The 57,671-nt window shown below is 73.3% G+C and carries 43 protein-coding genes and 2 pseudogenes (1 of these 45 only partly in view); 22 read left to right on the forward strand and 23 right to left on the reverse strand.

Translation table 11 applies throughout. The features are described from left to right. Positions 1-87: 87 nt before the first annotated feature. Positions 88-900 carry an eCIS core domain-containing protein gene (locus ACZ6D7_RS33605; RefSeq protein WP_469499204.1) on the reverse strand — a complete coding sequence of 271 codons (813 nt, stop codon included), beginning with the start codon at positions 898-900 and terminating at the stop codon, positions 88-90. A 1,479-nt stretch (positions 901-2,379) separates the two neighbouring features. On the opposite strand from ACZ6D7_RS33605, the gene ACZ6D7_RS33610 reads away from it, so the two are divergent. Genes ACZ6D7_RS33610 through ACZ6D7_RS33655 form a run of 10 tightly spaced genes read left to right on the forward strand, consistent with a single transcriptional unit; the run spans position 2,380 to position 13,773 of the window. Further along, positions 2,380-3,636, forward strand: a complete 1,257-nt coding sequence (locus ACZ6D7_RS33610; RefSeq protein WP_469499206.1) for an ATP-grasp domain-containing protein — start codon at positions 2,380-2,382, stop codon at positions 3,634-3,636. Next, a complete protein-coding gene (locus ACZ6D7_RS33615) occupies positions 3,633-4,541 on the forward strand; it encodes a hypothetical protein (protein ID WP_469499209.1) in 909 nt (302 codons plus the stop codon). The genes ACZ6D7_RS33610 and ACZ6D7_RS33615 overlap by 4 nt, the downstream gene beginning before the upstream one ends. Then, positions 4,538-5,647 carry a PLP-dependent cysteine synthase family protein gene (locus tag ACZ6D7_RS33620; RefSeq protein WP_469499212.1) on the forward strand — a complete coding sequence of 370 codons (1,110 nt, stop codon included), beginning with the start codon at positions 4,538-4,540 and terminating at the stop codon, positions 5,645-5,647. Before ACZ6D7_RS33615 ends, ACZ6D7_RS33620 begins: the two co-directional genes overlap by 4 nt. Then, positions 5,644-6,702, forward strand: a complete 1,059-nt coding sequence (locus ACZ6D7_RS33625) for a dipeptide epimerase (protein ID WP_469499215.1) — start codon at positions 5,644-5,646, stop codon at positions 6,700-6,702. The genes ACZ6D7_RS33620 and ACZ6D7_RS33625 overlap by 4 nt, the downstream gene beginning before the upstream one ends. Further along, positions 6,686-7,948, forward strand: a complete 1,263-nt coding sequence (locus tag ACZ6D7_RS33630; RefSeq protein ID WP_469499218.1) for an MFS transporter — start codon at positions 6,686-6,688, stop codon at positions 7,946-7,948. The genes ACZ6D7_RS33625 and ACZ6D7_RS33630 overlap by 17 nt, the downstream gene beginning before the upstream one ends. A 13-nt stretch (positions 7,949-7,961) precedes the next feature. Beyond that, on the forward strand, positions 7,962-8,765 hold the full coding sequence (locus ACZ6D7_RS33635; protein WP_469499221.1) for a class I SAM-dependent DNA methyltransferase: 804 nt from the start codon (positions 7,962-7,964) through the stop codon (positions 8,763-8,765). A 52-nt stretch (positions 8,766-8,817) separates the two neighbouring features. Continuing rightward, positions 8,818-10,401 (forward strand): ABC transporter substrate-binding protein, encoded by a 1,584-nt coding sequence (locus ACZ6D7_RS33640; RefSeq protein ID WP_469499224.1) that lies wholly within the window; start codon positions 8,818-8,820, stop codon positions 10,399-10,401. Next, complete coding sequence (locus ACZ6D7_RS33645; protein ID WP_469499227.1) at positions 10,398-11,351, forward strand: ABC transporter permease; 954 nt, start codon at positions 10,398-10,400, stop codon at positions 11,349-11,351. The genes ACZ6D7_RS33640 and ACZ6D7_RS33645 overlap by 4 nt, the downstream gene beginning before the upstream one ends. Continuing rightward, positions 11,348-12,202, forward strand: a complete 855-nt coding sequence (locus tag ACZ6D7_RS33650; RefSeq protein ID WP_469499230.1) for an ABC transporter permease — start codon at positions 11,348-11,350, stop codon at positions 12,200-12,202. Before ACZ6D7_RS33645 ends, ACZ6D7_RS33650 begins: the two co-directional genes overlap by 4 nt. Further along, positions 12,199-13,773 (forward strand): ABC transporter ATP-binding protein, encoded by a 1,575-nt coding sequence (locus ACZ6D7_RS33655; protein WP_469499233.1) that lies wholly within the window; start codon positions 12,199-12,201, stop codon positions 13,771-13,773. Before ACZ6D7_RS33650 ends, ACZ6D7_RS33655 begins: the two co-directional genes overlap by 4 nt. A 126-nt stretch (positions 13,774-13,899) precedes the next feature. On the opposite strand, the gene ACZ6D7_RS33660 is transcribed toward ACZ6D7_RS33655, so the two are convergent. From ACZ6D7_RS33660 to ACZ6D7_RS33680, 5 genes and pseudogenes are all read right to left on the reverse strand, one after another. Then, positions 13,900-16,083 (reverse strand): heavy metal translocating P-type ATPase, encoded by a 2,184-nt coding sequence (locus ACZ6D7_RS33660; RefSeq protein WP_469499236.1) that lies wholly within the window; start codon positions 16,081-16,083, stop codon positions 13,900-13,902. 2 nt (positions 16,084-16,085) lie between these two features. Continuing rightward, positions 16,086-16,385, reverse strand: a complete 300-nt coding sequence (locus tag ACZ6D7_RS33665; protein WP_469499241.1) for a DUF1490 family protein — start codon at positions 16,383-16,385, stop codon at positions 16,086-16,088. Between the two features lie 113 nt (positions 16,386-16,498). Continuing rightward, positions 16,499-17,374: pseudogene (locus ACZ6D7_RS33670) on the reverse strand (metal ABC transporter permease); the annotation flags it as partial. A 31-nt stretch (positions 17,375-17,405) separates the two neighbouring features. Further along, positions 17,406-18,380: an alpha/beta hydrolase gene (locus ACZ6D7_RS33675; protein ID WP_469499243.1), complete on the reverse strand. Its 975-nt coding sequence runs from the start codon at positions 18,378-18,380 to the stop codon at positions 17,406-17,408. Between the two features lie 688 nt (positions 18,381-19,068). After that, positions 19,069-19,860, reverse strand: coding sequence for a hypothetical protein (locus tag ACZ6D7_RS33680; protein WP_469499246.1), 792 nt, complete (start codon positions 19,858-19,860; stop codon positions 19,069-19,071). A gap of 411 nt (positions 19,861-20,271) precedes the next feature. On the opposite strand from ACZ6D7_RS33680, the gene ACZ6D7_RS33685 reads away from it, so the two are divergent. After that, positions 20,272-20,706, forward strand: coding sequence for a ribosomal maturation YjgA family protein (locus ACZ6D7_RS33685; RefSeq protein ID WP_469499408.1), 435 nt, complete (start codon positions 20,272-20,274; stop codon positions 20,704-20,706). A 166-nt stretch (positions 20,707-20,872) separates the two neighbouring features. After that, positions 20,873-21,946 (forward strand): hypothetical protein, encoded by a 1,074-nt coding sequence (locus ACZ6D7_RS33690; protein ID WP_469499250.1) that lies wholly within the window; start codon positions 20,873-20,875, stop codon positions 21,944-21,946. Positions 21,947-22,004: 58 nt separating this feature from the next. Here the strand turns inward: ACZ6D7_RS33690 and ACZ6D7_RS33695 are convergent, their stop codons facing one another. The 10 genes from ACZ6D7_RS33695 to ACZ6D7_RS33740 all read right to left on the reverse strand — a co-directional run bounded on the left by ACZ6D7_RS33695 (position 22,005) and on the right by ACZ6D7_RS33740 (position 36,393). Next, on the reverse strand, positions 22,005-24,611 hold the full coding sequence (locus tag ACZ6D7_RS33695; RefSeq protein WP_469499253.1) for an AAA family ATPase: 2,607 nt from the start codon (positions 24,609-24,611) through the stop codon (positions 22,005-22,007). Further along, positions 24,608-26,029 carry a hypothetical protein gene (locus ACZ6D7_RS33700; protein ID WP_469499256.1) on the reverse strand — a complete coding sequence of 474 codons (1,422 nt, stop codon included), beginning with the start codon at positions 26,027-26,029 and terminating at the stop codon, positions 24,608-24,610. Before ACZ6D7_RS33700 ends, ACZ6D7_RS33695 begins: the two co-directional genes overlap by 4 nt. Continuing rightward, positions 26,026-26,730, reverse strand: coding sequence for a 4Fe-4S single cluster domain-containing protein (locus ACZ6D7_RS33705; protein WP_469499260.1), 705 nt, complete (start codon positions 26,728-26,730; stop codon positions 26,026-26,028). The genes ACZ6D7_RS33700 and ACZ6D7_RS33705 overlap by 4 nt, the downstream gene beginning before the upstream one ends. After that, complete coding sequence (locus ACZ6D7_RS33710; RefSeq protein WP_469499263.1) at positions 26,730-28,322, reverse strand: vWA domain-containing protein; 1,593 nt, start codon at positions 28,320-28,322, stop codon at positions 26,730-26,732. The genes ACZ6D7_RS33705 and ACZ6D7_RS33710 overlap by 1 nt, the downstream gene beginning before the upstream one ends. Beyond that, complete coding sequence (locus ACZ6D7_RS33715) at positions 28,319-29,773, reverse strand: sugar kinase (protein WP_469499266.1); 1,455 nt, start codon at positions 29,771-29,773, stop codon at positions 28,319-28,321. Before ACZ6D7_RS33715 ends, ACZ6D7_RS33710 begins: the two co-directional genes overlap by 4 nt. Next, positions 29,770-32,274 carry a hypothetical protein gene (locus ACZ6D7_RS33720; RefSeq protein ID WP_469499268.1) on the reverse strand — a complete coding sequence of 835 codons (2,505 nt, stop codon included), beginning with the start codon at positions 32,272-32,274 and terminating at the stop codon, positions 29,770-29,772. The genes ACZ6D7_RS33715 and ACZ6D7_RS33720 overlap by 4 nt, the downstream gene beginning before the upstream one ends. Continuing rightward, the gene (locus ACZ6D7_RS33725; RefSeq protein ID WP_469499270.1) at positions 32,271-33,500 is read right to left on the reverse strand and encodes a hypothetical protein; all 1,230 of its coding nucleotides are present in this window, start codon (positions 33,498-33,500) and stop codon (positions 32,271-32,273) included. The genes ACZ6D7_RS33720 and ACZ6D7_RS33725 overlap by 4 nt, the downstream gene beginning before the upstream one ends. A gap of 51 nt (positions 33,501-33,551) precedes the next feature. Beyond that, positions 33,552-35,339, reverse strand: coding sequence for a hypothetical protein (locus ACZ6D7_RS33730; RefSeq protein ID WP_469499273.1), 1,788 nt, complete (start codon positions 35,337-35,339; stop codon positions 33,552-33,554). A gap of 363 nt (positions 35,340-35,702) precedes the next feature. Further along, positions 35,703-35,882, reverse strand: a complete 180-nt coding sequence (locus ACZ6D7_RS33735; RefSeq protein WP_469499276.1) for a hypothetical protein — start codon at positions 35,880-35,882, stop codon at positions 35,703-35,705. A gap of 157 nt (positions 35,883-36,039) precedes the next feature. Beyond that, a complete protein-coding gene (locus ACZ6D7_RS33740; RefSeq protein WP_469499279.1) occupies positions 36,040-36,393 on the reverse strand; it encodes a DoxX family protein in 354 nt (117 codons plus the stop codon). Between the two features lie 179 nt (positions 36,394-36,572). Between ACZ6D7_RS33740 and ACZ6D7_RS33745 the strand changes: the two genes are divergently transcribed. Beyond that, complete coding sequence (locus ACZ6D7_RS33745; protein WP_469499282.1) at positions 36,573-37,223, forward strand: TetR/AcrR family transcriptional regulator; 651 nt, start codon at positions 36,573-36,575, stop codon at positions 37,221-37,223. A gap of 37 nt (positions 37,224-37,260) precedes the next feature. Here ACZ6D7_RS33745 and ACZ6D7_RS33750 read toward each other — a convergent pair whose 3' ends face one another. Continuing rightward, positions 37,261-38,847, reverse strand: a complete 1,587-nt coding sequence (locus ACZ6D7_RS33750) for a GMC oxidoreductase (protein ID WP_469499285.1) — start codon at positions 38,845-38,847, stop codon at positions 37,261-37,263. Positions 38,848-39,189: 342 nt separating this feature from the next. Further along, the gene (locus tag ACZ6D7_RS33755; RefSeq protein ID WP_469499288.1) at positions 39,190-40,122 is read right to left on the reverse strand and encodes a cyclase family protein; all 933 of its coding nucleotides are present in this window, start codon (positions 40,120-40,122) and stop codon (positions 39,190-39,192) included. A 127-nt stretch (positions 40,123-40,249) separates the two neighbouring features. On the opposite strand from ACZ6D7_RS33755, the pseudogene ACZ6D7_RS33760 reads away from it, so the two are divergent. Beyond that, positions 40,250-41,211 (forward strand): annotated as a pseudogene (locus ACZ6D7_RS33760) (DUF389 domain-containing protein). On the opposite strand, the gene ACZ6D7_RS33765 reads toward ACZ6D7_RS33760, so the two are convergent. The 5 genes from ACZ6D7_RS33765 to ACZ6D7_RS33785 all read right to left on the reverse strand — a co-directional run bounded on the left by ACZ6D7_RS33765 (position 41,195) and on the right by ACZ6D7_RS33785 (position 45,549). Next, positions 41,195-41,461, reverse strand: coding sequence for a hypothetical protein (locus ACZ6D7_RS33765; protein WP_469499291.1), 267 nt, complete (start codon positions 41,459-41,461; stop codon positions 41,195-41,197). The pseudogene ACZ6D7_RS33760 and the gene ACZ6D7_RS33765 overlap by 17 nt on opposite strands. Before the next feature lie 28 nt (positions 41,462-41,489). Next, on the reverse strand, positions 41,490-42,035 hold the full coding sequence (locus ACZ6D7_RS33770; protein ID WP_469499294.1) for a gluconokinase: 546 nt from the start codon (positions 42,033-42,035) through the stop codon (positions 41,490-41,492). 75 nt (positions 42,036-42,110) lie between these two features. Continuing rightward, positions 42,111-43,160 carry a cytochrome d ubiquinol oxidase subunit II gene (locus ACZ6D7_RS33775; protein ID WP_469499298.1) on the reverse strand — a complete coding sequence of 350 codons (1,050 nt, stop codon included), beginning with the start codon at positions 43,158-43,160 and terminating at the stop codon, positions 42,111-42,113. Continuing rightward, positions 43,157-44,596, reverse strand: a complete 1,440-nt coding sequence (locus tag ACZ6D7_RS33780; protein ID WP_469499411.1) for a cytochrome ubiquinol oxidase subunit I — start codon at positions 44,594-44,596, stop codon at positions 43,157-43,159. The genes ACZ6D7_RS33775 and ACZ6D7_RS33780 overlap by 4 nt, the downstream gene beginning before the upstream one ends. A gap of 113 nt (positions 44,597-44,709) precedes the next feature. Further along, positions 44,710-45,549, reverse strand: a complete 840-nt coding sequence (locus ACZ6D7_RS33785) for an SDR family oxidoreductase (protein WP_469499301.1) — start codon at positions 45,547-45,549, stop codon at positions 44,710-44,712. 346 nt (positions 45,550-45,895) lie between these two features. Between ACZ6D7_RS33785 and ACZ6D7_RS33790 the strand changes: the two genes are divergently transcribed. The 8 genes from ACZ6D7_RS33790 to ACZ6D7_RS33825 form a co-directional block, all read left to right on the forward strand. After that, positions 45,896-46,639, forward strand: coding sequence for an alanyl-tRNA editing protein (locus ACZ6D7_RS33790; protein ID WP_469499304.1), 744 nt, complete (start codon positions 45,896-45,898; stop codon positions 46,637-46,639). Further along, positions 46,639-47,214 carry a helix-turn-helix domain-containing protein gene (locus tag ACZ6D7_RS33795; protein ID WP_469499306.1) on the forward strand — a complete coding sequence of 192 codons (576 nt, stop codon included), beginning with the start codon at positions 46,639-46,641 and terminating at the stop codon, positions 47,212-47,214. Before ACZ6D7_RS33790 ends, ACZ6D7_RS33795 begins: the two co-directional genes overlap by 1 nt. 207 nt (positions 47,215-47,421) lie before the next feature. After that, a complete protein-coding gene (locus tag ACZ6D7_RS33800; protein WP_469499309.1) occupies positions 47,422-48,480 on the forward strand; it encodes a threonine aldolase family protein in 1,059 nt (352 codons plus the stop codon). A gap of 145 nt (positions 48,481-48,625) precedes the next feature. Beyond that, positions 48,626-50,014 (forward strand): phospholipase, encoded by a 1,389-nt coding sequence (locus ACZ6D7_RS33805; protein ID WP_469499312.1) that lies wholly within the window; start codon positions 48,626-48,628, stop codon positions 50,012-50,014. Positions 50,015-50,465: 451 nt separating this feature from the next. Continuing rightward, the gene (locus ACZ6D7_RS33810) at positions 50,466-51,380 is read left to right on the forward strand and encodes an alpha/beta hydrolase (protein WP_469499315.1); all 915 of its coding nucleotides are present in this window, start codon (positions 50,466-50,468) and stop codon (positions 51,378-51,380) included. A gap of 2 nt (positions 51,381-51,382) precedes the next feature. Beyond that, on the forward strand, positions 51,383-52,651 hold the full coding sequence (locus tag ACZ6D7_RS33815) for an MFS transporter (RefSeq protein ID WP_469499318.1): 1,269 nt from the start codon (positions 51,383-51,385) through the stop codon (positions 52,649-52,651). A 266-nt stretch (positions 52,652-52,917) separates the two neighbouring features. Further along, on the forward strand, positions 52,918-53,784 hold the full coding sequence (locus tag ACZ6D7_RS33820; RefSeq protein WP_469499321.1) for a DUF4132 domain-containing protein: 867 nt from the start codon (positions 52,918-52,920) through the stop codon (positions 53,782-53,784). After that, on the forward strand, positions 53,781-57,671 hold the 5' portion of the coding sequence (locus ACZ6D7_RS33825; RefSeq protein ID WP_469499324.1) for a DNA-binding protein. Its footprint extends 1,020 nt past the window's final position; 3,891 of the gene's 4,911 nt are visible here — the first part of the coding sequence; the start codon lies at positions 53,781-53,783; the stop codon falls past the right edge of the window. Before ACZ6D7_RS33820 ends, ACZ6D7_RS33825 begins: the two co-directional genes overlap by 4 nt.

Genomic DNA, 57,671 nt, shown 5'->3' on the forward strand with positions numbered 1-57,671 from the left:
GCTTCGAGCCGAGCTTACCCCCCCCCCCCCCCCCCCCCCCCCCCCCCCCCCCCCCCCCCCCCCCCCCCCCCCCCCCCCCCGCTTCGGTCATGCGCCACCCGGCTCGTCCTGCTGCTCCTCCTCCTCGGCCCGTTGCACGAACAGCCCCTGTACGTCGGCGGGTTCCTCGTCCTCCTGCTCGGCCTCCCGCTGAACGACCGCGGACGGCCCGGGAGCGGCCGCCTCCCGCTGAACGGCCGCGGACGCCCCGGGAGCGGCCACCGCCCCCTCCACCGCCTGTGCGGCCGGGGCCGGCGCGGACATGACGCGTTCGGCGTTCGCGCTCGCCTCCCGCTCGAACCGGTCCGAGGGGTCGCTGACCCGGACCCCACCGGGTGCCGGGGTCCCGTCGACCGGGCCGCTGCGCTGCTGGATCACATGGGTCAGCTCATGGGCGAGCGTCGTGCGCCCAGCATGGGACGACGGGTCGTAGGCGTCCCGCTGGAAGACGACGTTGTTGCCGACGGTGTAGGCGTGCGCGCCGACGGACTTCGCGGACTCGTGCGCCGCGTCGCCCGTGTGCACCCGTACGTCGGAGAAGTCGGCGCCGAGCCGTGCCTCCATGTCGGAGCGGACATCGGCGCCGAGGGTCTGCCCGGAGGCGGACCCTATGACGTCGTGCACCGGCGAGCGCTGCGGCGAGGGGGATTCCTCGTCCTGCTCCTGCCGCAGCATGGCGCCCACCGCGCTGTTGCCGACGGCTCGTTGCAGCGAGCCCATACCGGACGGGCCCAGCACATCGGGGCGACCCGCGGCTGCCGCCTTGAACAGCCGCGATTCGTCGGCCCGGGACTCCCTGTGGCCGGCTTGCTGGTGGTCGTGATCGTGGTCGTGTTCCTGTTCGTGTACGTGATCGGGCATTCTCGCTCCCTGGGACGTCCAGCGGCACACCTCTCTGCCCCTGACATTGCCTCAGCGCGCGTACCGGGTACAGGCGTTCGGCTGTCCACGCAAGTGCAGCCACCGCTGCCCGATGAGGCAGCCGCCGCCCCCGGGTGTCCGCGATCCGGTCTGCCACCTTCGGCCCCGGGGCACGCCTCTCGAACCTGGCTGTCACTGATGCGGCGGGCGACGAGGGAGGCGCACAGGCACAGGGCGGCCAGGGCGAGGAAGGTGACGCCTCCGGGCCGTCGCCGGACGGCAGTGCCTCGTCACCACCCGGGCCAGCTGGGGCATGATCGCCGAGGACTTCGATCGCGCCGGCTGCGGCCGGAGCGCCCCGGGTTGCCGTGGGACCTTAACTGGGCTTCCCGTTCTCCTCGGGCCGTACACCCGGGCAGCCGGACAACGACGAGTTCATCACCATCCGCTTGTCCGCACCGCTGCACGCGGACAAGCGGGCGCTGCGCTGACGCCGACGCGTCGGCCGAGCGGCTCACAGCCTTCGTGAAGCCCCGAGGCCGACGCGCCGCCCTTGGCGAGCCGCGTGCCGACCCATGGCGGCAGGGCCTGTTGGCAGTTCGGGGGTGCGTGCGAACCGAACCGATCACCAGGAGGCCCTGTTGACGCAGCCTTGCGCACGGTGGGAGGGGCGGGACGGGCGGCTGGAGGGCCACGGCCACCGCGTGATGTCGGACGCGGTGCGCTGAGCGGTCACCGACGCCGTCAAGTGGGCCGACCGGCCCGCACGTGGTCCCCACCGTGATGCTCCGCCCTGAGGGCGCCGTCCCGGTTACCGCCATGGTTCGCGGGCGTGGACAGTTGCGGGCTGCTCAAGCCGGTCGGCGCCCATCGCGACACCGTCCACAAACCGCACCGCGGTGACGCTCGATCGATCGGCCGGGTTCACCGTCGTGCGCGAGAGTCGCGATTGCGGTGTCGGTCGTGATGCCCGGCCGCCGGGCGACCTCCGCGATCGCATGCCCGTCCGCACTCTCCAGGACGATCCCCGACCGCAACGCCAACGACCGGGCCCTCGACCCCTTGACGGGCCGGGATGAGGCTTCGAGCGCGTCTGCCACCTCGCGCAGGACGCGGTCGGCCAGACGGCGTCCGAACCGTGCCGAGTGCGCCTTCCTTCGTCGCGGGGGGCGTGATGGCGCAGTGATCAGGCGGCGGTCGGCCGTTCGCCTTCGATGTCAGCCACCCCGGTTCACCCGTCTGCCTCGCTCAGGGGATCAGGACGATCTTGCCTCGGGTGTGCCGCCGCTCCATACGCGTCCGTGGTCCGTTCGCCAGCTGCGGCGCGCATCGCGTCCGTGTCCCGGACGGGCTGCAACAAGGACTGGTAAATGAAAATGATTATCGATAGCGTGTGCGGGGCGCACAGCCCGGTCCCTCCCACCCGAGGGCTCTCCGGGCTGCCCTGACGTCTGAACCGCCGGTATGAAAAGGGGAGTTGTGGCTCATCTGCTGATGGTCGAGAGCTGGGTCGGGTCGATGAGCAGACTGCTGCCGCGGGCGATCCGGGAGGGCGGGCACGAGTTCACGTTCCTCACCCGCGACCTGCACCACTACCTCCGCTCGGCGCCCGAGGGGGCGGCGCACCCGCTGCTCGGCGCCCGCAACCTGATCACCGCCGACACCAACGACACCGACGCCCTGCTGCCGGAGGTCGAGCGGCTGCACAAGGCGCTGCGCTTCGACGGCGTGATCACCTCCTGCGACTACTACCTGCCGACCGTGGCCCGGATCGCCGGGCACCTGGGTCTGCCGGGCTCGACCCCGCAGGCGGTTCAGGACGCCTGCCGCAAGGACTCCACCCGCCGTGTCCTCGCCGACGCGGGGGTCCCCGGGCCGCGCTTCGCCGTGCACGTGGAGTGGGCCGACATCGCTGGGGCGGCGCGGGAGATCGGCTACCCGCTGGTCGTCAAGCCGGTCGACCTGTGCGCGGGCATGTACGTGCGGCGCGTGGACGAAGAGGAGCAACTCGCCGCCGCCGTACGGGTACTGGCCGACCTCCCGGTCAACGCCCGCGGGCAGCGCCGGGAGCCCGCCGTCCTGCTGGAGGAACTGCTGGACGGCCCCGAGGTGAGCGTCGAGACGGTGTCGCACGCGGGCGCGGTCCACGTGGTGGGCGTGACCGACAAGAACATCGGCGGGGCGCCCGCGTTCATCGAGACCGGGCACATGTTCCCGGCCGCCCTGCCGGACGCCGATGCCGAAGCCGCCGAGCAGACCGCCCTCGCCGCGCTCGAGGCCCTCGGCCTGACCGACGGCGTGGTGGCGCACACCGAGATCAAGCTGACCTCCGCCGGTCCGCGCGTGGTCGAGGTCAACCCGCGGCCCGCCGGGAACCGCATCACCGAGCTGGTCCGCCACGTGACCGGCATCGACCTGGCCGCGGCCTTCGTGGAGGTGTCCCTCGGACGCGAGCCCGACCTGCGGCGCAGTGACACAGGGCTGTGCAGCGCGGCCATCGGCTTCCTCGTGCCGGAGACCTCGGGCACGCTCCGGTCACTGGATGGTGGGGAACTCCGGGACGCGCCGGATGTGCTGGAGGTGCAGCTCGCTGAGCCCGGCGAGCAGGTGAAGGCGGCGGGCAGCAACAACGAGTACCTCGGGCACGTCATGACAGGCGATGCCGACGGGCTGGGCGCCCGCGACCGTGTCGAGACCCTGCTCGGTGAGCTGCGGTCCGGGCTGGTGATCCGATGACCGCCGTCACCGGCACGGCCCGCACGACGACGTTCGAGACCTACGCGCCGTACGCGCCGTACGCGTCGTACGCGTCGTACACGTCGTACGCGTCGTACGACGAGCTCGTGGCGCGCGTCCGCGCCGGTGAACTGGGTGCCGATCCGGCCTCGCAGCGGATCGCCGTGGCCTTCACCACGCGGCAGGCGGTACGCCACGACGGGCGCGGCACCGGCTACCGCAACGAGGTCCTCAGCCTGCGTCTGGGCGGGGCCGTCGGCTCGTGCGCGGTCGAGCCCGGGTCGCTTCCCGACCGTGCGGTCGAGGAGTGTGTGGGCGCGAACGTGGCTCACCTGCTGGAACATCCGCTGCTGCCGGTGCGCGTGGCCGCGCTGGACGCCTATCTGATGCATGTCGCTCCGCACACTCCGCGGAACGGGGCGCGGCCGGTACCGCTGCCCGCCGGGACGTCGCTGGAGAAGTCCCGGGCGCGGGCGAAGGCCGTCGTCGCGCTGCTCGATCTGCCGACGGACGCGACCGTGCTGGTGGTGGGAGTCGTCAACTCCCTTCTGGAGGAGCTGCGTTCGCGTGGGCTGGGCTATGTGCCCTGTGATCTCAAGGGCGGGCTCACCGAGTGGGGTGAGGCGGTCGTCGCCGACGCGCTTGCCGAGGCCGGGCGCTGCGACGCCCTGCTGGTGTCCGGGATGACGCTGGGCAACGGCACCTTCGAGCCGCTGCGGCGGCACGCGCTGACACACGGCAAGCAGCTGGTGATGTTCGCCCAGAGCGGCAGCGCCGTACTGCCCCGCTTTCTCGGCCATGGGGTGAGCGCCGTGTGCGCCGAGCCGTACCCCTTCTTCTGGCTCGACGGCGGTCCCGGCACCGTGCACCGCTACGGCGGCCCCTGTCCGGAGGGCGGACGATGACCACGACGGCCGTACGCCCCCTCGCCGGCCCGGAACGCCCGGAGCTGCTCGCCCTGCTCGGCCGCACGCCCCTGGTCCGCATCACGGCCGACCTGCCCGGCGCGCACCCCGGCTTCTGGGCCAAGCTCGAAGGGCTCGCGGCGGGCGGCATGAAAGCGCGGGCCGCCGTGTCGATGCTGCTGGGCGCCCGTGAACGCGGCGAACTGCGGCCCGGTGCACCGGTGGTGGAGTCCACCTCGGGCACGCTCGGGATCGGGCTCGCCTTCGCGGGCCAGGCCCTCGGCCATCCCGTCGTGCTGGTCGGCGACAGTGAACTGGAGCCGTCCATGCGGCAGTTGCTGCGCTCCCATGGGGTGCGGCTGGAGATCGTGGACCGCCCGGCGGCCCGGGGCGGCTGGCAGGCGGCTCGGCTGGGCCGGCTGCGGGAGCTGCTCGCCGTACTGCCCGGCGCGTACTGGCCGGACCAGTACAACAACCCCGACAACAGCGCCGGTTACACCTCCCTGGCCGCCGAACTCGTCGACCGGCTCGACCATCTGGACATCCTGGTGTGCAGCGTCGGCACCGGCGGCCACAGTGCGGGCATCATCGGCCCGCTGCGGCGGCGCTGGCCCGCGCAGCGGCTGATCGGCGTCGACTCGACCGGCTCCACCATCTTCGGCCAGCCCGCCAGGCCGAGGCTGATGCGCGGCCTGGGCAGCAGCATCCACCCGCGCAACGTCGCCTACGAGGCCTTCGACGAGGTGCACTGGGTCGGCCCGGCCGAGGCCGTGGACAGCTGCCGCCGCCTGGCCCGCGGCAGTTTCGTCAGCGGCGGCTGGAGCACGGGCGCCGCCGCCCGCGTCGCCGCCTGGGCCGCCCGCGTCCATCCCGGCGCGGTCGTCGCCACCGTCTTCCCCGACGGACCTCACCGCTACCTCGGCACGGTCTACGACGACGACTTCGCCACGGCCCACGGCCTCGACCCGACCGCCGCGGTCACCCGGCCCGTCGAGATCCCGCACCCCGGCGCGGCCGAGGCCATCGGCTGGGTGCGCTGCACTCGCGTCACCGACCCGCTGAGGGCCGCCCCCCATGCTGTACCCCCTCCGGAAAGGACCCCGTGAAGGCCAGCCTGCGCACCGTACGCCTCGATCTCACCGAGCCGCTGCGCATCTCCCGCTCCACCATGGCCACCCGCGACGCCGTGTGGCTGACCGTCGAGCACGACGGCGCCAGTGGCCATGGTGAGGCCGTCACCAGCGTCTACTACGGGCTCGACGTCGAGACCCTGCAACGGCTCCTCTCCGCCGTCGGCGCGGAACTCGCCCGCTTCCCCGACCCCGAGAGCGCCCTCGAAACCCTGCGGGCGGGCGAGCCGGCCGACGAGGGCACGCCCCCGGCCGTGACCGCAGCCGCCGAGGCCGCGCTGCTCGACCTCGTCGGCAAGCGCGCGGGCAGCCCCGTCCACCGGCTGCTCGGTGCCGCCGCACCTCCGGTCGCGGCCACCGCCCGCACCATCGGCATCACCTCCCTCGCCCACGCGGCGGCACAGGCCCGCTGTCTCGCGGCGAGCGGCTTCGAGGTCATCAAGGTCAAGGCGGGAACCCCCGACCCGGAGGACGACGTGGAGCGCGTCCGCGTCATCCGCGACGCGGCGCCCCGGGCCCGGCTCCTGCTCGATCCCAACGGTGCCTGGACCACAGCCCAGGCCGAGGCGCTGTTGCACCGGTTCGCCGACCTCGGCGTCGAGGCCGTCGAGCAGCCCGTCGCGCCCGGCGACCCGGAGGCGCTGGGAGCGCTGGCCGAGCGCTCGCCGCTGCCGGTCATCGCCGACGAGGACGCCGTCGACCTGGAGGACGTGCGCCGGATGGCCGGCCGCGTCCAGGGCATCAACGTCAAGCTCGCCAAGTGCGGCGGGGTGCACGCGGCCCTGCGCATCGCCGAGGCGATCGACGACAGTGGCACGGCACTGATGCTCGGCTGCCTCACCGCCAGCAGCCTCGGCCTCGCGCCCGCCGTACACCTCGCCGACCGGGCCCGCTGGGCCGACCTCGACGGACACCTGCTGCTCGCCCACGACCCGTGGACCGGGATCGGCGGCGAGAACGGCGTCGTACGCGCAAGCGGCCGTCCCGGCCTGGGAGTTCAGGAGGTGGGTGCGGATGGGGACGTGGCGTGAGCTGCGCCGATTCCCGCTCGCGGTCCAGCTCCTGCTGGTCAACCAGCTCGGCGTCAACATCGGCTTCTACCTCCTCATCCCCTACCTCGCCACCCACCTCACCGACCACCTGGGCATGTCGGCGGCCGTCGTCGGCATCGTGCTCGGCGTGCGCAACCTCAGCCAGCAGGGGCTGTTCATCATCGGCGGCTCCGCCTCCGACCGGCTCGGCGCGCGCGGCGTCATCATCGCCGGCTGTGCCCTGCGCACCGTCGGGTTCGCCCTGTTCGCGCTCGGCGACAGCCTGGCCGTGCTGCTCGCCGCGTCCGTCCTCAGCGGGCTCGCCGGGGCGCTGTTCAACCCCGCCGTACGCACCTACATCGCGCGGGAGGCCACCGAGCGCAGGGCCGAGGCGTTCGCCCTGTTCAACGTGTTCGCCACCACCGGCGCCCTGATCGGCCCGCTGCTGGGCAGCGCGCTGCTGCTCGTGGACTTCCGCACGTCCGCGCTCACCGCCGCCGGAATCTTCGCCGCCCTCACCGTCGCGCAGGCCCTCGTGCTGCCGGCCCGGGAAGTCGAGCCGAGCAAGGGCACGGTCCTGGCCGACTGGCGCGAGGTCCTGGGCAACAGGGCCTTCCTCGCCTTCGCGCTCGCCATGGTCGGCATGTTCACCCTGGAGAACCAGCTGTACCTGCTGCTGCCTGACGGAGCCCGGCAGGCCACCGGCTGGGACGGCGCCGCCGGACTCGTCTTCCTCGTCGGCACCCTCACCAACCTGGCGCTCCAACTGCGCGTCACCCGTGCCCTCAAGGAGCGGGGAGACCGGGCGCGCTGGATCGCGACGGGCCTGGGTCTCATGGCACTGGCGTTCCTGCCGCCCGCCCTGGTGGCGGTCGGCTCCGACGGCCCGGACGGCGCGGCCGACGCGGTGCTGCGCGCCCTGCCCGTCCTGGCCGGCGCCCTGCTGCTCTACCTCGGAGTGATGATCGCCCAGCCGTTCGTGATGGAACTGATCCCCGGCTTCGGCCGGCCGGAGCTGACCGGCACCTACTTCGGCGTCTTCTACGTGGTCTCCGGCATCGCCGCCGCCGTCGGCAACACCATCGTCGGCTGGGCCATGGACACCGGGGAGCGGGGCGACGCCGAGTGGCTGCCATGGGCGTGCTGCGCCCTGTTCGGGCTCGCCTCCGCGCTGGGCGTGGCCTGGCTGCACCGGCTCGGGTCGCTGCCGACGCCCTCGAAGCCCGCCGTACCCGTCACGGCCTGAGGAGGGACACGGCATGACTTCCACGACCGCTGCGCACAACCTGCTCACCGACAACCCCGAGCTGTACGAGGCCCGCTTCCCCGACCCCGGCCGGCTGGCCGGGCGCTGGACGGAGGACTGCCTCCGACGGCACGGGGCGGGACCGCGCGTCCTCGACCTGGGCTGCGGCACCGGCCGCGACGCCGCCCACCTGCACGGCGCCGGCCGCACGGTCACTGGTGCCGACCTCTCCGAGGCGATGCTCGCCCACGCCCGCACCCACCACCCCGGACCCGAGTACGTCCGTGCCGACCTGCACGGCTTCTACCTCGGCCGGGGCGTGTTCGACGCCGTCGTGTGCCTGGACAGCGCCCTGCTGTACTGCCACACCAACGACCAGCTCGACGCCTTTCTCTCCTCCTGCCGCCGTGCCCTGGCTCCCGGCGGTCTCCTGGTGGCGGAGATGCGCAACGGCGCGTACTTCCTCGGCCGTACCCACCTGCTGGACACACCCACCGTCAATTCCTTCACCTGGCAGGGCACCGTCCACCGGTCCCACACCACGCTCACCGTGGACCGTACGGCCCAGCTCCTGCGCCGTACGCGCGTGTGGACCGCCGACGACGGGTCGGCGCCGGTCGAACAGCGTTCCGCGTGGCGGCTGCTGTTCCCGCAGGAGCTGCGTCACCTGCTGGCCGCACACGGCTTCGACGTCCTCGAACTCCACGACGGGCCCGGCCCACGCACGGAGCCGCCCTGGCAGGAAGGCCGGCTGCCCAGCGACACGACGGACGAGGACCGCCTGCACGTCGTCGCCCGCCTGAACTCCACCCACTGACACCCACGCCAACACCACACCCACACCCACACCCACACCCCAAGGAACGGTCATGTACGACGAACGCTTCCCCGGCCTGCACCGCCGCGGCTTCCTCGCCGCCACGGGCGCCGCCTCACTCGGCGCACTCGCCCTCGCAGGCTGCGGCGGCTCCGGCAGCGAGGGCTCCGACGCCAAGGGCGACGGCACTCCGAAGCGGGGCGGGCGGCTGCGCGCCGCGTTCGCGGGCGGCGGCGCCAGTGAGACCCTCGACCCGCACCTGGCCAACCTCTTCGCCGACGCCGCCCGCGCCAAGGCGCTGTACGACAAGCTCGCCGACTACGGCGCCGACCTCTCGGCCCAGCCCCGCCTCGCCGAGAAGTGGGAGTCGAACAAGACCCTGGACCGCTGGCAGGTGACCCTGCGCAAGGCGACCTTCCACGACGGCAAGCCGGTCACGGCCGCCGACGTCCTCTACAGCTACCGGCGGATCGCCGACCCGAAGCAGGCGTTCCGCGCCAGGGCGTCCCTGGACCCCATCGACCTCGACGTCAGCCGCGCCACCGGCGAGCGGAGCATCGAGTTCGTCCTCAAGCGGCCCACCGCCGAGTTCCCCAACATCCTGGCCGCGTTCGGCGCGTACATCGTCCCGGAGAACGCGGGGGAATCAGGCGACTTCGACACGAAGCCGATCGGCTCAGGCCCCTTCCGGTTCGTCTCCTTCTCCCCCGGCCGCTCCGCCGTCTTCCGCCGCTACGACGACTACTGGGAGGGCGCCCCGCACCTCGACCAGCTCGAGTTCGTCGTCGCCAACGAGGAGTCCGCCCGCGTCAACGCGCTCCTCGGCGGACAGGTCGAGTACGCCCACGAACTCAACCCCGCGACCGCCCGCGCCCACGAGGGCAAGGGGCAGATCGAGATCGTGCGGCTCCGGGGCAGCGCCATGCAGGGCTTCGCGATGAAGACCGACCGGGCCCCCTTCGACGACAAGCGCGTACGCGAGGCGTTCTTCCTCATCGCCGACCGCAAGGAACTCGTCGACGGCGCCCTGTCCGGTGCGGGCGTCATCGGCAACGACCTGTTCGGCAAGGGCTACGAGTACTACGCCGACGGCCTCCCCCAGCGCGCTCAGGACCTCGACAAGGCCCGCGCCCTGCTCAAGCAGGCCGGCGCCGAGAACCTGAAGGTCACCCTCGACACCTCGGCCGTCGCCGCCGGGTTCACCGAGGCCGCGAGCATCTTCCGTGACCAGGCGAAGAAGGCGGGCGTCACCGTCGACGTGAAGATGGGCAGCAAGGACTCCTACTGGGCCGACATCCTCGACAACGGCACCCTGTGCTGCTACCGCTCCGGCGCCCTGCCCATCGAGGCCCACATCTCCCAGCGCCTGCTCACCGACTCCACCACCAACGCCACCAAGTGGAAGCACAAGGACTTCGACGCCCTGTACCAGCAGGCCCAGTCCACCCGCGACAAGACCGAACGGGCAGCCGTCTATGAGCGGATGCAGCGCCGCCTGTACGCCGCGGGCGGCTTCCTCATCTGGGGGTTCGCCGACTGGATCCTCGGAACGGCCCGCAGAGTGAAGGGAGTTGCGGCCGAGGCCCCTGCCAACACGCTCGACTGGGCCCGCTTCGACAAGGTCTGGCTCGCGTGAGCGGACTGCGTTCCTTCGTCGCCCGGCGGCTGCTCCTCGGCGTCGTGCAGACCGTGGCCGTGGTGCTGCTGGTCTTCGCGCTCACCGAGGCGCTGCCGGGCGACGCCGCCGTCGCACTGGCCGGCGACCAGCCCGACCCCGCCCGGATCGCCGCCATCCGCGAGGCCATGCATCTCGACCGGCCCGCGTACGAGCGGCTGGCCGACTGGGCGGTGGGTCTTGTGCACGGCGACTTCGGCACCTCCCTGACCTCCGGCCGCCCGGTCGGCCAGTACATCTCCGACGGCTTCGGCCCGACCGTGCTGCTGGCCGCGCTCACCGTGGCGCTGCTCGTCCCGATCGGCTTCGGCCTCGGCGTGTTCGCCGCCCGCCACGAGGGGCGCGTCGCCGACCGGGTGATCAGCTCGGTCACGCTCGCCGTGTACGCGGTGCCCGAGTTCGCCCTCGGCGTGTTGCTGGTGACCGTTCTCGCACTCCGGCTGGGCTGGCTGCCACCGACCGCCGTCGGTTACGGCACCAACCTGCTCGGCCACCCCGCCGCGCTCGTCCTGCCCGTGCTGGTCCTGCTGTCCCGCCCGGTCTGCTCCCTGTCCCGCCTGGTGCGGGCCGGCATGATCGACGCGCTCGCCTCCCCCTACGTGGCCCAGGCCCGCCGCTACGGCATCTCCGGCACCCGCATCCGCTACACCCACGCCCTGCCGGGCGCCCTCGCCCCCGCCGCCCAGCACCTCGCCCGCACCGTCGACTGGCTGCTGAGCGGCGTCATCGTCGTGGAGGCGCTCTTCGTGATCCCGGGGCTCGGCACCGTCCTGCTCAACGCGGTCGCCGAGCGCGACGTGCCGGTGGTCCAGGGCCTCGCCGTGGTGTTCGGCGTGCTGACCGTCGTACTGAACCTGGCCGCGGATCTCGTCGCCCACCGTCTCGCACCCCGGGCGGGGGTGGCCGCATGAAGAAGCTGACGAAGCTGACGCAGCTGACGAAGCTGACGCAGCCACGGACGGCCCGCTTCGCCCTCGGCGTGACGGTCGTCGCCGTACCCCTCGTGCTCGCCCTCCTGGGCCCGGTGTTCGCCGGCGAACCAGGTCCGCGGACGGCGTCCTTCACCGTCGGCGACGGCCACTGGCTCGGCACCGACTTCGTGGGCCGGGACGTAGGGCAGCAGGTACTGCACGGCGGCAGGCCGGTCGTGCTGACCGCCCTCGCCGCCACCGCCCTGTCGTATCTCGTCGCGCTCCCCGTCGGCCTGGTCGGCGCGCTCACGCATCGCCGCTGGCTGGAGGAGTTGCTGATGCGTCCCCTGGACGTCCTGCTCGCCGTCCCGTCGCTGCTGCTGATCCTGCTGGCCGCCACCGTGTTCTCCCCCGGCCCCGTCGGTCTGGCCCTGCTGGTGGCACTGGTGAACGTGCCCGACGCCGCCCGGCTCGTACGCGCCGCCGCCGCGGAGGCCGCCGCCCGCCCCGCGGTCGAGGCGCTGCGCATGCAGGGCGAGCCCTGGTGGCGCATGGCCGTCGGCTACGTCGGCCGTTCCATGCTGCGCACCTTGGCCGCCGACGCCGGCACCCGGCTGACCGGCGTGCTGTACCTGGTCGCCACGGCCGCGTTCCTCGGTGTCGGGGTCGCCCCGGACGCCGCGGACTGGGCGGTCATGGTCGACCGCAACCGCACCGGCCTGTTCGTCCAGCCGTGGGCCGTGGTCGTCCCCGCCCTGCTGATCGTCGCCCTGACGATGGGCACGAACCTCCTCTTCGACGCGGCGCTGGCCAAAGGCGAGAGCCGGACAGAGAAGGAAGCACGTCCGTGAACCACGAGAGGGACGCCACCGTGGATCCCGTGGCCGAGATCCGGAACCTGCGCGTCGAGGTCGGCGGCAGGGCGATCGTCGACGGAGTGAGTCTCAAGGCCCTCCCCGGCAAGGTCACCGCCCTGGTCGGCGCCTCGGGCAGCGGCAAGACCACCACCGGCCTCGCCCTGCTGGGCGAGTACCCGCCCGGCGCCCACGTCACCGGCGACGTCCGCCTGGCGGCCGACGGCCTGGTCGGCTACATCCCCCAGCACCCGGCCGCCGTCCTCAACCCCGCCCGCCGTATCTCCGCCCTCCTGACGGACGTCGCCCGCGCCCAGGTACGCCACCTGCCCCGCGGTCAACGCCGGGCAGCGGCCCGAGAACGCGTCCTGCGCGCGCTCGCCGAGGCCCAACTCCCGGACGGCAAGACCCTGTTGCGCCGCTATCCGCACCAGCTCTCCGGCGGCCAGCAGCAACGCGTCGTCCTCGCCCAGGCCCTGCTGCTCGGCGCCCGCGTGATCGTCGCCGACGAGCCCACCACCGGTCAGGACGCCCTGACCAAGAGCCGCATCGTCGACCAGTTGGCGGCCGTCGCGGCCCGTGGCATCGCCGTCGTCCTGCTCAGCCACGACCTGGACGTCGTACGGGCGCTCGCCGACGAGGTGATCGTCATGCGGGCGGGCCGGATCGTGGAGTCGGGCCCGGCGCAAGGTCTGCTGCTCGCGCCCCGGCACGAATGGACCCGCGAACTGCTGTCCGGGCAGCCGGAGTTCACAGAGCCGGAAAGCGCGAGCGGCAGCGGCCGCAGCCCCGTCCTGCGGATACGCGACCTGACCGCCCACCACCGCAACACCACACGCGGCACGACCGAGGTACTGCGCCTGACCGAACTCGACCTGCGCGCGGGCGAGAGCCTGGCGGTCGTCGGCCGCTCCGGGAGCGGCAAGACCACCCTCGCCCGGTGCCTGGCCGGACTCCACCGCGACCACGGCGGAGAGATCCTCCTCGACGGCACACCGCTGCCCCGCAGCCTGCGCGACCGCGACCGCGCACAACTGGCGGCCGTGCAGTACGTCTTCCAGGACGCGCGCCCCGCTTTCGACGAACACCGTCCCGTCCTGCACCAGATCGCCCGTACCGCGATACGGCTGCGCGGCACCGGGTCCTCCGCCGCGACGCAGGAGGCCCTGGCCACGCTGACCGGCCTCGGCCTGTCCGAGGACCTGGTCCTGCGACGCCCCGGACAACTCTCCGGCGGCGAACTCCAGCGCGCGGCCCTCGCCCGCGCCCTGCTGGCCCGGCCTCGCGTCCTCATCTGCGACGAGATCACCTCCGGCCTCGACTCGATCACCCGCCGGGGCATCCTCGGCATCCTCACCACCCTGCTCCACGACCGCGACGACCTGTCCCTCGTCCTGATCACCCACGACCTGGACACCGCCGCCCTGGCCCACCGCATGGCCGTCCTGGACGCCGGCGAACTCGTCGAACAGGGACCGGCCCACCGAGTCCTCACCGCACCGAGCCACCCGTTCACCGTGTCGCTCATGGACACGACGACACGGCTGGGGGCGCGAACGGGCACCTGACCGTCACCCGACCGGTCCACACGAGCGGGCACCTGACCGTCACCCGACCGGTCCACACGAACGGGCGCCGCTCGGCGATCCACTTCTGGGCGTCGTCGCGGAAACGCGCTCACAGCAGCGAAGGCGTCAGCGCACCCGGCGTTCCTCCAGCGGAGCCCGTCTGAGTACCTCGTCACCGACCCGTGGCAGATGCGGGGTGTGGTTGACCAGGCGGGCCGAGTTGCCCACGACGGCGATGCTGCTGGTGTTGTGGAGCAGGGCGGCCAGGACGGGGTTCATGGATCCGCCGGCGCCCGCCACCAGGCCGAGCAGGTTCACTCCGATGGCGAGGCCGTAGTTCTGCCGTACGACGCGCAGGGTGTGGCGGCTGAGTTCGACGACGGCGGCGACCTGGCGCAGGTCGTTGCCCGCCAGCGCGATGTCGGCGGTCTCCAGGGCCACGTGCGAGGAGTGTTCGCCCATGGTGATGCCGACGTCGGCCAGGGCGAGGGCGGGAGCGTCGTTGGTGCCGTCGCCGACCATGGCCACCGTGTGGCCCTCGGCCTGAAGGTCCCGGATCAGTTGGAGCTTGGCCTCCGGCAGGGCGTGTGCGTGGACTTCGACGATGCCGAGTGCGTCGGCGACGACCTGCGCGGTCTCCGGGGCGTCGCCGGTGAGGAGCACCAGCCGGGAGACGCCGAGGTCGCGCAGCTGCTGAATCACGGTTTCGGCTCCGGCACGTACGGCGTCGGAGACTCCGAGGAGGCCGATGAGGTCCTGGTCGTGGGCCAGGCAGATGACGGTCTCGCCGCCGCCGCGGAGCCGTTCGGTCCAGCCCTGGGCCTCGTCGGTCAGGCCGACGCCGTGCTGCCGCAGCAGGGCGGGACTGCCGACCAGCAGGCGGGTGCCGTCGAGTTCGGCGCGCATGCCCATGCCCAGGACGACCTCGCAGGCTTGGTGGATGGGGACGTGCAGGTGCTGTTCCTCGGTGCGGGCGACGATGGCTTGGGCGAGGGGATGGCGGGCGTGGAGTTCCCCGGAGGCGGCCAGGCTGAGGACCTCGTCGGCGCTGAAGTCGTCGCGGAGGGTGACGACGCTGGTGACGAGGGGCTTGCCGAAGGTGAGGGTGCCCGTCTTGTCGAAGACGACGGCGGTGACCCGGCCGATGCCCTCCAGGTGGGTGCCGCCCTTGATGAGGGTGCCGCGGCGGGCGCCGTTGCCGATGGCGGCGCTGATGGCGGTCGGGGTGGCGAGGCCGGCCGCGCAGGGGCAGGCGATCAGCAGCATGGTCATCGCCCGGCGGGCGTCGCGGGTGACCGCGTAGGTCAGTGCGGACAGGGCGAAGGAGACGGGGACGAACCGCTGGGTGAAGCGGGTGGCGACGGTCTGGATCGGCGCCCGGTCGGTCTGGGCCTCCTCGACCCGGCTGATGATCCGGCCGACGGTGGTGTCCCGGCCGACGGCGTCCGCGCGGACGGTGAGCGAGCCGGAGGTGACGATGGTGCCCGCGTAGACATGGGTGCCGGTCCGGGCGTAGACGGGCAGGGCCTCGCCGGTGACGGCCGCCTGGTCGACCAGCGCCTCGCCGGAGACGACGTGTCCGTCGACGGGGATGCGGTGGTGTTCGTAGACCGCGACCACGTCCTCGGGCCGTACGTCCTCCAGCGCCACCTCGACCTCGACGCCCTCGCGTACGAGCCAGACGCGCTCGTCACCGATGGTGAGCAGTTCCTCGATGGCGCGCCGGGTGCGGCGCAGGGTCAGCGTCTGGAGGAACTCGCCGATGTTCAGCAGCCACAGCACGGTGAGGGCGACCACGTTCTCGCGGAGCACCAGGGAGATCACGGTGGCCGCGGTGACCAGGGTGTCCGTGCCGGGACTGCTGCGGCCGCGCAGGGAGCGCAGGGCACCACGGAAGAAGGGCAGGCCGGTGAAGACGGTGACCACGCCGAGGAAGCCCGAGGAGCCGAGCGTGAGCCGTGGCCTGCCCAGCAGGCGGCGCAGGGCCACGAGTGCGAGAACCGCGCCGCCGACGACGAGCCGGACGACCTCGCCGGTGGAGGAGTCGGGCGTGGACCGGGTCGGCTTGGCCGGCGCGGAGGCGGGCGGGGCCTCTTCCAGCGCGGCGACCAGGTCGTCGATGTCCAGCTGCTCCGGATCCATCCAGATCACGACGCTGCCGGTGCGCGGGAAGATGCGCAGCGCACGGAACCCGCCCAGGCCGGTCAGACGGTCGTCCACGAGCCCGGCGCAGCCCGGGCGGGCCCGCAGCCAGGGAACGTTCAGGCGGGCGCGCCCCGAGGCCACGGAGCACACGAGCACGGTGGGCATGATCAGTGCTCGTGTCCGTGATCGTGGTTGTCGACGCTGACGGCCGACGGCGGCGGTACCTCCTCGCCGAGCGTGGTCCGGGCCTCGGCAAGCATGTCCCCGGCCTTGAGCCGGGCCTCCTCGGCGGCCGAGGCGAGCCAGCGCCCGGCGACGATCCCGCCCGCGAGGCCGCCGACGAGGGCCTTGCGCGCCGCGGGTTTGGTCTGGGGAAGGTGTTTGACGAGGAGAGCGCCCACGACGCCGGAGACGGCGTAGTGGACGAGCTTGCCGGCGGTGGCGCCTGCGATGGCGAGGGGATGCATAGGGGCTCCTTCCGCCTTGCCGTTCTGCGAGTGCGCGGGATCAGGCGCGACGGACCTCTCCTCCAGTCTGTACCTGCACCTCTTCCACGGTCGAGTTGGCCGGGAAGGCGGTGTGGGAGACGGCGTGCGCGGTGGCCGCCCACCAGGCGGCAGACCAAATAGATCACGAACGAGATGGTCGTCACGTACGGGCTGATGGGGACGGTGCTTCCCAGGGCGAGCAGGATCCCGCCCTCCATCGCCAGCAGGGCGAAGACGACGCTCAGCAGCGGCAGCAGCACGGGAGACGCGGTGATCCGCGCGGCGGCGGCCGCCGGGTCGACGAGGAGCGCGAGGACGAGCAACGCTCCGACGATCTGTACGGACAGGGCGACCGCGAGGCCGAGGACCAGCATGAAGGCCAAGGACAGCGCGCGTACGGGCACGCCTCGTGCCTCCGCCACCTCGGGATCGGTGCTCGCGAAGGTCAACGGCCGCCAGATGACGGCGAGGGCGATCAGCGACGCCGCGGAGGTGCCGACGAGCCATGTCATCTGCGGGGTGTCGACGGCGATGATCTGGCTGGTGAGAATCCCGAACTTGTTGGCGGCCCGTCCCTTGTAGAGGGACAGGAAGAGCACACCCAGGCCGAGTCCGAACGGCATGAGGACGCCGATGATCGAATTCCGGTCCCGGGCCCGGACGCCCAGCACACCGATGGCGCCGGCCGCGATCAGGGAACCCGCGATGAACCCGGCCACGATGTTGACCCCGAGCAGGAGTGCCGCGGAGGCGCCCGCGAAGGACAGCTCGCTGATGCCGTGCACGGCGAACGGCAGATCCCGCATGATCACGAAGACGCCCGCCAGACCGCCCACGAGGCCCACAAGTGCCCCGGCCAGCAGGGAGTTGTGGACGAGGCCCAGCAGTTCGCCGTAGTCGTCGAAGTTGAATATCTGCTGCCAGACGCCAGGGTCCTGGGTGGCGGCGAGCGGAGTGCGCCCGGTCATGCGCTATTGCCGAGGCTGGGTGGTGCTGGTCTCAGTTGCCGTGCAGGGCGTCCTTGATGGCGTCGACGGCGATCCGGCGGGCCACGTTGGTGGCGTAGCAGTCACGGAGGCTGTCGAGCATCAGGAAGTCGTGCACCATGCCCAGAACGCGGACGGCGGTGACCGGGACGCCGGCCTCCAGCAGGCGGGCCGCGTAGGCCTCGCCCTCATCGCGCAGGACGTCCGCCTCGTCGGTGATCACCACGGCGGGCGGCAGGCCCTTGAGGTCGTCGAGGGAGGCGCGCAGCGGGGCCGCGTAGCGTTCCGTGCGCTGGGCGTGGTCGGTTGTGTACTGGTCCCAGAACCAGATCATGCCGTCCAGGGTGAGGTAGTAGCCTTCGGCGAACTGCAGATAGGAGGGGGTCCCGAAGTCGGCGTCGGTGACCGGGTAGAGCAGCACCTGCGCGGCGAGGCGGATGTCTCCGCGGTCCTTGGCCATCTGGGCGAGGACCGCCGACATGTTGCCGCCGACGGAGTCGCCGCAGACGACCATGCGCGAGGGGTCGAGGCCGTGTTCGGCGCCGTGGCCGACGACCCACTGGGCCACGGCGTAGTTCTGTTCGATCTGGGTGGGGTAGCGGGCCTCCGGGGCCCGGTCGTAGACGGGGAACACCGCGGCCGCGCCTGCGCCGACGGCCAGTTCCCGTACGAGGCGGTCGTGGGTGTTCTCGTCGCCGAAGACCCAGCCCGCGCCGTGGATGTAGAGGATGACGGGCAGGGGGTTCCCGGCTCCCTCGGGCTTGACGATGCGGGCGCGGACGGTGCCCCACTCGCCGGCATCGACACTGATCCAGCTCTCGTCGATGTTCGGCTTGTCCACGCCCTCGCCGGTCTGCAGGCCGGCGAGGATGTCACGCCCCTGCGCGGGTGGAACCTCGTAGATGCGGGGGTGAGGCGCGGTGGCGTCGGCGAGTTCCTTGGCCGCGGGCTCCAGGGTGGGAGTGGGCGGCGGGGGCAGGTCTTTCATGATGAACCTCCAGAAGGTGCCGACACGGCGCGGCTTCAGTTGGCTGCTGGTTCACCATGCGGCCGGCACCCGGGACGAGGATTCACGCGCATCGAGTGGTGCGGGCCCCCGGTCACTACGGGGTGTGAGGGAGCTTCCCGCTCTGTCCGCGCCATCGCTCCTCCTCCCGCCGCCTGTGTGGCGCCTGGACAAGGGCTTCGGCGCTGGTCGGCATGGGAACACGGATCGGGAACCGGACTGCGCGCGGACGAGTTCGTCGCAGTGATGCGCGCTCAGCGCCGCGCGGGCCGAACACCACAGGACCTCGCTGCGGCTGCCCACCCGCTCTGCGCCCGGAGGAACCCACATGGGCGCAGCGGCGACGCTGGGTCCGTTTCCAGCGTGCGCCGACCGGACCGCATCCGCCACCTGGCGGCCTCGCGTGGTCGGCGGACCGACGCCACCGCGTCCAGAATAACCTTGTTGACGGCATCGGGCCGGGTGAGGCTCACGTCGTGGGCGGCAGGGACCGTGGTGATTCTGATGCCTGGGCGCTCGGCCATGAATTCCTGGCCCGCGGGCGAGATGGCGTGGTCGTTGAGAGTGACCAGGTCCCAGCTCGGGACCTCTCGGTGGAGCCGGAGCCGACAGCGCCCGGGGCCGGTCAGGTCCCCGTCCGCACCAGCAGGGAGGACAGCCGCGCGAGAACTCAGTCGTCGTTTCCGGTGTTCTCGTTCGGCAGGAACGTCTGGCGTGCCCAGAGGCTCAGCAGCGCCATCCCACCGACCAGCAGCGGCACCGGGTCTCGGGCGGGAGGAGCCAACACATATCCCAGCACCGTGACCGTGCAGACCGTCAGGGGAATGAACGCCGCCGCACCCTCCATCCCCCATCTCAACGTCGGCTGGGCAGTGCCCAGGACGCTCGCCCCGCCGGACACCCAAGGGCTGACAGCGACCACCAGCAGGCCCGCGGTATTGCAGGTGTCGGCCAGCTGACAGGACATCGCCTCGGGGCTGTGCGGGCCGACCGTCCACAGGCGCAGGGTGTCGCCGATCAGCATGAGGGACAGCCCGACGATCCCCACCCACAAGGTGACTCTCTGGTCGCCCCGTACGAGACGGCGCAGGGCGAACAGAAAACTGAGGAACACGACCTCCGCGGTCCACAGGACACCGACCATCCCCGTCCCCAGCCGCCAGCCGTCACTGGCCCCCCGCAGCAGCACCCATCCCGTCATGAACACGGCCCCGGCTGTGACGATCCCGTCAAGCACGCGCCGCAGCAACACACGCCGGCCTTTGCCGGCATCGGCCGCGACCACCAGACCGGCCATCCCCAGGCCGACCGCCAGCGTCACACCGGTGACCACCACCGAACCGAGCAGCGATCGCCCGTCCCGTCCCGAACCCGGAGGCTGAGCCGACAGCACGTTGACCGCCCCCCGGTACACACCCCCGGCAACCGCCGAGCCCCCCAACAGCAGCAGACGCGTCCGCACCCGCCCGCTGGCCCCCCACGCACGGAGCACCAGGGAGACCGCCAACCCCCAACACCCGATGGACGGCCCGAAAGTCACCATCCGCGCCGCCACGCTCCCGGTGACCCACGGCCCGCTGAATGTCAGCGCTGTTCCCACGAAACAGGCCACGCCCACCGTGCCCCAGGCCCTCGCCCCGGTCCGATGGCAACGGCCCGCCCGGACCTCGATCACGTCCGGCGACTTCCCCAACCCCGACATCAGGTGCGCCTTTCCACCGGTCCCCCGCCCGCAGGGCCTTTTCCTGCAGCCCCGGATCCCTTCAGAGACCGTAAAAGACTCGCCACCGGCCCCGAACTGAACAGTCGGCTCATTCACTCGTACTGCGTAAGGGAGAGGAGAGACGTCCGGCAGTATGCCCTTGTGTCCCTCATCCCCGGAACCAATGAAACCGATGACCACGCCGTCGAACCGGCACGGATCCGTCTGGCGGCGGCCGGGGCCGCGGTGGTGACCGTCGGCGCGGGGCTGGGACTGCGGGCGGTCGCCGCGGGGAGCCCGGCCAAGTACGGCGGAGACGCGCTGTACACCGTCCTGCTTCTCGCCCTCGTCGTTCTGGTGGCGCCACGAGCGACGCCCCTGACGGCCGCCGGAAGCGCACTGGCCGTCAGTTGGGGGGTCGAGTTCCTCCAACTCAGCGAGGTGACGGCGGAGCTGTCCCAGCGCAGCGCCGTCGCCCGCCTCGTGCTCGGTTCCACCTTCAATCCACCCGACCTGTTCTGGTACGCAGTCGGCGCGGCAGCGGGCTGGCTCGTCCACACCGCGGTGGGCCCCTACCCGTCGCGTCGGCGTACCGGGCCCAGTTGATACCGGCCTCCTGGCCGTGAGGTCCGCCCTCGATGCGGGCGAAGCCTTCGACACCGAGGCGGTAGTTCAGCGAGTGGCCTCCGGGGCCCGGTCTCCGGCAATACGCTGACGATCAGGACGGCGCGGGCCGCCGAGCGGCCCCGCCGAGGTTCCACGAGGGGGCATCATGCGCGACAGCAGGCAGCGGATCGCGGACGCGCTGGCGGACTCCGGTCGCACCGACCGGGAGACGGCGATGAACGTGCTGGGACACGCCGTCCGGTGGGCCGCCGACGCACTCGGCCGGCCGGATCGCGCATCCGGCGACTGCACCGCAGATGATGCCCCAGAGAACCCGGACACCCCGGATACCCCCGACACCCCCGACACCCCCGACACCCCCGACACCCAGGATGCCGACGGAGCCGACGCCCTGACCGCCCTGTACGCGCTGGACGACGCGCTCGCGGACGCCCGTGACCTCGCCGACGCACTGCCCGCTCTGCTGGCGGCGGCCCGGCCCGGGGAGCGGGTGGCGCGGGGCACCAGGGACCTGATGGACGAACTCGTCACGGTGGCCGAGCGGGTGGCGTCGGAGCGGGCGGTTCTGGAGGAGCTCGCGGCGCGGGAGAAGGAGCTGCGCCACCGCCTGGCGGAACACGAGGAGCTGCGGCGGGAGGCCGACGAACTACGGCGGCTGGAGCGGCTGGTGCTGGAACTGGACGACCTCCAGGCACAGCGGGAGGTCGTCGACGCACGGCTGCGGGAGCTCCGCGGCCGGGATCTCGGGGCGGCCGACCGTGAGCTGCGCACCGGGACGGAGGCCCTGCTGCGGCTCACCGCGCAGCAGCTCGCCGTACTGGAGCCGCGGACCCGACAGACGCTGGAGGAGGTCGCGGCGGCGCAGCGGGCGCTGGCGGCCGTGGAGCGCGACTTGAGCGAGGGGTCCCGTGAACTCACGGCCTGTCAAGGCCGATTGGAACGCGCTCAGCAGGAGCGGGAGACGGTGTTCGCGTCCCTGACCCGCCACGCCCGGGCCGACCGTGAGCTGGCGCAGGCCCTGCGCGAGGCCGCCGGCGCGGACACCGGAGGCCTCGGGCAGGAGCACGGCCTCGCCCTGGAGGAGGTGGAGACCCTCACCCGTGCCGTCGAGCAGCGGCTGACCGAGGCGGACGGGATCCTGAGCCGCATCCTGACGGAGCGTCAGGAACGGGGCGGTGAGCAGGACGGCAGAACACGGATCACCCGCGCTCAGGCCTGAGGCAGCTGCGGCTCCGGCAGCCGCTCAGACCTGAGGCCGCGGTGGCTCCGGCACGCGCTCAGCCCTGCGGCCGCGGCGGCCCCGGGACGTCCTCGGGCAGATACTCCGGTCCCTTGACGCCCTGTTCCCACCGTGCCGCCTTGCGGCCCTCCATGTGCTCCAGCAGCCTGCGCACCTCGCGGGCGTTGCCGAACGAGTCCGGACGGAGCCGCCGGGCCTCTTCGAGCCACTGCCGGGCGCGTTCCGCGGTCCCGGTGCCGAGGGTGTAGTCGCCCTCGGCGGCCATCCGGCGGAGGATCTCCACCAGGTCGTCGAGGCGGAACGCGGGGAAGGCCACCTGGGTGGCGAACCGTGACCGCAGTCCCTGATTGAAGTCGAGCAGCCGCTCCATGTCCCCGGGGTAGCCGGCCGCGATCACGACGAGCCGGCCACGCCGGTGCTCCATCTCACGCAGCAGGGTGTCCACGGCCTCCGCGCCGAAACCGCCCTGTCCCCCGACGTCCCGGACGAGGCTGTAGGCCTCGTCGATGAACAGCACCCCGTCCAGCGCCCGCTCGACGGCGTCGCGGACCAGGCCCGCGGTCTGGCCCACGTACCCGGCCACCAGGTCGGTGCGGGTCACTTCCACGACATGGCCCTTGCGGAGCAGCCCCATGGCGCGGAACAGCTCGCCGAGCAGCCGCGCCACCGTGGTCTTGCCGGTGCCCGGAGGGCCGGTGAACAGCAGGTGGGGCGGGGCGAAGGCCTCCCTGCCCCGTTCCTGACGCATCCTCAGCCGGTTCACGAGTCCGGTGAGCTCCCCGTGGACCTGCTCCAAGCCGACGTACCGGCGGAGGCCGGCCAGCAGTGCGGCGGGCTCGGGCGCCGCGCGCGGCAGGTGGCCCTGGTACGTCTCGGGGATGTCGTCGACGACGACGGGCTGTTCCACGTCCCGTCCGACGCGTACGGCCCACAGGGTGCGGACGGCGTCGGCGAGGGTGCGCATCTCCCGGGCGTTGGCGAAGCCCTCGTCGCGGGAGCGGTGCATGCCCTGCACGATCTGCCACAGTGCCCGAGCCGCCTCCTGACCGGGACGCAGGCCGTGGTCGTCCAGGCGGCGCAGCAGGATGGTGTGCAGGACGCCGGGGCCGTAGTCGGGGAACTCGACGACGTTGGTCAGCGGGAACCGGCCCTTGAGGCCGGGGTCGGCCTCGAGGAACTCCTTCATCTTCTCCGGGTAGCCGGCCACGACGACCACCAGGCGGCCCCGGTCGTCCTCCATACGCTTGAGCAGCGCCTGGACGGCCTCGCCACCGAACCCGTCCCGCTGGTCGCTGAGCCCGTACGCCTCGTCGATGAACAGCACGCCGTCCAGCGCCCGGTCCACCAGCGCGTCGGTCTTCCCGGCGGTCTGCCCGACGTAACCAGCGACCAGGTCGCCGACCTTCGCCTCCACGCAGTGGCCTCGGCTCAGTACCCCCAGGTCGCGGTACATCTCGGCGACCAGCCGGGCCACGGTCGTCTTCCCGGTGCCGGGGTTGCCGGTGAACACCAGGTGCCGGGCGGGCGGTTCACTCCGCGAGGCCAGCCCGCGGGCTTTCAGTTCCTCGGCCGCGTCCCGCTCGGCCCGCATGTCCTCGAACCGCCGTACGAGCGACTCCATGCCGGGCATCGCGGCCAGGCGCTCCCAGGGGGTCCGTTCGTCGGCCGGGGCGTCGCCCACCCACGGCCGTACCGAGGCGTGGCTCAGCGGTGTCCCGGCCGCCGCCAGCTGTTCGAGGCGCTCACGCCAGATGCGGGCCGTCTCGGGCTGGCCCGCCATCGCCCGGACCACCCGGTCCAGGTCCCGCCACTCGACCGGCAGCCCCTTGCACAGCCGTACCGAGTGCACCAGCCGCTCCAGTTCCGCCGTCTGGGGCAGGCCGACCCGGAAGGTGCCGCCGCGGGCGGGCTCGTCCCGCCGTTCGTGCACGAAGGTCTCCAGCTGCGGATAGCGTCCGAGCCCCGCGAGAAACTCGGCCACCGCGTTGAGGGACGGCCTGCGGAACACGAGGATCCACTGGTTTCCCTCGACGGTGTCGGCCGCCCATTCGGCCATGGCGCCGGCCAGTTGCCGCGGGGCCTGGTTGAGGAGCAGGAACTCGTCCGCGTGCGGGAAGACCACGGCCGTACGGTGGCGCGGGGCGCGGAGATGAGCGGTGAGGGTCATCACCCCGAACGGGTCGGAGATCCCGGACGCGAGTGTCGCACCGGCGTCCCGGCCCGGGCCCGGGGCGGGTTCGGCCGCCGGCCGGGATACGGCGCCGCCCAGCAGCTGGGTGGCGCCGAGGGGCCCTCGCAGCCGGGCGTGGCGCATGGTGCGCGTCCCGGGCGGGCCGGCCGGCTGCGCGGTACGGCCGGCCGGGCGCCGGGACAGATCCCACGAGGACCTGTCCCGGAAGTAGACCGGGTGGCTCAGGGTGCTGAAGACGATCCGCTCGAACCCGGCGGAACGCAGCATGCGCCACAGGGCCTGTTCCATGGAGCACACCTGGGCGGCGCTGTCGACGAAGACGTCGCCCACGCCTGGCCCGTGCAGGACGGTGAAGGGTTCGCCGGTGCGGACGGCCGCGGGGGCGAGCCGTTCCGTCCCGGGTGGACGGGACGGAAGGGGCGGACGGCTCCCCTTGGTCCGGCTTCCGTTCATACGCCGGGGTCCTCACGGCCGGTCGGGACCGTCGGGCCCGACGGGTCCGACCGGGGCTCAGGCCGCTCCTGCGCGGGGGCTGCCGCTTGGCCGGGGAAGCGGGGCTCCGCCCGGGGCGCCGACGCGTCCAGCCCGACGGGCACGCCCTGCTCCCGCAGCGCCTGGTACACGGCGTCGGCCCGCTGCCGCAGTTCGGCCTCGGCGGTGATGTCGTGGTCGTGGGACACCACGCGGATCACGCACTGGTCGGAGTCCCGGCCGGCCTGCTCGATCTCGACGGTGATCTCGTTGCCGGTGGCCTCGTTGCGCAGCTGGAGCCGGAACGCTCCCCGCGGGTCGCCGTCGTCGTATCCGGACTTCTCCTCCACCAGGTCGTAGAAGGCGACCTCGGCGAGGGTGTCGGCCACGACGTCGGCCAGGTTCACCCGCATCTGCGAGGTGAGCTGGCGCATGCCGGCCCGCTCGACGGCCTCGCCCAGGCTCCGCTCGAGCCGGGGCGCCTCCTCGTCGCGCAGGGCGTGCAGATCCTCGACGCCGGTGTGCGGGTCACGGGCGCGGGTGAGGGCCAGGGTGGTGTCCTGCCGTACCCGGTCGTACTCGCCCTCGGACCAGTGCGCGACATCGAGCAGATGTCCGGCGATGGTCTCGGCGTCCGGTCCGACGACCGGTCGCTGCCGGTTCTCCTCGGCCAGGGTCTCCACCTGCACCAGGGCCTCGACCGCCTCCTTCTGGGCGAGACAACGCTCCAGCTCCCGCTGTTCGATGTCCACCCGCAGATCGCTCAGCCGGTGGAACGTCTCCTGGGCGACGGCGAGAGCGGCGTCGAAGCGGCCCGCGGCGGCGGTCTCCTCGGCCGTGGCGATCCGGCGGCGCAGCCGGCCGAGCCGGCCGGGCGCGTACCGGTCGTGGGGCAGTTCCGCGTCGACGAGGTCCGCCATGGTGCGGGCGTCCGCCAGCCAGGTGCGCACGGTGCGTTCGGCGTCCGCCTGGTCCTCCTTGAGCGCGTCGATCTCCTGGGTGAGCCGGGCCGCCTCGGCGCGACGTTCGGCCCGCTCGGCGGCGAGGGCGCGCTCGGTCTCCGCCCGCTGCCGCTCCAGCCGCCGCCGGGTGTCCTCCTCGATCCGGCCGGCCGTCTCCCGGAGGTCCTGGTGCAGACGGTCGGCCTGTTCGCGGAGCCTGCGGGTGGTGTCCGCCTCCATGCGGCGGGTCCGGTCGCTCAGCCGGTCGACCGCCTCCTGCTGACGGCGCTGCCGTTCCCGCACGGACGTGAAGGCCCGGTCGATGTCGGCGCGGGTCTGTGCCCGCACGTCGTCGAACAGCCGGGGGATGTCCCGTTTGACCTCCCGCAGCTGCCGTGCCTTCTGCTGCAGTCGGTACCACTCCGACTCGTCGACCTGAATGCGTTTCCTGCCGCTCATGGCCGGCCTTCCTCTCCTGGATTCGGCCCCGGACCCGGAGCAGGGCTCGGGGTCGGGCTGTCGGTGTCCGCTCCCGACATCCGGGCGCGGAGGGTGTCGACCGCTGTCTCGAACACCGCGGGGAACCCTTTCGGCGCCACCCCGATGAGCAGCGCCCGCGGGCCGTCGACGGCGATCTCCGCGTCGCGGGCCCGGTGCGCGAAGTCGTATCCGCTGTCCGCCAGCCGTCGGGTGAGGTGGTGGACCCGCTGGTTGGTGCTGCCGCGCAGGCCACGCCCGTCGTTCAGCCCGGCCACGTACAGCCCGTCGATCAGCACGTCGACGACGGCCAGCAGGTCCGGTACGCCCTGCGACGGCGGCCGGTCCCGCAGCCGTTCCAGGCGATGGCCGGTGAAGCAGATCACGGAGACGTCCCGGATCTCCCGCGCCCGCCGGACCATCGCGGCCAGTCCGGCCGCCTGCTGTATCGGCTCGCCTCCCGACAGGGTCAGGCCGGTGACCCGGGGCTCGGCGAGCAGCTCGGCCGCCAGCTCCCCGGGACGGACCTGCCGCGCGGGTTCGTCGGGAATCCACTCCGGGGCGACACACCCGGCGCAGTGGAACGGGCACCCCTGCACCCATACCGCCGACCGGAGGCCGGGCCCGAGCGCCCGGGTGCCGACGTGGGTGGCCGCCACGTTGAGCGGCGGCTGCGCGGCCATCAGGGCCGCCCGGCACCCGGTGCGACGGCGGTGGCTGGGGAGCCGGGGCCGTCGGCCGGTTCGTGCGGCAGATGGGTGAACGACAGACCACCGACCACGACGGTGGCCCCCGGCCCGCAGATCACCTGGTTCGGCCGTCCTGAAGCGCCGTCCGGTGTGTAGCGGATCAGCAGATCGACCCGGCGGCCGTCGGCCGTCCGTCGGCGCCGGCCGTGCACCGTGCCGTGCCCGCCCGCGCGGGACACGAACGTGACCCTCCTCCTCCCGGCCAGCGCGATCCGCTCCGGGATCTCCGTGCCGAAGACGGGAACGACCGTCAGCACCCCGCGCGTCCGGGGCCGGTGGACGCTCAGCCACCACAGCACGCCGGCCAGCACGGCCGCCACCAGCGCCGAGACCGCGGCCGGCAGGAAGGCCTCCGAGCCGACCTCGGCCCGCACCGAAAGGGGACCGCCGGTGACCACGACCTCGTCGGGGACCGCCGGCTCCGCCTCGGGGGCGAGCGGCTGCTGCCACGGGGAGGACACCTGACCGGACACCCGCAGCGCGGCCTCGTCGTCCACGGGCCGCCGGTAGGGCAGTCCGCCCGGCTGAAGACCGCCTTCCAGGCGTACGGCGTACGTCCGGGACTCTCCCGGTTCCAGGGTCAGTCGCTTCGGTACGCCGGTGACGTCGAGCGGCACACCGGCCACGGAGACCCGCACGTCGCTCACGGTCAGCGGCACGTGCCGGGTGGCCGACCGGAGGGTGACGGAGGCGGTGGCGGAGTGGTCGGTGAGGTCGCGGACGCCGGTGTCCGTCCAGGACGCCTCGACGCCCTTTCCCTTGTCCTCGGCGAGCAGCAGCGCCGCCGACCGGGCGCGGGTGCTGTCCCCGGCCCGCCGCAGGTACCCGCTGAGGTCCTCGATGTTCTCCGGGCGCAGCACGGTCGTGTCCTCGACGACGTTCCCGAGCAGGTCCGCCCCGGTCGCACCGCTGCCCAGCGGCAGCGCGTATCCGGCGAGTTCGACGCGCTTGCCGAGGGCCTCGGCCCGCTCGCGCAGGGCGTTCCAGGGGGCGCCGGCCGCTTTGGGGTAGTCGGTGCCCGCCGGTGGTTCGTGGGCCCCGTCGGTCAGCAGGACCACGGAGGCGACGCTCGCGGCGTCGGTGCGTTCGAGTTCGCGCAGGGCCCGGTCCAGGGCGGCGCCGATGTCGGTCCCGCCGTCCGGGTCGGGTGCCGGGGGCAGCTTGGAGACGATCTTCGCCGCGTCTCCGGCCGACCCGATGTAGCGCATGTCGGGGCTGTCGTCGAAGGCGACGAGGGCGACATGGTCCGCGGCGGACAGTCCGGCCAGGAAGCTGCGCAGGGTCGAGCGCACGGTGTCGTAACGGCCTTCGGCGGCCATGGAGCCGGAGGTGTCCACCAGGACGACGTAGTCGACGGGCTGATCGGCCACGCCGAGTTCCCGGTAGATCTCGGCGCGGGTCGGTCCCTCGGCGGCGGCCACCGGGGCGGCGGCCGCGGGCAGGACGGCCAGCAGGGCGGCGGCTGCCACGGCGGCGCCGCGCCGCAGCGCGGTCGCCCTGCGCGGTGACCAGGCGGATCGCTTCACGTACGGGCTCCCTGGGTGTCGGGCTGGGGGTCGGGGCGGGCGTCGGGCCGGAGATCGGCCGGCAGGACGCCCAGCGGAAACTCTTCGGAGCGGAACTCTGCGGGCGGGAACTCTTCGGGCAGGTACTTCGCGGGCCGGTGGGCGGTGGCCGGGTGTGTGCCGGGACGGCTCCCGTCGAGCGGGTGCAGGACGAGGCGGGCGGTCCCGTCGACGGCGACGCGCACGCCGACGTGGAAGCACGCTCCGTCGCCGGACGGGGGGATCCGCACCACACCGGCCGGGGCGGTGGCTCCGGTGCCGACCTCACCGACCTCGCCGACCTCGATCCGGACCTCGCGTCCGCCGGTCCCGTCGGCGGGGCCGGTCCGGACCCGCACGCGTTCCCCGTCGGCCTCGGCGAACACGGTGGCGCCGCCCGGCTCCAGCGTCCCGGGCGGGCTGATCACCAGGTGCTCGTCCCGTGGCCGGCCGGCCACGGTCCGGTGGACGCGCACGGCGACGGCGTGCGGATAGCGGTCGGCCGGGTCGACGTGCCCGCCGGCGACCAGCGCGGCCCCGAACACGGCGGCCAGCGCCGGGTCCGTCCCGCCGGGCAGCGGGACCGGCCGGCCCAGACGGCCGGTCAGGTGCCGCAGCAGCGCCCCGGAACGGGCCGGACCGCCCACCGCGATCACCGGTGGCCGGGACGGGTCCGCGCCGGTGCCCGGGGCCGCCGGCAGGCCGTCCAGGGCCCGGTCGAGGCCGTGCGTGAGGCGGTCCAGCGCCCGGTGCAGCAGGCCGGCGGTGATCTCCCGGCCTGCCACCTCGTGGACCACCGTGTCCGCGATCCGGCAGGCCCGGTCGGGCCGGTCCGCCATCCGGTCGAGGACGGCCTCGATGCGCCGGGCGTTCTCCGCCCTGGCCCGGCCGAGCTGCCGCAGCACCTCGGGGTCGTCGTCAGGCAGCCCCGCACCGGTCAGCACCGCCGTGTCGAAGGCGGCACCGTAGCCGCCGGAGTCCGACGCGTACCGGGCGGCGCCGGTCACGGCCACGGAGCCGCCGACCACGGCGCACTCCGTGACCTCGGCAGCCGAGGCGCCCAGGGCGCACACCACCCAACGGGACGCCGTCGGGGTGCCGGCGTGCCGCAGCAGGGCCAGCACCGCGTGCGGGGCGCCCAGGAGCCGGGGCCGCGGCACCGGGCCGTCCCCGGGCGGTACGGCCCGGTCCCGCGCCGGGACGACCAGCACCACCCGGCCGGGCGGGCCGCAGTGCTCGCGGTAGGCGGTGTACGCCACGTTCAGCGCGGCCGCCCGGTCGCCGCGCACGCCGGCGGGGGTGGGCAGCCCCTCGCCCGGCACCGTCCCGGGCAGCTCCACCAACTCCGGTGTCCCGTCCGCACGGGTCCGCGCGATGCGCAGGAACCGTGTGCCGGCGTCGACCGCGATGGCGGGGGCGGCGGGCGTCGTCATCGGGATCCCCCGGGCAACAGCCGAGCCACCTTCTGGAGCATGCCGCGGCGCTCCGGCCCGGGTGCGGGCGCGGTGTCCGAGGGTTCCGGCCGGCGCCGCAGTTCCCTCAGGATCCAGTCCTGCCGGGCCTTCTGGTTCTCGCTGTACTCGACCAGCAGGTCGCGCAGTTCTCCGTGCCGGTCCCCGCGGGCGACGGCCGCGTACAGTTCCATCCCCGGCCAGTCCGCCGCCCGGCCGTCCATGTACAGGGTGACCTGCTCCAGACCGTACGGCCCCTCCGCGAGCGTCCAGGCGGCGATCGCGTCCAGCAGTTGTGCGGGCGGACGCCGCCCTTGTCCGAGCGCGTCCAGGACGATCCGGGCCAGCTCCGGGTACGGCGCCCGGTCGTGTGCCGCCTTCCGGAAGGCGTGCACCGGCCGCAGCCAGCCCAGGTCGTACCGCCTGGCCAGCTCGGCCATGAGGTACTCGGGAACGTCGAGATCGTTGAGGGGTCTCCCCCGTCCGGTGAGCCGCCCGTGCAGTTCGTCGCACAGCTGGCCGAGGAAGCTGTCCGGCAGGGCGCGGCACAGCTGTTCGATCACCTCCCACGTCCGCCGGGAGGGCTCCCCGCTCAGCAGCGCCTCGACGGCCAGCCTCCGGAGTTCCCCGTCGGAGTGGATCCGGCGGACCAGGGCGGACGCGTAGGTCCGCAGGTCCGCGGTCCCGGGGAGCAGCTCCAGCCGGGGCATCCCGGTCGCGGCTCCGCCCCGGACGGCCGCGCAGAAGAGGTCTGCGTCGGCGGCCACCTCTGCGGAGGGCTGCGGCTCCTCGACGGGAACGAGCCGCTCCACGGCTTCCCTCAGTCCGCGCTCCGCGTGCGCGACGCGCCACAGCCGCGGCCACATCAGACCGAGCACCTCGGGCCGCCGCTGGTCCCGGGCGATCTCCAGGGTGATCCGCCAGCCTCCGTCGACGGCCTCGGCGAAGTCGGCGGCGTCCGTGGAGGTGGCAGGGCCCCGGGCGTCGCCGAGCAGCACGGCCGCGAAGCGCAGCCAGCCGGGGACGACGTCCGTGACCATGCCGTCCCGCGCGCTGCGCACCAGCCGGTGCAGCGGGTCCAGGCGGCGTTCCTTGTGCTTCAGCAGGCAGGTGAGCCATGCCCGGCCGATGGCGGACCGGTGCACGAGGAGGTGGTCGGCCAGGTCCGTGCTGCGGCCCCACTCGTTCTCGGCCATGTAGATGAGCGTCCCGGTCCATTCGTGCGTCGGTTCGCGGGCCTCGACCAGGGCGTCGAACAGTTCGCCGAAGATGCCGGGGCGGTACGCCTCGACGGTGTGGTGGAGGGCGCCCAGGTAGCGCTCGGCCCGTTCGAAGGAGGTGGCCGGGGTCGCGTCGATGAGGACCTCCCGGACGAGCAGGGACCGGATGCGCTCGGTCCAGTGCTCGCCGAGCAGGCTCCCGGCGGCCGCGTCGCCGTCGTGCGCGCCGCGGACCAGGAACAGGGTCAGCGCGCCCAGCCGGTGTTCGTCGAGGGAGTCGACCGGCCACCGTTGCAGGACCCGTCGGACGTCCTCGGTCTCCCCGCCGCCCGCGCGGATCTCCTCGACCACCGAGTCGAGCAGGTCGGCCTCGCGCAGGACCCGCAGGGCCGCCCCGGGACGCGGGGCCGTGACCGGTTCCGTCTCGGTCAGCAGATGCTCCACGATCGCGGCGGTGTCCTCGGTCTTCGTCCGCAGTCTGCGCAGCCCCTGCAGATAGGCCCGGGCGGCCTCCTCGCGGGGCTCCTCCGGCGGGCTTCCGCCGAGCACCGCCCCGGCCTGGCCCGTGCGTGCCGCGGACGCGAAGAACAGCCTCAGGTCGTGCTGCGACTGGCCGGTCCAGGTCGCGGCGCTGAGCCAGGCCCGGCACGCGTACGGCAGGAGGGAGCAGACCGCGTCGAGGACCTGGACGCGGCCGGAGACGTCCGGCAGTCGCGCGTCCGGTCCCGGGGTGATCGCCACCTGCCGGTTGGCGAGCAGCAGCGCGGCCACGCCGGCCGCCCAGTCGAAGCCCAACCGGTCGACGACGTCGGCGAGTTCGGCGGCGGGCGTGCGCGGCACGGCCACGGTCAGGGGGACCGCGCCGCCGGGCAGGGTGGGCGGAGCCGTCAGCAGCGCGCGGTCGATCCCGGTCCAGGTCAGGGCGGCCCGGCCCGCCTGCGCCCACTCCAGGAGGGAGAGCCGCCAGGTGTAGCTGGGGGCACCGGTGCCGTCGGTGCCCCCGTCCCAGCTGGTCTCCACGCAGGCGCAGACGGGTTCCGGGTGGGTGTCCGTCCCGCCGAGGAACACCCGCCACGGCAGGTCGCCCTCGGGATCACGGCCGCCGGGCGCGCCGGTGGCGGAGGCCTTCCAGAGGTAGGTGCCCGCCCGGTCGTCGTCCGGAAGGCTGCTGCGCAGCAGCTCGTAGCCCATGGTCTGCCCCGGATGCTTGCCCAGCACCGCCCAGTGCGCGGTCAGTCGTTCCTCTCCGAGGCTCTCGTTCACCGCCGCTTCCCTCCGCGCCGCCCGCCCCGGCCGCGGTCCCGGTGGATCCGGCTCTCCAGGTCGATCAGCGGCTCCAGGACGTTGATCGGCACCGGGGAGGTGCGCAGGTGCAACGCCCCGTCCACCGAGACCGGTTGGACGTAGTCCCCGTAGTCGAAGACGTGCCGGGGGTTCAGCCGGAAGCCGATGGCGGAGGTCGCGTAGTAGGAGATGCGCTTGGGGTCGAAGTGGGAGTACAGGGCGTCACGCACCAGCCGGGCGTTGGAGCCGCGGAAGTCGTCGCACATCCACTGGAAGAACTTCTCGCTCTGTTCCCGGGGCACGCGGGGCAGCTCCGAGCCCACCGTGTCCTGGGTGACCCAGCCCGCCTCGACCGCGGGCCGGAAGACGTCCGGGTGGTCGAACTTGGCGATGCAGACGGACACATGATGGGGAAGCTTGCCGTCGACGAGTTCGTCCCGGTCCCGGACGCGCGCGGTCAGCTGGGTCAGGGTGGCCTGGAGGTAGTTGAAGCTCTCGGTGGCCTCCTCGGCGTCGCCGACCGGGTCGAAGACGTAGATCAGCCCGTGCGAGCGGGCGAGCTGACCGACGAGCTGGGCCTGCTGGGGGTGGTCGTGGCGGAACACCTCTCCGGCCGCGTCCTGGATGTCCAGCACGAAGTTGGGCCGCCGGGTGCGCAGTCCCAGCCGTCCCTTCTCCTCCGGCCCCTGGAGGGACCAGGCCATGCCCTGGACGCCCATGGTGGCCTGGGGGAAGGTCCGTTGCCGGGTCAGCAGGTCCACGCCCTGGGTGAGGAAGGCGTTGGCCTCCTGTGTCATGCCGCTGATGTGCCAGCTGCCCTCGTGGTGCCGCTGGTACTGGACCGCGGCGATCGGCAGGGCGGCCAGATAGGTCGTCTTGCCCGAGCGGGGCGCGCCCCACAGGCCGATTCTGATGCGGCCCGCGGCGGTGCCGTCCCCCTGCCTGGCGGTCGGGATCCGCTCGGGTTCCGAGACGGGCACGGAATCAGGTACCGGCAGGGGCTCCGGGGCGCCGCGCTCGCCCGCCGGGGCATGCCTCGGCGGCCTGGACGGCGGCGGGGGAACGTCCCCGCCCGGCGCGGTCGCGGGGGCCGCCGGCGGGGGCTCCGGGACACGCGCGCCGGGGACCGTGTCCCGCGGGCCGGTCGTGCCCGTCGACGACGGGCCGCCGGGCTCCTTCTTGTTCGGGTCGTAGAGATCGGACATGAACTCTCCTCGTACCGGGGCGCGGTGGGCGGAGGGACGCCCGGGGTGGTGTCACATGAGCGGAGCGGTGAAGGCGAGAGGGCTGTCGGGGCCCTCGGACCGCCAGGACGGGGCGAGGCTCCGGGCGACGGCGGCCGCCGGGTCGGTGCCGGGCCGGAAGACCCCGTCGGCGCCGAGGGTGTGCCAGGCCTCGTCGGCGTAGCGTCGGGCGGCGCGGCCCGGACGGTCCGTCGGTGGCGGCCCGTCCGCGGGGTCCGCCCGGGTCATCACCCGTACGCCGCAGGAACGCAGCCGGTCGAGGGCCGTCCGCCAGTCGGCGCCCTGGGGGCAGGCCGGGACGATGCCGTGCTGCCGGGCCGGTGCGGGCGGGCGGCGGGCGACGACGAGGACCACCCGCCGTACGTCCTCGGCGCCCGGGCCGGCGGGGACGAGCCGGGCCACTTCGCGCAGCGCGTCCTCCAGGGACGACACCGTGTCCTGCCGGCGCCGGGCGTGCGTCCATCCGGCCAGGGCGGCCGGCAGCTCGGCGGGCGGCCGCGCGAGGACGGGTGCCCGCAGCAGGGTGCCCTCCCTGGCCCAGGTGCTCTCGTAGACGGAGTGGTCGTAGTGGCCGACGGCCGAGACGCGGATCGCGGTGCCGGCGCGGTCGCTGCGGGCCAGCAGGCCGGCGACGTCCCGTACGAAGGCGAGGCGTTCCTCGGTCTCCGCCCGGTCGGCGCCGCTGAGTTCGACGGTGAGGAACAGTTCCAGGCGCGGCGGGCGCACGATCCGCCGCGGCAGGGCGGCGAGCAGGCCCGGCACGTCGACGGCGGCCGGCCGCCCGTCCCCGCCGGACGGGCGGGTGCGGGGGGCGAGCAGGTCCACCTCCCCCGGTCCGCGGAGCACGAAGGTCAGCCGTACCGGTTCCAGTGCCCCGGCGTCGACCCGGTGCAGGCTCACGGGCGGCGCGCCGGTCCCGTCGGCGGCGGGCGCTCCGGCCAGCACGGGGAGGTGCAGGGCGTCGCCGCCGGTGACTCCGCCGTACACGGTGACCTCGGCGGTCGCGGTCTCACCGGGGCGGAGCCGGGAGCCCGCGGGGAAGAGCACATGGCTGTGGGGGTGCACGGCGCCGGTGTCACGGTCGGCGCGGGCCAGCAGCAGTGTGTGGTCGGCCAGGAGCGGCAGGGTGCGCAGGAGACGGCGCACCGCGTCGGGGGTCGTACGGCGGGCCGGTCCGCCGTCGGGCGGCTCCGCGCTGCCCGGGTGCAGTTCGACCTGGGGAGCGCAGGCGTCTCGTACGACGGCGGTCGCGCGTTCGAGCAGTTCCCATCCGGGCGGGGGCCGCAGCAGGACGACCGGGGGGTCGGGAACGGCCGGCAGGTTCGCCGTGAGCCATCGCAGCACGGCGGCGTCGAATTCCGCGCGGTCCACGGGCGGCAGGGTTCCTATTCCTCCCGCGAGCTGGAATCGGCACACCGCCTCCTCTAATTCGAACATGGGCACGACGGAATTCCATGCCATGCTTCCCGCGTCGTTCTGCACCGGGATTCCCGCCTCGCCGACGGTCACCCGGATCACGTGCGGGCCGTCGGCCGTGAATTCCACGAACGACAATTCCTTGAAGCGGCCGCGGTGGAGCCCGTGGAGAAGGTCACCGGGTCCGGACGGAATCCGGCGGCCCGCTGGACCGTTGCCGGGCGGCCGCTCCTCGCTCCGCCTCGGCGGACCTCCTCTGGTCACCTGCGCGACCCGTCGGCCGTCGTCCGGGCCGCGGACCGACAGCGCCGCGGCCCGGACGTCCCAGGCGTGTTCGGCCGCCAGGAGCGCCGCCTCCGCGACCTCCAGGTCCCGCGCGGTCAACTCCCCCAGTACCGGCTCGCCATGAAGGCGCCAACCGCAGACCGTACAGAAATCGATCCGCTGATCCGGGGTCGCACACACCGGGCAGGCAGCCTGTGGATCACAGGCCCCCGTCATTCGTCCACTCCCCCGATTCGCCGCCTCGGTCCGGGCACAGCGATGCCCGGCAGTCGCAGACGACCGCCGCACGCAACACCCGTTCCATGGACGCATCATGATGGCACGACATCATGATCAATTGCCTGATTCCACAGATCACCGACAATCCATTGACGAGTTCATCCGCTTTCTGCTAGCGGAATTTCACACATCGATCCTCGTCGGCGAATAGGGAACCGCAGAGAAGCGGAATTTTCCAGCGGATCAGCCGGTCGAGCGCCGGTCGCGAGCCGGGCGCATTCCGGCCGGGACGCGCTCCACCAGCGCCGCCGCCTCGGGAGAGCGCACCACGAAGTGGACCTCCCACAGCTCGTCGACGCACTCCTGCGCGGCGGCCGACGGGTCGCCCGGTCGCGGCACGCCGTCGTCCAGTCGCCGGACCACGCCGTACCGTCGTCCAGTCGCCGGACCACGCCGTACACCGCGCCCAGGTCACGGCTGAGGTCGCCGGAGAGGGTGAGCACGCGCTCCGGCACCCGCGGCTGCGCCTGCGCGTACACGTCCCGGTACTGGTCGCGCGCCTGGCTCTTGAGGAGACCGGTCATTTCCCGAAGAGACCGATCAGGTAGGCCACCACCAGGACGGCCGAGCCGATCGCCGGTGCCAGCGCGGGCAGCCGGTCCCCGGCACGCAGGTGCGCCAAGGCCGCGCCGGCGAGCAGCAGCAGGAACCCGGCGGCGGCGGCGGCGACGGCCCCCGCGGCGGGGATCGCCAGTCCGGCGAACAAGCCGGCCACTCCGGCGAGTTCGAGGAAACCGATGACGCGGTAGTCCCGGCCGCTGAAGCCCACATGCGCGGCCCGCTCCGCCATCGCGGGAAGGCCGACCACCTTGGCGACGCCCAGCAGCGCGAACCAGACGGCCAGGACGGAGGTGAGGATGACGAGGGTGCTCATGCCAGTGGTTCTCCCGCTTCGGCGCTACGACACGACAGGTGACGGCAAACCGAGCGCGCCGACCTGATGAAATCGTCACTTCCGAGACTGACGTCAGTCAATAGAACTGACGAAACATTCAGGTAACCGGGGTGAGCGGCTAGAGTGCAGGTGAACCGAGTACGGGGACGGAGGACGCGATGGCCGCCAAGACCACGCCCGGGCGCGCCGACCAGCGGCGGGCGCGGACGCGAGCCGCGCTGGTGTGCGCGGCGCAGCGCCTGCTGGCCGAGGGACGGACCGACGTCGCGGTCCTGGAGATCACCGAACTCGCCGATGTCGGGGTCGGCACGTTCTACAACCACTTCGACACCAAGGAGGACCTCTTCCGCGTCGCGGTCGAGGAGGCGCTGGAGTGGTTCGGCGATCTCATGGACCGCCTCACCTCGGACCTGGCGGACCCCGCGGTCGCGTACGCCCAGAGCTTCCGTATGACCGGCCGCCTGCACCGCCGTTACCCGCAGCTCAGCCGCGTCCTGCTGCACCACGGCCTGGAAGCGGTCCACTCCGACCGGGGCCTGGCCCCGCGCGCACGGCGCGACATCCGCACCGCGGCGGCCGCCGGACGCTTCGAGGTCGAGGACCTGGACCTCGCCCTGGCGATGACGGTCGGCGCACAGCTGGCCCTGGGCTCCCTGCTGCACGCGCAGCCCGACCGCGACGACGCGACGTCCTCGGACCTGGTCGTCCGGGGACTGCTGCGCCACTTCGGCCTGCCCGCCGACGAGGCCGCGCGGATCTGCTCGCTCGACCTGCCCGACCTCTCCCTGGTCGACGCCGCCGCGATGTGAGCGCGCCGAGCGGCGGTCGCGCCGGGCAGGGGTGAGGTCAACGCAGTCGTTCGGCGATGCGGTCGCCGACGCGCAGGGCATTGGCGATGGCGGTCAGGGACGGGTTGACCGCTCCGATGCTCGGGAAGAAGCTCGTGTCGACGACGTACAGGTTGTCCAGCTCGTGGGCCTTGCAGTCGACGTCCAGGGCGGAGCTCTCGGGGTCACGGCCGAAGCGGACCGTGCCCGCCTGGTGCGCGGTGGCGCCGATGGGCATGCCCTTGTGCAGGTAGATGCTGTGCGCGAGCAGATGGTGTTCGTGCATGCCCAAGTGGCTGAGCATGCCCTGGAGTCTGTGCCGCAGGCGGTGCAGCCCGGCGATGTTGTTCTTCTCGTCGAGCGCCAGATGGATGCCGCCGTCCTGGTCCAGGGTGACGCGGTTGTCCGCGGCGGGCAGGTCCTCGCCGCACAGCCAGAAGTCGACCGCGTGGTGGGCGAGCACCTCGAACGGCATGTCGGGGGCGACGGTTCCGGCCCAGCGGGGCGCTTCGCCGTGGATCTGGTCGGCGTCGGACTTGCCGAGCATCTGGATGCCGCCGAGGGGATACTCCCAGTCGTCGGCTCCCAGATACCAGTCGTGCAGGGCCAGGGTCTTCTGGAACCTGGTGTCGTTCGGTTCCTTCGACACGGCCATCAGGGCCAGGTTGTTGTGCCGCATGTAGTACCGGCCCACCACGTCCGAGCTGTTGGCCAGGCCGTTCGGATGCTTGTCGTCGGCCGAACGCAGCAGCAGCGCGGCGGAGTTGACGGCCCCGCAGGCGACGACCACGACATCGGCGCTGAACTCCACGGTCGTGGCGTCCCCGTCGCCGACCGTCGCGACGACCGAGGTGACGCTGCGGCCGGTGGGGTCGGTCGCGAGGCGCCGCACGTCCGCGTGGGTGACCAGCTCGACGTTGGGGTGTTCGAGGGCGGGGTCGACACAGATGACCTGCGCGTCGGACTTCGCGCCGAGCAGGCAGGGGAAGCCGTCGACGCGGTCGCAGCGGATGCAGGCGCTGGTGTGGGTGGCGCGGCCCCTCTCGTCCTGGGTGAGGTCGACCCCGATCGGGAGGTGGAAGGGGTGCAGTCCCTGCTTCTCCAGATCGTGGCTGAGCTGCTGGATGCGCGGCTCGTGCTGGACCGGTGGGTGGGCGTACTGCGCGCTGGTGGGACCCTCGGTCGGGTCCTCGCCGTGCCGGCCGTGGACGCGGTAGAGGTGTTCGGCCTGCGTGTAGTACGGCTCGAGGTCCTGGTAGCTCAGCGGCCAGGCCGGGGAGACGCCGTCGTGGTGGCGGAGTTCCCCGAAGTCCTCGGGGCGCAGCCGGAAGAGCGCGGCGCCGTAGAACTTGGTGTTGCCGCCCACGTAGTAGTTGACCTCGGGCGGGAACTGGTTTCCGTCCTTGTCGTACCAGAACTCCGGTGCGCGGTACTTGCCCTTGACGAAGACCGCGGTGGATTCCCAGTTGTCGCGTTCGCGGGGCAGGTAGTCACCGCGTTCGAGCAGAAGGATCCGTTTTCCGGTGGGCGCCAGCCGGTGGGCGATGGTGCCACCGCCCGCGCCGGTGCCGATGATGATGACGTCGTAGTGCCGCGCGTCGGTCATGCCGGCCACCGTCCTCGGAGCGTGCTCCGGTCCTGCCGGGTGATGGGGGCGTCAAAGGGGCGTCGAAGGGGCGTCGAAGGGGCGTCGAAGGGGCGTCCAGCCCGATCACCAACGTAGCTCCGGGGGCGGGTCCCTGCGAGTCGAGCCGGAGCCCGCCCAGGTGGGACGGGCCGCGGGGCCGGGAGCACGGTGCCCGATGACCGGCGGTCCGGAGGTCCGGAGGTCCGGAGGTCCGGAGGTCCGGAGGTCCGGAGGTCCGGAGGTCCGGAGGTCCGGAGGTCCGGAGGTCCGGAGGTCCGGCGGTCCGGAGGTCCGGCGGTCCGGCGGTCCGGGGTGGGGCCGTCACAGGATGGCGAGGGGATTGACCGGGGAGCCGGTCGCCGCGGGCAGCCGGAGCGGGGCGATCACGCAGAGGAACGCCCAGCGGCCTTCCCGGGCGCAGACCGGCGTGAGGTCCTCGAAGCTCAGGTAGTCGAGCAGATGCAGGCCCATCGCGTGGACGGCGAGCGCGTGCACCGGGTACGCGACCCCCTCCACCGCGCTGGGGGCCGTGTCGTTGTTCCCGTCGCCGCCGAGCACGGACACCTCCCGCTCGGCCAGGAACTCCATGGCCGTCGGGTGGAGACCGGCACGGGCGCCCGCCGTGTCCCAAGGGCCCAGCTCCTCGCGACGCCGGCGGTGTCCGACCCGGACGAGGAGGATGTCGCCCCGGCCGACCCGCACCCCCTGCCGTGCCTCGGCGGCGGCCAGGTGCTCCGCCCGCACCTGGGATCCGGGTTCGAGCCAGGGGACGCCGTGCAGCCGGGGGATGTCGAGCAGGACACCGCGTCCGACGATGCCGTCGCGGGCCAGGCCGACCGACAGGGCGCTCGATCCGGCCGGCGACAGGACGTCCGCCGCCCGCACGCCGCCGTACAGGGTCCCGTCGTAGACGACGTGGCACAGCGCGTCGAGGTGGCTGTCCACATCGCCGTGGATGTTCATGGCGAAACGGTCGCGCGCGAACTCCAGGCCGCTCGGGCCCGGTTCGCCGCCCGCCGGAGCGGTGAGCCGGTGCTCGGCCGGATCCGCGTCGTCGGCCGCGGGCGCGGTGTTCACGCGAGCGGCGAGCGACACCGAACGGCCGGTGCGCACCTCGCGCACGGCCGCCAGCACCTCCGCCTCGGTGATCGTGTCCAGGGCGCCCCGGTGTGCGCCGCCGCCGGGGGCCGTGGCGCGCAGGTAGTGGTGGAGGCGCCGGAACTCGGCCTCGGTCAGCTCGCCGGACGGCCACATGCCCCCACCCTGCGGCAGGTGCCCCGTTCCCGCACTCCGAGTTGCCGGGCCCGGGGCGCGCGCGTTGATGAGGGGGCGGCTGTCGAGGAGGCGAGCCGGCGCACCGCACCGATCCGCGGAGGTCCGGATGGACATGATCCATGTCCGAGCGGTGTGCCCGCCGGACCTCACGGAAGGCACCATGGCCCTGCTCGGCGCCGAGCCGTGCGTGCTGAACCTGCTCCTCCACACGGGCGGTGTGCGCAAACCCGACGGTGACGCCATCGCCTGCGACGTCCTGACCGGAGCCGCGAACGACGTGCTGCGCGGACTGCGGGACCTCGGACTGGAGCACCGCGGGTCCATCGTCCTCGATCCGGTGGACACCATGTTCTCGGAGCGCGCGGTCCGGGCCGGGGGCGAGGAGTTCGGGGGCCGGGCGCAGGCGCCGGCGTGGGAGCAGGTGGAGGCCCGGATCCGGGCCGAGGGCAGATACCCCCCGAGCTTCTACCTCTTCCTGGTCATCGCGGGGGTCATCGGCGCGGTGGGCATCATCACCAACTCCCAGATCCTCGTCGTCGCGGCCATGGTGGTCGGACCCGAGTACGGGGCCATCACCAGCGTCGCGCTCGGGATCGACCACCGCGCCCGGCCGAGGATCGAGCGGGCCTCCGGGCGCTGGTCGTGGGCTTCCTGCCGGCCATCGCCGTGACCTTCCTCTTCGCCCTCCTCGTGCGGGGCCTCGGGCTCCAGCCAAGAGCCTTCGAGCTGGGGCTGCGGCCCGTCTCGAATCTCATCGACACCCCCAACTTCTTCTCGGCCGTGGTGGCGGTGCCGGCCGGGATCGTCGGCATCGTCTCGCTGGCCGAGGCCCGCACGAGCGCGCTGCTCGGCGTCTTCATCTCGGTGACCACCATTCCGGCGGCGGCCGACATCGGGGTCTCCTGCGCGTTCGCCACCTGGGACGAGGCCTGGGGCTCGCTGGTCCAGCTGCTGCTCGACATCGTCGTCCTGATCGTGGTCGGCACCGGCACGCTCAAGTGCCAGCGGACGATCTGGCGCCGCGTCAGCGAGCGCCGGCACACGCGCGCGATCAGGCGGACGGCGTAGCGCCGGGCGGCGGGCGGCGGGCGCGGACCGCGCGGGCGACGGCCACGTGTCCCGCCCGCGGGTGCCCTTCGATCCGGACCTGACCGGGCCGGAGCCGGCGCGCCGCCAGGCCGGGGGCGCCCGGGTCGTGGCGCGGCGGGTCGACGGCGGCCTTCCGGGCCGGGCACCGGTTGCTGTTCCTGGTGCGGGGTGACGGACTCCTGCTGCCCGTCACCCGTACCGGCGGCCCGACGCCCAGGGCGGGCGACACGGCCGTACTCCTGAGCGGGTGACCCCGCTCAGCGGGCCGTGGGCCCGGAGAAGCGCGCGACGGCGGCCCGTACCCGGGCGAGCTGCTCCGGAAGACCGACGGTGGCGTCCGTGGTCAGGCCCGGCTCGTCCGGTTGCAGCGGTTCCAGCGTCGCGAACTGCGAGTCGACCAGCCGGGCGGGCATGAAGTGCCCGGTGCGCCGGGACACGCGGTCGCGTGCGGTGTCCCGGTCCAGGGCGAGGAACAGGCACCACAACCGCCCGCCCGCGGCGGCACGGAGTTCGTCGCGGTAGGCGCGCCGCAGGGCCGAACAGGCGACGACCAGCCCCTCGCCGGCCTCGGCGGAGCGGCGGATGCGGTCGGCGAGGGCTCGCAGCCAGGGGGCGCGGTCGGTGTCGTCCAGGGCGTGGCCGGACGCCATCTTGACGATGTTCGCGGCGGGGTGGAAGTCGTCGCCCTCGACGAACGGCACACCGAGCTGTCCGGCGACCGCCTTGCCGACGGTGGTCTTGCCGGAACCGGACACCCCCAGGACCAGCACCACCGGCGGGCGGCCGTTCGCTGCCCCGGTCACGGGTTCCGAGCCCCGGTCACGGGTTCCGCGCCCCGGTCATGGGCGCTGCGCCCGGTCACTGGCTCCGCGCCCCGGTCACCGAACCTCCGGCTCCCGTCCGGCCGCCGTCCGCCGCAGGTCCGCCTCGGTGAGGGGCTGGAGGGCGCCGCGGGTGTCCAGCCGGTAGAGCAGGACGAGGGGCGGTCCGACGAGCACCACCGCAACAACCGTGACCAGCATCAGCCAGCGCAGCGTCGTCGACGCGCCGGCCGCCTCCGACACGGTCAGCGAGGTGGGGATGAGATAGGGCCGCTGGGCGAGCCCCCACGCCACGACGACGAGAGCCACGCCCGCGACCGCGGTGACCCGCGCCCATCCCGTCGCCATGCGGTACAGCAGTCCGGCGGTGGCCAGCGCGCAGACAGCGGCGACCAGGACGAGGGCGAGGCCGATTCCGCTGGTCAGCCCGTCGTGGACATAAGGCGCGTCGTCGTCCGTCACGACGAGGCCGACGACCGCCAGGACGGCGATGACGCCGAGGCTGCACCAGGCCCGCAGCCGGAAGTAGGCGACGAGGTCGGGGGCGTCGAAGCGGCGGGAGTCGGCGGTGAGGAACACCGCGCCGAGGAAAGCCGTCGCGGCGATCGTCAGCAGCCCGGCGATCACGGACGTCCCGTTGGCCCAGGCGTCGGCGGACGCCTCCGTACCGGGAGCCACCCGGCCCGTGGCGAGCCCCCCGACCGCCGCTCCGAGGAAGAAGGGCGTCAGCAGCGAGGAGACGGCGAAGGCGGCGCCGTAGACCCTGCGGCGGGCGAGACTGCGGGTGGGCTTGCGCAGGGCGAAGCCGGCGCCGCGCAGCACGAGTCCCACGGCCGCGAGGGCGAGCGGGAGCCACATGGCCGAGAAGACCGTCTGGAACAGGACCGGGAAGCCGGTCCACATGATGACCAGGATGAAGATGAGCCAGACGTTGTTGGTCTCCCACACCGGTTCCATGGCGTGGTCGATGAGCCATCGGGGCCGCCTGCCGCGCGCGGTGCCGCCGGCGACGAGGTCCCAGAATCCGGCGCCGTAGTCCGTGCCGCCGGCGCAGGCGTAGGCGGCGACGGCGGCGAGCAGCACCCAGGCGACGACGTCCTCGATCACGTGTCTCCCCCGTCCCCGCGCCCGGACATCCCGCCCCCGGCCCCGGCCCCTCCCCCGCCTGCGCCTCCGCCTCCGGTCGTGGACAGCGGGCGGGGTCCGTAGGGCGTGTCGGCCTCCAGGTTCTCGGCGGCGGCTCCCGCCAGGGCGTCCTCGTCGGCCTGTCGCCAGCGGGCGCTCATCCTCAGGAGAACGGCGAGGAACGAGCCGAGCACGAGGACGTAGACGACCACGACGATGCCGAACATCGCCCACAGGGACCCCTCGTGGGTGTCCGTCACCGCCTCCGAGACCCGCATGTTCTGGTAGACGATCCAGGGCTGCCGGCCCACTTCGGTCGTGATCCAGCCGCACTCCACGGTCAGCAGGCACGCGACGCCGGCCAGCGCGGCACACCGGAAGAACCAAAGCGAGCGGGGCAGGTCCCGGCGGCGCAGCCAGCACCAGCCGTACCAGAGGGCGAGCAGGAGCAGCAGGCTTCCGATGGTCACCATGATGTCGAACGCCCAGTGGGCGATCGTGGCCTGCGTGGCATTCGGGCGGTCGCTCGCGGGGACCGACGTCAGGCCCGTCACCTTCGTGTCCGGGCTGAATCCGGCCAGGATCGAGTCCAGTTGGGGGATCTTGATCCCGCCGGAGACCGACCCGTCGGGGTGCAGGCGCCCGAACATGTATTCCGGCACGTGGGTGTCGGTCTTCCAGACGACCTCCATGGCCGCGAACTTCACGGGCTGCTTGTGGAAGACGGAGCGGGCGATCGCGTCCCCGAGCATGAACTGGACAGGGGTGAGGATCGCGGCGACGGAGAACGGCACGGTGAAGCCGAGCCGGTGATAGCGGTCCCGGCGGCCCCGCAGCCAGCCGACCGCGTACACGCCGGCGACGACGTATCCGGCGGTCAGGATCACGCCGACCACGAAGTGCCAGTACTCGGGGCCGAACATCGGTGTGAAGATCGCCCGCCGCACGTCGACGTCCACGGGTTTGCCGGACGCGTCGAGCGTGAAGCCGCGCGGCGTGTTCATCCAGGCGTTGGCGGCCACGATGCCGAACGCCCCCATCAGGGCGGCCAGCGGCAGGGGCAGGCCGAGCCAGAAGTGCGTCCACGGCTTGAGCCGACGCCAGCCGTACAGATAGATGGCGATGAGGATCGCCTCGAGGAAGAAGGCCCATGCCTCGACCCCGAAGCCGAGGCCGATGACATCGCCCCACCGGCCCATCAGCCCCGGCCACAGCAGCCCGAACTCGAAGGAGAGCACCGTGCCGGTGACGATCCCGACGGCGAACTGGACGGCCATGACCGCCGACCAGCGCCGCGCGAGCAGCAGGGCGACGGTGTCGCCCTTGCGCAGGCCGCGGTAGTGCATCAGGAGGGTGATGGCGGGCAGCGCCACGCCGAAGGGCACGAGCAGGATGTGGGAGGCCAGGGTGAAGGCCATCAGTTCCCGGGCGGGCAGGAGTTGCGGCGGGCCGTCCGCCAGCAGCAGGAGGTCGATCGCGCTGTTCACATGGGCCTCGGTGGCTCGTACCGGACGGCTGGGGGCGGCGGGCTTCAGCCGCCGGTGGCGAATCCGGGGAACAGCGTCATTCCGCCGTCCACGTAGAGCGTGGTCCCCACGACGTAGTCGAAGAGGTCGGACGCCAGGGCGGCCACCGCGTTCGCGATGTCGTCCGGGTCGCCGACCCGGCGGTAGGGGATGAGCCGGAGCAGCGCGGCCTCGGCCTCGGGGGTGTCCCAGGCGCTGCGGTTGATGGGGGTGCGGATCGCGCCCGGCGCGACGGCGTTGACCCTGATCCGGTGGGGCGCCAGCTCCTGCGCGAGGGTCGCCATGAGCATCTGCACCCCGCCCTTGGACGACGCGTAGTTCGCGTGGCCCGACCAGGGGATGATCTGGTGGACCGAACTCATACAGATGATCTTCCCGGCGGAACGGGAGACCTCCGGGACGACGCCCCGCCGCAGGAACTCCTTGGTCGCCTCGCGGGCGCACAGGAACTGTCCGGTCAGGTTGACGTCCAGGACCTCGTGCCACTGGTCCGCGGTCATCTCGGTGATGGGGGCGTCGCGCTGGAGTCCCGCGTTCGCCACCATGACGTCGATGGTCCCGAACTCCTGGACCATCCGGGACACCATGTCGACGACCTGGTCCTCCTGCGACACGTCCGCCTCGTGCGCGTAGGCGCGGACGCCGAGGGCCTCGATCTCGCGCACCACCTTTTCGGCCGCGTCCCGGCCGGCCACGTAGTTCACCACGACATCGGCGCCCGCCCGCCCCAGGCCGATCGCGGTGGCCATGCCGATGCCGGAGTTCGCGCCCGTCACCAGCGCCTTCTGTCCTCTGAGGAGCGTCTGGGCAAGGGACTGGCGACCGTCACTGCCGCTGGTTTCCACTCGTGTCTCCCTGGTGATCGGGGCTCCCTGGAGCCGGCGCTTCCTGGAGCCGGGTCTCCCTGGAGTCAGGTCTCCCTGGAGTCGGGGTTCCTTGGAGTCGGGGTTCCTTGGAGTCGGGGCTCCCTGTGGGTGGCGACGCGGGCATGCGGAGGCATCCGCTCCCCAACGAAAACACCGGGGCGTCGGTGCGGCTCGGTGGCACGTGATCTGTCAGCCCGTCCGGGTGCGAGCCCGGCCCGAACGGCTCAGTGCCGGTCCCGCCGACGATCACCGGCCCGGACCTGCCGCGTTCAGTAAAACGAACGATAGGTTCACCACCGCCTGCCGTGTTCGTTATAGTGAACGTATGATTCGTTCTGACGACACTGTCGGAGTCGCGGCGGCGCGGGAGATCCGCGCGGCGCAGATCTGCGCGTATCTCGACGACACCTACCTGGAGCAGGCCGACACGCGGGTGATCGCGGTCGGCGAGCGGGACGGGGCACCCTGGGTGGCCGTCGAACGCTGCCTGTTCCATCCCCAGGGCGGCGGCCAGCCCGCCGACCGGGGATGGCTCGACGACGCGGAGATCGTCCCGGTCCGGGATCGCGCGTCGGGGCTGGTCGTCGCCATGGCACCGGAGGGCGGCAGCCTGCCCCGCTGTACCGAGGGGCAGAGGGTACGGACCCGGATCGACCCGGGGACGCGCAGGGCGCACGCCGCGCTGCACACGGCCGGACATCTGGTCGAAGCCGTCGGGCGGATGCGCGGGTGGGAGATGCTCGGCAGCATCCACTTTCCCGGTCAGGCACGGATCGAGTTCCGGATGCCGGAGAACGAGACGCGGCTGACCGACCCGGAGGGCAGGGAGGAGGTGACCGCGGCGCTGCGTGCCGCGGTGGCGTCGGCGATCGACGACGACCTGCCCGTCCTCGCCCGGTACGAGGGCGAGGGGCGGCGCGTGGTCCACCTGGACACCCTGCACTCCGCGCCCTGCGGGGGCACTCATGTGCGCGGTCTCGGCGATCTGGCGGAGGTGGTCCTGCCGACGCTGAAGGTACGGCGAGGCCGGGTCCGCGTGTCCTACACCGCATCCCACGGGAGCGTCTGATGGCGGCCTCGGGGTCCGGCCGGCAGCCGGTGAGCAGCACCGCGGTCGCGGTCGGCGCGAAGATCCGGCTGCGTCGCCAGCAGCGCGGCATGAGCGCCGCGGAGATGGCCCGGCGCGCGGGGCTGAGCAAGGCCACGCTGTCGCAGCTGGAGGCGGGCAGGGGCAACCCGACCATCGACACCCTGGACGCGATCGCGATCGCGCTGAGCATCCCGCTCGCCGATCTGCTGGCCCGTGACGCCGACACCGGCCCCGTCTACCGGCCGGGCACGCCGGCCGAACCCGGCGAGGTCTCCCGCGAGCTGCTGCGCCGTATCAGCAGCGGCAACAGTCTGGAGATCTGGCGGCTGCGCATGCCGCCCGAGACAGAGTTGGCCGGCGTGCCCCACACCACCGGGACGACCGAGCACCTGCTCATCTCCGCCGGGCGCATCACCGCGGGTCCGGTCGACGCCCCGCGCGACCTGGGCCCCGGCGACATGCTCGCCTTCGCGGGCGACGCCCCCCACTTCTACCGGACCGATGCCGAGCCGGTGGACATCACCGTCGTCCTCGCGTCCCCTGTCACGACCTGAGAGCGACGGCGGTCCACGCGTCCCCCGTCACCGCATGAGAGCGACCGCCATCCTCGCGCGTCCCCCGTCACCGCTCGAGAGCGACCGCCGTCCTCAAATCGCCCGTCACCACCCGAGAACCACCGCCGTCCTCGGCGTCCCCCGTCACCGCCCGATAGCACCGTCGCCCTCGCCCCCGTCACCGCCCGAGAGCCAGGAAGCCAGCCCGTGAGCACCACCGTCGTCACCCCGTCCGGCCGCGCCTTCATGAGCGACAACATGGCCGGCGCCTCCCCCGAGATAGTGCGGGCCGTCGCCGCCGCGGCGGCCGGACACAGCACGCCCTACGGCAACGACCCCTTCACCGACAGCGCCCGCCGCAGGCTGAGCGAGATCTTCGAGCGCGACGTGGACGTGTTCCCCGTCTCCACCGGAACCGCCGCGAACTGCCTGAGCCTGGCCGCCCTCACCCCGCCCTGGGGCAGCGTCCTGTGCCACCCCGGCAGCCATATCAACACCGACGAATGCGGCGCTCCGGAGTTCTTCACCGACGGGGCCAAACTCGTCAGCGTCCCCGGCGACGACAGCAAGATGGACGCCGACGCACTGCGGCAGGCGGTACGCCGCCGGGCCGGTGACGTGCACAGCGTCCAGCCGTCCGTGCTGAGCATCAGCCAGGCCACCGAACACGGCGGCGTCCACACGCTCGAGGAGACCCGGCTGCTGGCCGGCATCGCCAAGGACGCGGGGCTGCGCGTCCACATGGACGGCGCCCGCTTCGCCAACGCCGTGGAGCATCTCGGCGCCACCCCGGCCGAGATGACCTGGAAGGCCGGCGTCGACGTCCTGTCCTTCGGCGCGACCAAGAACGGCGCCATGACCGCCGACGCCATCGTCTCCTTCGACCCCGGGCTGGCCGCCGAGCTGGCCTTCCGCACCAAGCGCGCGGGGCAGCTCGCCTCCAAGATGCGCTTCCACTCCGCCCAGCTCGACGCCTATCTCACGGACGGGCTGTGGCTGCGCAACGCCCACCGGGCCAACACGCTGGCCACCCGGCTCGGCGACGGGCTCAAGGCCGTGCCCGGCACCGAACTCCTGGGCACGCCCGAGGCCAACATCGTCTTCTGCCGCCTGTCCCGGCAGACGACCGAGGGCCTGCTCGCGGAGGGCTACACCTTCTACCACGACCGCTGGGCGCCCGGGACCGTCCGCCTCGTCGTCTCCTTCTCCCACTCCCCGGCCGACATCGACCAGTTCCTCGACGCGGTCCGCCGCCACGCGCGCTGACGCCCCATGACCGCCCACTGACGCCCGGTCGGCGGCTCCCTGGCCGCCGACCGGGCGTCAGAGCCGTGCCGTGCACCGTGAGTTCAGACATCGGGTCTGGCACCGCACCCGCCTTCCGGTATGTCATGTCTCTGCCATCACATCGATGTGCCGGCAAGAAAGGGAACCCCCCATGCGTCTGCGCCCCCTGCGCGTCCTGTGCGGCACCGCCGCGCTCGCCCTGACCCTGCCCGTCCTGACCCCGGGTCGGGCCGCGGCGGCCGTCCCGGTCTCCTCGGTCTACCTGCAGAACTACGGCACCGGCCTGAACGCGGCCGACAGCGGCGGCACGGTCGTCGCGCACAACCCGAAGGGCAACGAGGACCACCAGCAGTGGACCCCGGTCGCGGTCGACGGCGGCCACCAGCTGAGGAACGCCGACGAGTCGGGCGTCTGCCTCGGCCGCAGCGGCACCTCCGCGGTGACCGCCGCCTGCGGGGCGGAGGGCACCACCTGGACGGTCACCGCCGGCGCGGACGGCACGTACACCGTGGGCGTCCCCGGCATCTCGCAGTACCTCACCGGGTCCTCCTCCGACTCCGCCGCCGTCCACCTCGGCTCGGCCGGCGACCTCGCCCGCTGGTACCTCACACCGGTGACGTACGCGACCACCCCGATGCCGTCCACCGACACCCGCACCCTGGACCAGGTCACCTTCCTCACCGCCCACAACGCCTTCGCCAACGGCGTCGACGGCAACTTCGCCTCGTTCCCGGTCAGTCTGTTCCCCAACCAGAACAAGGGCGTCACCCGGCAACTCGGCGACGGGGTCCGCGGCTTCATGCTGGACACCTACGCCGTCTCCGGGCAGGCCGTGCTCTGCCACAACAGCTGCGACGGCGTGAGCAACCCCGTCCCGCTCGCCACCGACCTCCAGCGCATCGTCGACTTCCTCAAGGCCGATCCGAGCCGGTTCGTCACCGTGTTCCTGGAGGACTACGCCTCCTCCGACGTGCTGAAGTCCTCCCTGGCCTCCGTCAACGGGCTGAACGACGTGCTGTACCGGCCCGACCAGGAAGGCGTGGCGGCCAAGGGCTGGCCGACCATGGCGGACCTCGCGGCGCACGGCAAGCAGCTGCTGATCTTCAGCGACCGGACGCGGGCGAGCGACACCGCGAGCGGCTGGACCACCCGCGACACCTTCGGCGTGATGTACCAGCGCGAGTGGACCGTCGAGAACCACTGGTCCATGGGCGGCGGGATCGGCGGCTCGGACTGGTCCTGCTACAGCCGCTGGGGCACCGGCCGGCCGCTGACCGTGGACTCCGCCGCCTTCCACCCGCTGTTCGTGATGAACCACTTCCGCGACTACCCCATCGGCTCCACCATCCAGACCGACAACGGCAAGCTCCTCAACCGAGCGCAGAACTTCTGCACACCCGCCGCCCGCAAGAAGCCCAACTACCTCGCCGTCGACCGCTACGACCTGGGCTCCCCCAGCCCGCTCAGCACGGTCGGCACGCTCAACACCTACGTCCTCGCCCCCGGGCAGTGACCTGACCTGACCGGCCCGGACACGGAGAGACGCAGAGCCGCAGAGCGGCAGAGCGGCAGAGCGGCAGAGCGGCAGCGGCCGACGTCGTTGCGGGACCGGGCGCGGTACCTGTCGGCGGTCCCACGAAGGGGGCCGATTCACCGACCGGCGGGCCCCTGGGGTGACCGCGCGCTCACCGGTTCACCGGCGGGTTCTCGGCGGCGGCGTGCGCCCCGGGGCCGCCCGGATGGCGCAGGGCGCGGAAGAACCCGCGATCGGCTCACCCGGCCGGTCCGCGCCCGCGCCGGTGCCGCCGCACGGCGAGCACCGGCGCGGCCACCGGGTCACGAGCCCGGCCACAAGGTGACGTATGTCGTGCCACTGCTGACGATGGAGCTGACGTGTGGGCAGAACCCGGCCGTGGACCGGGCTCCCGTCCGGTCCCGTGAGTCCGTCGTCCGAGGAGGAGAGCATGGCCCGGTCGAGCACGGCCCAGGATGCCCGGCCGCGTGCCGGCACCCCGCGCAGGATCACCCTGGACGGCGCGGGGGTGCGGCTGTCCGCGCTGCTCGCCGAGCCCGCCGACGGTGCGCCGCGGGCCGCCGTCGTCGCCCTGCACGGCAGTGGGATGAACGCGGCGTACTTCCATGCCCGGGCCGATCCGCGGCTGTCGCTGCTGACCCTCGGGCCCCGTCTGGGCTACACCGTCCTCGCGGTGGACCGGCCGGGATACGGGCGGTCGGCCACCGCCGTGCCGGACGGTCAGCGGCTGGCGGAGCAGACCCGGACCGTGCGCTCCGCGCTCGGGGACTTCGCCGCGCGCCATGCCACCGGGGCGGGCACCTTCCTGCTCGCTCACTCGTTCGGCGGCAAGGTGGCGCTGACCTCCGCCGCGGACGACGGCGTTCCGGGTCTGCTGGGGGTGGACGTCTCGGGCTGCGGCCACGAGTACGCCGTTCCGCCGCGCACGGTGTCCGACCTGGACGGCCCGGAGCGGCGGCGGCGCAACTGGGGTCCTCTGCGGCTCTATCCGCCGGGGACCTTCGTCGCCGGAGGGGCCTTCGTCGCGACGGTGCCGCGGCGGGAGTACGCGGACCTCGAGGACTGGCCGCGGGTCCTCGACGCCGCGGCGCCGCGGATCCGGGTCCCGCTGCGGTTCACCTTCGCCGAGCACGAGGGCTGGTGGCGGCACGACGACGTCCGGCTGCGCAGCCTGAAGACCCGTTTCACCGCGGCACCCCGCGTGGTCGTCGACCGGCTGGCGGACGCCGGACACAACATCAGCCTCGGCTGGGCCGCCCGTTCCTACCATCTGAGCGCCCTGGCCTTCCTGGAGGAGTGCCTCGTGCGCGGCGAGGCGGCGCCGCCCGGGAAGAGGGTCTCCTGACCATGCCCCGAGGCATCGTCAGAACCGCGTTGCGCTCCCTGTCCGTGCGCAACTTCCGGCTCTTCGCCGCCGGTCAGGTGCTGTCGGTGTCCGGTACCTGGATGATGATCGTCGGCCAGGACTGGCTCGTGCTGTCCCTCACGGACACCCCGGAGACGGCGCTCGCCGCGGTGACCGCCGCCCAGTTCACGCCGATGCTCCTGCTGACGCTGTACGGCGGGCGGCTCGCCGACCGCCACGCCAAGCGGCAGCTGCTGACCTGGTGCAACGTCGCGTCCGGGGTCTGCGCCCTCGGTCTCGCGGTGCTGGTGGCCACGGACGCGGCCCGGCTGTGGCACCTCCTGCTGTTCGGCTGCTGCCTGGGCACGGTGAACGCCGTGGAGGTGCCCACCCGGATGGCCTTCGTCAGCGAGCTGGTCGGCCCCGAACTCCTGCCCAACGCCTCGGCGCTGAGCGCCGCCTACTTCAACGTCGCCCGGGTGGTGGGACCGGCGGTGGCCGGCCTGCTGATCGCGGTCTCCGGGGTGGGGCCGCTCATGCTGCTCAACGCCGTGAGCCATCTCGCCGTCGTCGCGGCCCTGCGGCGCATGGACCCCGCCGAGCTGTGCCGGGTCCCACCGGGTGCCCCGGGCCGGGTCGTCGACGGGCTGCGGTACGTCAGGGGGCGCCCCGACCTGGTCGTGACGCTGACGCTGGTGTCGTGCGTCGCCCTGTTCGGGATGAACTTCCACCTCACGCTGCCGCTGATGGCCAAGACCGTGTTCCATGCCTCCCCGGGCACCTTCGGCCTGCTCACCACGGCGTTCGCCCTGGGCTCATTGGTCGCGGCGCTCGCCACGACGGCGCGCCGAACCCGCCCGTCCGCGCGCCTGGTGGCGGCGAGCGCCGTCGCGTTCGGCTGTCTGGAGGCGGCCGCGGGCCGGGCTCCGGACTACTGGTCGGCCGCCGTGCTGCTCGCCGCGACCGGATGTGCCGCCATCGCCTTCGCGCAGGCGGCCAACCACCGCGTCCAGCTGGGCAGCGACCCGCGCTACCGCGGCCGGGTGATGGCCCTCTACACCCTCATCCTCCAGGGCTCGACACCGATCGGCGCGGTGCTGGTCGGCTGGCTCTCCGCCCGGCTGGGCGCGCGCGCCGGGCTGTACGCCGGCGGCCTGCTGTCCCTGGTGTCCACGCTCGGCGTGCTGCTCGCCGACCAGGTGCTCCGACGGCGCCTGCGGGTGCGCACGGAGCGTGAGCGCGCCGAGCCGACCGCGTCCCACCTGCGGTGACCGGCCGGTAATACGTACCCCGGTACGTAGGTCTACGGATGCGTCGGCCCGCCGCCTCGGATTGTCTTGCCGTACGCCGGAGGGGATCGTCTCGCGTGCCCGGCCCGTCGCCGGTCCCCGGCGCCCGGCAGGGGCCCGTCGCAGGACGCCCCGGACCGATTGTCAGTGGCCGCCGCTAGCGTTTGAGCATCGTCGCACTGGGGCCGGGATTCCCCCGGCTGAACTGTGCTTTCTTCTTGTGCTCCGGACGCGGAAGGCTGTGGCTCGTGGGTTGGCTGTCGGTGGGTGACGGGTATGAAGTCGCCCTGGTGGAGGGGCGGGTGGCGGCACGCGCCACCTCGGGCCGGGCGGCGGGACGGCAGTTGAAGTCGCTGCCGCGCGCGCTGAAGGACCATCCGGAGGTGGACCGGCTGCGGCGGTTCGCCGAGTGGCTGGACCGGCACGCCGCCGCGTGTGTCGCGCAGGTCGACTCCTGGATGGTGTCGTCACTGCCCGTGCCCACGGGTCTGCTGGCCCGGGTCTGGCCGGACGAGGCGTGGCAGTCCGCGCTGCGCGATCTTGCGGTGGTCGGCGACGACCCGGACGAGGTGGGCTTTCTGCGCGGCGCCACGGACTCCGGCGAGCTGCGGATCGTGAACCTCGACGGCGAGACGGTCCGGCTGTCCCCGCGCACGGTGACGCTGCCGCACCCGGTGCTGCTGCCGGACCTCGACGACCTGCGGGAGTTCGCGGCGGAGCTGGGGATCGTCCAGGGCGTCGAGCAGATCCACCGGGCGACCTGGCGGCGCCCGGACGACTTCGACGCCAAGGCCAGAGAGGTGCGGGACTTCACCGGGGGCTCGTTCCGCTCGCGCTTCGCCCTCGCCGCGCGCGCCTCCTCGCTGGGTTACCGCGTGTCGGGCGGCTACGCCACCACCCGGGTGCGCGACGGCGGGCGGACCGTCGAGGCCTCCGTGTGGATCGGGGAGCCGTACTGGGACGACGAGGTGGAGACCGGGGCGCTCACCTGGCAGGACCAGGAGGGCCGCGCCCTGCCGCTGCGCGAGGTGGGCCCGGTGGCCTGGTCGGAGGGGATGCGGATGGGCGCGGCGCTGTACGCCGGGCGTGTGATCGAGGAGGGCAAGGACGCATGAGCGGGGGGACTGGGGTGTCGTACGAGGAGCTGCTGTCGGCGGGCGGGGTGCTGCCGCCGGACACCGAGGGGGCCGGGGAGCGGGCGGTGCCGCTGACCACGCGGACGTACCGTCACCCGGGGCTGGACGACCGGGTGGTGGTGCGGCTGGTCGCGGGCGAGCTGGGCGCGGCGGAGGACCTGGCCGCGGGCTACCTGGGTCTGGTGCAGGACGCGGAGCCGGCGGTGGTGGGCCTCGGGCTGCGCCAGTCGCTGGGCTTCCCGGAGTGGGTACTGGTGCACCACCCGCAGGACGGTCACCACGCGCTGGGGGTCGTACCGGACCTGGAGCGGGCGGCCCGGCAGGCGAAGTCCAAGCCGAAGGCGGCCCTGGACGCCTACCTGGAGCTGGGCGCACGGCTCGCGGCCTCGGTGCCGCATTTCCTGCCGACCTTCTACGAGCAGGCCGGGCGGGTGTTCCTCGCGGAGGAGAACGCCACCTACGCGGCCCAGTTGTTCACCCGCGCCCGCAAGGCGGAGGCGGAGCACGGGCTGACGGTCGAGGAGGAGCGGTTGGACGCCGTCTTCCTGGAGTTCGCGCTGGCCGGTGCGCTCCCGGTGAAGGTGCTGTCGGCGTACGCGAAGGAGCTGGCCGCGCGCGTGCCGGCCGAGGAGGCGCTGCGGCGCTTCACCCGGCTCTGCCTGCGCCGCACGGCGGGCGGCCTCCCGCCGTCGGCCCAGATGGCGAACGACCTGCGCCGGCTGGCCCGCGCCGCCGGGCGGGACGCGGACCTGACCGAGCAGGAGTACCTGGCCGAGCTGCTCGGTCTGCCGGCCACGCTGCGCGCGGCGGCGGGCTGGTGGAAGGGGCACCGGACGGACCTCGTGGCGCTGGCCGCGCGGGAGCCGCGGATGCGGGGCGCCCTGCTGGACCTGATCCCCTCCTGCCACGACGACGAGATGCCCGCGATGTGGCTGGACGTCCTGGAGGCGTCCGGTGCCACGGCGGGGCTGTGGGACGGCTCGCTGCCCGCGCGGGAGCGGCCGCGGGACGGCGCGGCGGGCTGGCTGGAGCGGTTCCTGACGTTCCGGGAGCAGGCGCGGTCCTGGCGCGGCTCCACCCGGATGCCGGAGCTGTATCCCCTGGTGGAGCGGACGGCGGACCGGCTGCGGGCCGAACTCGCCGCGTCCGGGGGTGCGGTGCGGGTCACCCACGACCTCGACCTGATCGACCTGCTGCTGTCCCTGGACGTGCCGGTGGCCGCCCCGAGGCAGGGCGAGCAGCTGCCGCTGGCGCAGTGGGCGCCGGGCGAAGGGCACCGGGAGCTGCTGTCGCTGGCCGCCGACCCCCGCTTCCACGACGCCTTCCGGCGCGGCGCCGACCAGTTCGGTGACAACGACCACGGGCTGCGGGCGATCCGCCTGCTGGCGGCGTCGCCGGGCGGGCGACCGCTGCTCGCGGAGTGGGTGCGCGGGGTCGTACGGCGGTTCACCGCCGTCGGCCTGCCCCAACTGCCCGACGCGCTGACCCGGCTGAAGTGGCTGCCCGCCGAGGCGCTGGCGCTCGCCGAGGAGGAGGTGCGCGAGGCCGTCGGCACCGATCTCGCGCCGGTGCTGGCGCGCACGCTGCGGGCCGGGCTCTTCGACGAACTGGGCTGGCCCGCCTGGGAGGACGCGACGGCCACCCTCGTCCCGAAGGACGACGTCGAGGACCTGATCGTGGCCGACGCCTGGCCCCACCTCATCGTGGCGGGCGCGGCGCAGGCCCGGGTGATCGGCGCCGAGGGCACCGTCCTCACCCACGATCTGCGGATCCCGGCGAACGACAGCTGGGGCGACCCCGGCTTCCACCACGTGGACGGCGAGCTGCTGGTCTACTGGAACAGCCGCGGCGACGGCCTGCGCGGCTACTGGCACACCCGCGCCGACACCCCCCAGACCCTTCAGGGCCCCCGCTCCACCCGGGGCACCGAGATGGACTGGTACAAGGGCGACCTGCCGATCACCCTGCCCCTGCCCGGCGGCGGCCGAACCACCGGCGCCGGCGTGCTGTACGCCGGGGACACCACGCTGCCCGAGGAGTGCGGCATCCTCTCCGACGGCGTCGCGTACTGGGTGTGGCGGGCCGGCGGCGCCGACGAGGAGGAGCGCGGCTGGTTCGAGTACGACCCGGCCACCGGGGAGATCGGCCGGATGAGCCGGCCCGCCTTCCTGGCCGACGCGCTGCGCGACGCCCCCGAGGGCAGCGAGTTCGAGGTCGGCCGGCTGCGCCCCTCGCCGACGACGGGCCCGGCGCCCGCCTGCGCGCCCGTGGACGGGCTGATCGGGCTGCGCGTGGTGCGGCTGCCCGACGGCTCCCGGCGCGCCGAGAACCTCGCCGGACACACCGTCACCCTGCCGCAGGACGGCGGGCGGCCGGCCGCGCTCGTGATGTTCCCCGGCGCCGACCGGGCGCGTGCCGTCGTCCGCGGCGGCTGGCAGCTCGAACTGGTCGACACGGACGGCGTCGTCACCTCGGTCGCCAAGACGGACCGCACCCCGGGCGTCTTCGGCGAGGGCACCCTGCTGCTGCCTCCGGTGCAGTACTGGGAGTGCCTGACGCCCCGTGACCCGGAGGGCTCCGAGGCGCTGCGGCGGATCGACCGGGACACCTCGGCGGCCCTGCTGGCGGCCGCGGCGGACGAGGACGAGAAGGCACTGCCCCGTGCCGTCCGCACCCTGCTGCCCGTCACCCATGACGCGCTCGTCGCGGGCATCGCCGGAGTGGTGCGGCACGCCGCCGGCCAGCAGGCCGTGTTGGACGCGGCGGCCGCCCGGCTCACCCGGGCGCTCGACGGCGACCTGGCGCCGGAGGGCCCGGCCGGGCCGCCGGACGCCGTGCTCCGCGACGCGATGAGCGGTCTCGGCGCGCCGCGCGGCTACTGGTGGAACCGCGACGATGAGGCCGACACCGTCTTCCGCACCCTGCGCGTGCTGAACCGGGCCGCCGGGCTCTACGACACCGCCGTCGTGCCCGAGGAGCGGACCGTACCCCTCCATCTGGACGGGCCCGAGCTGCCGACCGGACAGCCGGACCTGGAGACGCTCCTCGACCGCGTGCCGGCCCTGGCGTTCCGCGCGGCGGCGGGCACCACCACCGAGGAGCACCGCGAGGTGCTGCGCACGCTGCTCGCCGGGTTCGACACGCTCGGCCTGGCGGGAGCCGGGGCCGCGCGCTGGCGCAAGGTGGTCCTGCACCTGGCGGCCGGACCGCTGCGCACCCCGGCGGGCGAATGGCGCGAGGGCAAGTGGAACGGGCTGCTGCCGCTGGGCGGCGGTGCCTTCGTTGCCTGCGTGGGGCGCCGCTCGCAGGACGACGACGGCTGCGTGTTCACCGGGTTCTTCCACGACCCGTCCGAGCGGTTCGAGACGCCGGAGCCCTACACGCTCCGGGAATCGGCCCGGCTCGCCGGGGACGGAGAGGCGGGCCGCCTCGGCGCGTTCCTCGCGGAGCTGGCCGCGCGCGGACCGGCGCCCTGGTTCCCGGCGGCCGCCGAGGAGTTCGCCCGGCTCACCGGGGTCACCGAGACGATGGCCCGGCTGATCGTGGCCGGACTGCCGCACGTCGAGGAGTACGAGCGAACGTTCCTGACCACCGAGGCGCGAGCCGTCATCGGGGTGAAGGTCGCCCCGGCGGCCGTCGCCAAGGACGAACTGCGCGGCATCGACGACGACATCCGCGCCGCGGTGGTGGCCGCGCTGCTGCCCGCCGACCCCGCCCGCCTGTGGACCGACGGACCGGACGTGTCCGCCGCGGCCGAGGTCTGGAACACCAGGGTCGGCAAGCGGACGGCCATCCCCGAGGAACTGCTCAGCGACGCGCTGCGGGCCGTCAGGCACGCGCAGTGGGAGGTACGCCAGGCGCTGCCC

It is taken from the genome of Streptomyces sp. NPDC041784, from assembly GCF_055591025.1.

Excerpts from the sequence above, each read along its gene's own strand:
- ACZ6D7_RS33750 (WP_469499285.1), bottom strand. The coding sequence starts at position 38,847 with ATGACCGACGCGCGGCACTACGACGTCATCATCATCGGCACCGGCGCG.
- ACZ6D7_RS33780 (WP_469499411.1), bottom strand. The coding sequence starts at position 44,596 with ATGGCCTTCACCCTGGCCTCCCACATCCTGCTCGTGCCCTTCGGCGTG.
- ACZ6D7_RS33745 (WP_469499282.1), top strand. The coding sequence starts at position 36,573 with ATGGCCGCCAAGACCACGCCCGGGCGCGCCGACCAGCGGCGGGCGCGG.
- ACZ6D7_RS33810 (WP_469499315.1), top strand. The coding sequence starts at position 50,466 with ATGGCCCGGTCGAGCACGGCCCAGGATGCCCGGCCGCGTGCCGGCACC.
- ACZ6D7_RS33700 (WP_469499256.1), bottom strand. The coding sequence starts at position 26,029 with ATGAGCGGCAGGAAACGCATTCAGGTCGACGAGTCGGAGTGGTACCGA.
- ACZ6D7_RS33620 (WP_469499212.1), top strand. The coding sequence starts at position 4,538 with ATGACCACGACGGCCGTACGCCCCCTCGCCGGCCCGGAACGCCCGGAG.
- ACZ6D7_RS33675 (WP_469499243.1), bottom strand. The coding sequence starts at position 18,380 with ATGAAAGACCTGCCCCCGCCGCCCACTCCCACCCTGGAGCCCGCGGCC.
- ACZ6D7_RS33725 (WP_469499270.1), bottom strand. The coding sequence starts at position 33,500 with ATGTCCGATCTCTACGACCCGAACAAGAAGGAGCCCGGCGGCCCGTCG.
- ACZ6D7_RS33660 (WP_469499236.1), bottom strand. The coding sequence starts at position 16,083 with ATGCCCACCGTGCTCGTGTGCTCCGTGGCCTCGGGGCGCGCCCGCCTG.
- ACZ6D7_RS33715 (WP_469499266.1), bottom strand. The coding sequence starts at position 29,773 with ATGACGACGCCCGCCGCCCCCGCCATCGCGGTCGACGCCGGCACACGG.
- ACZ6D7_RS33605 (WP_469499204.1), bottom strand. The coding sequence starts at position 900 with ATGCCCGATCACGTACACGAACAGGAACACGACCACGATCACGACCAC.
- ACZ6D7_RS33695 (WP_469499253.1), bottom strand. The coding sequence starts at position 24,611 with ATGAACGGAAGCCGGACCAAGGGGAGCCGTCCGCCCCTTCCGTCCCGT.
- ACZ6D7_RS33615 (WP_469499209.1), top strand. The coding sequence starts at position 3,633 with ATGACCGCCGTCACCGGCACGGCCCGCACGACGACGTTCGAGACCTAC.
- ACZ6D7_RS33705 (WP_469499260.1), bottom strand. The coding sequence starts at position 26,730 with ATGGCCGCGCAGCCGCCGCTCAACGTGGCGGCCACCCACGTCGGCACC.
- ACZ6D7_RS33650 (WP_469499230.1), top strand. The coding sequence starts at position 11,348 with ATGAAGAAGCTGACGAAGCTGACGCAGCTGACGAAGCTGACGCAGCCA.
- ACZ6D7_RS33665 (WP_469499241.1), bottom strand. The coding sequence starts at position 16,385 with ATGCATCCCCTCGCCATCGCAGGCGCCACCGCCGGCAAGCTCGTCCAC.
- ACZ6D7_RS33740 (WP_469499279.1), bottom strand. The coding sequence starts at position 36,393 with ATGAGCACCCTCGTCATCCTCACCTCCGTCCTGGCCGTCTGGTTCGCG.
- ACZ6D7_RS33690 (WP_469499250.1), top strand. The coding sequence starts at position 20,873 with ATGCGCGACAGCAGGCAGCGGATCGCGGACGCGCTGGCGGACTCCGGT.
- ACZ6D7_RS33815 (WP_469499318.1), top strand. The coding sequence starts at position 51,383 with ATGCCCCGAGGCATCGTCAGAACCGCGTTGCGCTCCCTGTCCGTGCGC.
- ACZ6D7_RS33795 (WP_469499306.1), top strand. The coding sequence starts at position 46,639 with ATGGCGGCCTCGGGGTCCGGCCGGCAGCCGGTGAGCAGCACCGCGGTC.
- ACZ6D7_RS33640 (WP_469499224.1), top strand. The coding sequence starts at position 8,818 with ATGTACGACGAACGCTTCCCCGGCCTGCACCGCCGCGGCTTCCTCGCC.
- ACZ6D7_RS33755 (WP_469499288.1), bottom strand. The coding sequence starts at position 40,122 with ATGTGGCCGTCCGGCGAGCTGACCGAGGCCGAGTTCCGGCGCCTCCAC.
- ACZ6D7_RS33805 (WP_469499312.1), top strand. The coding sequence starts at position 48,626 with ATGTGCCGGCAAGAAAGGGAACCCCCCATGCGTCTGCGCCCCCTGCGC.
- ACZ6D7_RS33790 (WP_469499304.1), top strand. The coding sequence starts at position 45,896 with ATGATTCGTTCTGACGACACTGTCGGAGTCGCGGCGGCGCGGGAGATC.
- ACZ6D7_RS33635 (WP_469499221.1), top strand. The coding sequence starts at position 7,962 with ATGACTTCCACGACCGCTGCGCACAACCTGCTCACCGACAACCCCGAG.
- ACZ6D7_RS33630 (WP_469499218.1), top strand. The coding sequence starts at position 6,686 with ATGGGGACGTGGCGTGAGCTGCGCCGATTCCCGCTCGCGGTCCAGCTC.